A 57,671-nucleotide genomic window follows, 5' to 3' on the forward strand; every position below is an offset into this window, starting at 1 on the left:
TCATTTTGGCTGCACTGCAGTATGATGTCATCGGCATGTGCATGTTTGATTGCATTGGAGATGAGTTCCTGCACAATCCGGTAGATATTCAGCTGCACATTCATGGCAATATTTTTTTGAATACCGAACATTTCTGAAGTAATGCGCAATCCGTCGCGCATGTAGAACTCACAAAGATCTTTCAAAGCAGTTTCAAGACCAAATTTCAATAGCGTATCAGGAACCATATTACGTGCGATGCGACGCAATTCGGTAACTGAACTATCGAGCTGACCGATAATGCGATGCAGGTCTTTATCATCCGAGACGGCCGGTTGGGTATCTGTCCAGCCTGAAAGACCAATTTTAACACCAGACAGCATACCGCCGAGGCCATCATGAAGATCCCTTGCTACGCGTTCTCTTTCCAGCTCTTCGCCTTCGAGCATGGCTTTTGTAATCTTCAGCTGCTGTTTTCTCTCCATTTCACTTAGCTGTTGCTTATAATTAATCTCTTTTTGCGCTGCCAATTTACGTTTACTTCTGGCGGTGAGCAGAACGAAAACCAATAAAAGAATCAACAAAAGGCATCCCAAACCCAGTATAAACTTATACAAACGTTCGTTACGGGCATTTAGCTGTACCTGTTTATTTTCCGATTGAAGGGACTGTATTTTTTGCTGATTTTTTGCTGTCCTGTATTTCGTTTCCAGTTCGTTGATTTTTACTTTCGTCTGGTCGCTGGTAATGCTGTCATTGCTCTGCCTGTATTTACTGAGCCAGCGATAGGCTTCTTTATAATCCCCCAGCTTCTCACTTACTTTGGCCAATTCAGAATAAAGCATGGCCCGATCGTTAATCTTGGCAGTTAAAGTGCCTTCTTTAATGATGTCCAGTAAAATTTGTCTCGCTTTTCCATAGTTTTTTTGCTGCTGATAAATCTCATATCGGCGGAAGAAAAACTGTTGGTAAAGTTGTTTCTGGTTATATTGCTTAGCAAGCGTAATGCCTTTATCTATACTCGCAAGTGATTTGTCAAATGATGATTTTGTGAAATAGTAGAGCGATTCATTATAATAGTATAGCGGATAATTTAAAGAGGAAGGATATGGCTTTAGTAATTGTTGCGCTTTTTTCAAAAGTACGCGGGCCTTGTCGGCTTTGTTATCATAACAATAGATGCTTACGCCGGTAAGGTAGGAGAATAACAGATCGGTATCAACAGCGCCTTTTTTTTCCAGTAAAGTTATGGCTTTTTCGTTATAAGCGGCCGCTTTTGAAAATTGGTAGTTATTCATCAAAATGGTGGCGAGCTGGGTATAATAATAGGCAATCCGTTTTGGGTCACCGGTTTTCTCTATAATGGGAATAGATTTTTCCAAAGTTATTTTAGTAATAAAATCATAACCCTTTTGGTCTACGTTCATGATGGCGTAGTTATACCAGGATGCGGCCTGCTTGGCCCAGGCCATTTTTGTATTAAATGGCGAAAGTGCTTCAGCGGCTTTTTTAAAAGCATCAGATGCCTTTGGTTTATTCCAGTTGAAATAATATTGCCCTTTATAAAAAAGTGCCAGTGCGTTTAAATACTTATCGCTTTTTGCGGCGGCAGTCCCCGCATTTAGGTAGGCTTTACTTTTTAAAGTATCTTTAAATTTCCAGTATTCTACCAATAAGAAATTCGTATTCGCTCTTGAACTGTCTGGAATTTTTTTCTTTAAAATGTGCTGCAGGCTGTCGAGATAATGTTGCTCATTAAGAGGAACCTGCTGTTGGCCAACAGATTTTAATGAGATCAAAATCACCATCAGGAATAAAAAAAATCTGGTCATGCTTAAAAATTACATTTGTTCACCGGGCTAAATATCAGCTTATCGTCCGGGCAAGTCAAATTTACCGCTAAATATCAGACATAATTTCCAGCACAGCATCATTTCATCTGGCGGTAATAAAAAATACCTGAAAACCAGTAGAAGAAAAACGGCAAAAACCGGTATTTCTTTTGGTTCATACTTGCAATAGCTTTGCCATTATACCATAATTAGCATAAAACTATGAAAATATTATCCTCGAAAGCTTTTCTAACAAAAGCTAATTTAATCCGAAAGCCATTTGACAGTATTTTGGCAGTCCTTTGTTTTATCATGATCACCGTATGTCTTTCGGCATGTTCAAAAAATGATGACAGTGGTGGTGCACCTACCGGGGATTATTATTTCCGTGCAAAAGTTGGTGGAAGAGCTATCAATTTCTACAAGGTGAATTTTCAGGGTGGTGGCAATGATAACCGGTTCGAACATATCGTAATTGGTGGCTACGAGACTTCTTATCCTCCATCAGGACCTGTATCACCTTCGCTTGATTTTGAAATCTGGAAAATTGGCGGCAATATTACTCCGGGTACTTATGCTACACCTGCAGAAAATATGATTGCCCGTTATGCCATCCAAAAAAATGATGGCACGCTGTTATACAATACTTCTTATGGTGATGATGTATTTACGGTAAAAATTGAAACCATAAGTAAAACGGGGATCAAAGGAACTTTTTCAGGCACGGTAAGAAGCCTGGCGGGAGAGGCTATCAGCATTACCGAAGGTACATTTAATCTTCCTTACGAAACCATTATTAATCCTTAACATCAATAATCATGAAGCTTAAAAAATATGTCCTCACCCTTTTTTGTGTAGTATCAGCAACTGCTATAGTTTCCGCACAGTACAAAGAACCAGAGAAAAAAGATAAAGCAGAGATCTTCCGTCCGGAAATGCCTTTCGACTCTTTATTGGCAAAAAAAATGCTGGCTAAAGGTACCGCTATTATTAAAGGTGTTGCTTACACTAAACAGAAACATCCACTAGGCTATAGCGTTCCGTTCTCACCGCGCATACTTGCCAATAAAATTACTATCGTTTTATTACCGGTAACCCCGTATTTCGAAGAATGGTACAGGCTTAGAAAAGAGAAAGAAAACATCAAAAGAAAACGCTTCGTTTATCTTTCTGACCGAGCTTTCTATTATAGACTGGAAGCGATTACCAATAGCGACGGTGAATTTACCTTTCCGGATATGAAACCCGGCAAATACTTTTTACAGGGCATGTTGGATTATACGCTGAGAGGCACGTACAATGCCTATACGGGTTCGGGTTATAACAATTATGGCGGACGAACCGATTATTACCAACAAAAAGAGTATTACAAAAACATCCAGGATCGCATTGAAACTTTTGTGGAGATAAAGGAAAACGGAGAGGTTGTGAAGGTCAAATTGCACTAATTATCAGTATAAAGCCTACCCTATGAAAACAGCTAAAATAAATATAGTAATAACAATTGTGTTATTGTTAGTCTCCGGTATGGAAGCACATGCCCAGCTTGGCGGTCTGTTTGAAAAGGCCAAAGAGAAAGCAGAAAAAGCCCTTGAAAAAAAGATTGACAAAAATACCGCATCTACAAAGGCGAAAACAATAATTAACGCAGGAAACGGTCAGGTCATTGTAGGCGATTCGGCTGTTTTTTCAGAAGATTTTTCAGCATTTACAACTGGTGCCACGGCTTCCAGTTTTAAAACAAATGGTGTTGCCAACGTCGTAACTATAAAAGGCCAGAAAGGTAAATGGATGGATATAAAAGATAAGGCGATTTATAAATTTGCACGCCAGATCAATTATCCCAAACAGTTTACCCTATCTTTTGATATCATCGCCATAGCAGACCAGATCAAAGACATTTCGCCAATGTCGTTTGGTTTTGCAGGCGATAACAGCGTCCGCCAGCACGAAAGTAATATTGGTACTTATGTGCAGCTGCACTATTATGATGCCAACCAGGTGAATATTGGCAGCCAGAAGCCTGAAAAATTCGTAAGTACAACTTTCGACCTTGAGCCATGGCTCGACCGACCACTACATGTGGTGTTGGCTGTAAATAGTGATCGGATGGCGGTATATCTCAATGACGTTAAAGTTGCTGATACCATTTTGTTCAGTCCAACTGCGGCTAAAAACTTTTATATATCGGCACCGTGGCAGTATGATAATGATGCGAAGATACTGGTAAGTAACTTTGAGGTTGCCGGGTTTAAGAAATAAAAACTGATAATATGACATTGTATTTGTAATCTCAATGCTGTTGGCCATATTGAAGTTAGCCTGCATCAACTTAACGTGGTATAGGAAATATCTTTAAAAGTAGTTACAGGGCAAAATACAATTGACAATCCACTTTGCAATCGTCATTCCCGCACATGGGGGAATCTTAAAGCCTTTGATTTAAGATCCCAATGAGGTTGGGGATGACGATTTCTCGGGATATTATTTATTCACACTAATTTGTAAACCACTAGTTCTTTCTAAGAAAATACAATGTTATATTGATGATACAGCCTTGAACATAGAATCGTTAAGAATCATCCTCCATTTAATTCATTGTAAAGCCAAACAATGAGGAGAATCTCAAGCCAGTTTAATTTAAATAAATCAATCATAAAATCTTAACTTCAATCTCGACAAATCAACTTTATGAATGATTATAAACACATCCTTCTTTGTTGCACGATGATGTTATTGCTTACTACAAATGTTGTTGCACAACGTAATACAGGCTGTACTAACATTGATAGCGTAATGATAAAAAGAATGTCAGAAAGTGGAATTGTGGGACTGTGCGCAGCCATTATTGTTGATAATAAAGTAGTTTGGAAAAAGGGGTACGGATTTTCTGATCAGCAAACTCACGCAGCTTTTACCACCTCAACTTTAATGAACATCGCATCAGTTTCTAAAACGGTAACCGGTGCCTGCCTGATGAAAGCTGTAGAACAGGGTAAACTCTCTCTTGACGAGGATATAAATAATTACCTTCCTTTCAAAATTCAGAATCCTTATTTTCCGGAAGCTAAGATAAAGCTGCGAAATTTAGCTACACACACTTCAGGACTTACAGACCGGTATCCCTTTTATACTGATAGCCTTTATTTTAACGGAAAAGACTCGCCGCAGGTTTTGGGAGATTTTCTGCAGCAATATTTTGTCCCTGGTGGACCGTATTATTCGAAAGAGAACTTTCTGGATCACAAACCCGGAACCTTCCGTGAGTATTCTAATATTGGCGCAGCTTTAGCAGGTTATATTGTTGAAATCAGAACTGGTCAAAAATTGAACAAATACAGTAAAAGATACCTGTTCAATCCTTTAAATATGGATGACACCGGATGGTTTTTATCTGAAATAGACCTGAAAAAACACACCAAACTTTATGAAAAAAAGGATGATAAAATTCAGGAAATTCCGCTCTATGGCTGCACTACTTATCCGGATGGAGGGGTTCGTAGTTCGGTAGACGATCTTAGTCATTTCCTGATCTGTCTGTTAAATGATGGAAGATATCAAAACAAACAGGTGTTAAAAAAAGAAACCGTTAAAGAAATGCTCAGGTTCCAGTTTGATGAAACCAATACACCTGGTAATGTGAAACCTAAAACACTGAATTCGGGTATTTTCTGGGCAACCAAAATGGGTGCTACCAGGATTGGTTACAACGGATCTGACCCGGGAGTAAGGGTTTTTATGCTGTCTGACCTTAATAAAGAGGTTGCTGTCATTCTTTTTATCAATACTTCGCTGAGTGAAAACGAAGAAAATAAATTCTTCGAAATCTATAACGAGCTTTACCGTTATGGTGTTGAACTTAGAAAATGAATTATAAAATTAACCCCATGATTTATGAAAAAAATCCTGTTACTGATCTTCATTTCGCTTTTTTATAGCTCCTTGCCAGCACAGCAAGTGCATGAACCATCCTCCAAAAATCACCCGGAATGGTCAAAACCTTTTCCGCCATTTCGCATTGTGGGTAATCTTTATTACGTAGGTACGGCCGACCTCGCTTGTTATCTTATTGTTACACCTAAAGGAAATATCCTGATCAATACCGGATTGGCCTCATCAGAAAAACTGATTGTGGAAAGTATTAAAAAGCTGGGATTTAAACTTTCAGATACTAAAATCCTATTAACTACACAAGCGCATTTTGATCACCTGGGCGCCATGGCAGCAATCAAAAAAGCAACCGGGGCCAAGTTTATGGTCGATTATGCAGATGCGCAGGTAGCAGCTGATGGTGGCCGTTCTGATTATGATATGGCTGGTAAGGTTTCAGTTTTCAAACCTATAAAAATCGACCGCATTTTGCACGATAAAGATATCATCAGGTTAGGAGATACAGAATTAATCATGCTTCACCACCCTGGACATACCAAAGGTTCATGTAGTTTTCTCCTTACCGTTAATGACCAAAAAAAGAATTACAGGGTACTGATCGCCAACTTACCAACGATTGTAACAGACAAGAAGTTTTCAGACATTCCGTCTTATCCTCATATTGCAAAAGATTACGCTTATACTTTGCGTAGTATGAAAAAACTCAAGTTCGACCTTTGGGTAGCCTCACACGGTTCACAGTTCGACCTCTTAAAAAAACACAAGCCGGGAGATCCCTATAATCCAGCTGTTTTTATGGATGTAAAAAACTTTTACGATTATTTGGAGGAATTGCAGGGGGAGTATGATAAGAAAATGGAGAAGGGGTAAAAAAAAATACTTTCTAGAGTCCTCTCCATTTCCTTTTTCTTACGGTTTTCTTAAATAAATATTGCCGTATGAGGAACTTAAATCATAACTCGGACCAACTCCCGGAGCAGCGGCTAAATAAGTAAAGAAATTTTCCTGTTTCATTGCTGTGGGTTTAAGCTCCAGATCGGTGTATATTTTTCCATAACGATTGGTAAGCTTGATTTCACCTATGGCCTTTTGGCTAATACTTGCGTCAATTCCACCGTACTTTGCATCTACTTTAATAGGTCCCGTAAAATCTTTAATTTCCACCATGCCATAGATAGCATTTACTTCAGTATTAATGTTTGCCGGAAGTTTAATGTTAATGGTGATTTCAATATCCCTGGTTTGATAAGTAGATATTTTTGCACCGCCTTTTTCTTTAAGGTAGGCATCAAGATCAGCTTTTGAATTTAAACGTGTTTTAATTCCATTTTCCTGTATATAATAGGCATCAGGAATTTTATCCATATCAAGTTTATTCTGGATAGTAAGCTTTCCATCGGCGCTGCTTTCCTGAAGGGTAAACGCTGAATCGTTTTCACCTCCATTTATTTTTACTGTTGCCTCGATGCCTATTTCATCTTTATCCCAGTTGGAAACCTGTATAACTTTTGGATAATCGAAGCGGAATACCACTGCATCCCCCTTTTTTACTGCATAAGATTTATTGACATGGGTTTGCGAAAAGGCAATACCCGGCATCATGGCCATCAGAAGCCAAAATAATATTGTTTTCATAAAATAATGCTTTATTGCCGCTGCCTCAGGTATGGGGCTTTAAGCAGATGAGAAGAGAACCAGGAGAGGATAATTATTTCTCTCTGAGGTATACATTTTTGTAACGCGAAGTTAAAATCAGATCAGCACCACCACCGTTTATTTTTCCTTTAATGTTTTCAGCGTTACGGCTACTGATACTATATCCGAATACTGAGGCATCGCCATTAACAGTTGTTATAGTGCCTACAGACTGGCCTGTACGTACCGTAGTAGCCTGACCGATACCATTCCCGCGCCCAGTTATCGATGTAAAATCTCCGTGTTCTGTTTTTTCTGATTTATCAATAGCGATTTTCAAACCCTCTGCTGCGTAAAGTTTGCCATAACCGGTAGACAGCTCTACATTTGCCCTGGTGTTGGCAGGAAGGGAAACATCTACGTAACCATATACCGAAACAATGGATACAGGTCCTTTAATGGCTTCAGAAAAAACAGCATCAACGGAGCCGTAAAGCGTTTTAATATTCATCGGACCGCTGTTGTTTTCGAGTTTGATTTTGTTGTAACTGGTAGAAACTTCTATTTCGCTTTTAAGATTTTTAAGGATAACTTCATTCTGATACGCATTACTTTTATTGGTAAAAACTACTTTGATGTTCTGCGGTACTTTAACTGTTAAAATACCTTTAATTTCCCGATCCACTGCATTTACATTAATTTCAGTGCCTTTTTCGGTAACATCTAAACCCAGGCCGGTATTATCGGTAAAACCCGATCCATTAATGGCATGTAGTCCTTTAGCCCGCTCATCAACCTCTTCGGTTTCTCTTTTAGGCATTGAAAATACTATCTCACTACCACTGTAACCTTCTACTATTGCACCGGAAATATTCAGATTAAGCTGCCCTGAATTTTTGTTTAACTTGTATTCTTTCTGCGCAGATGCCGATACCGTAATGGCTAGCAAAGAAAAAAGAACGATCAATTGTTTTTTCATAATTTTATTGTGTTTTATTTATTTTATAATTTATCCTGATTCAATAATGCACTGTAAGCCTCATCGCGTACGGCAGCAAAAGTTTCCGGATTGTTGGCTATGGCATAAAGTTTTTCACCAATTTCCGCATTTTTCATTTTTCCTAAAAAGCTCACCAGGCCAAGCTGCACCATAGGGTCGTCTTGTTTACTTAATGAACTGACCAGCAGTTTAGATGCATATTTATCGGCACTGTATTTTTGCAACACATTAAGTGCAGCTAAGCGTACATTGGTATTGCCATCGTGGTTGAGCGTTTGCGATAACAGGTCAAGCGTTTTGGTATCGATATGGTTATTTTTTTCGATTTTTAATATCGCCAGCAACCTTACACTCGCCGAACTGCTATCTTTTAATGCTGCAAATTCTTCATTCCTAACAATATATTTTGGCTTTTCTTTTAAGTTTACTGATTTCTCCACCTTAACTTTTGAGGTTTTAACAGGTATATTTTTTTCAACCACAGTTTCATTTGTTTTTTCAACCGGTCTGCGCTGCAAAGTGGCTGTAGCATCTTTCGGAACTAAAAACGCCTCTTTTTGTGTCCGCGGATAAAAAAGCCATGTCATTGCCGCTACCAACACTACCGATGCTGCAACCAGCCATCTGCTGTGGTTAATAAAAATCAACTTTCTAACATTTGTTCGTTCAGGTTGAACCTGCATCCGCTTAAAACGGTCTATATCAAAATCCGGTGCTTCGAGATGATCGAACTCGTCCCGGTGCTGTTCCACAAAATCCTTTATCTGATCATTCATAATAACATTTGTCTTTAAGTGATAATAAAACACGTTTTTTTGCCCTGTGATACTGCGTTCTTACCGTACTTGCCGAAAGCCCAAGCATTACTGCAATTTCCTCATGTGTCATCTTTTCAAATACATACAGGTTTAAAATTGTTTTATAACCCGACGACAGTTCTTCAATACTTTTTTTAACATCATCGACCCTGCAATCAAAGATACCCGCATCTTCACTACTATAGTCTGCCTCATCCTGCACATCCGCATCGCCCAGATCAGAAAATATTATTTTTCTTTTCCTTAAATGGGAAATTGATCGGTTTATCGCCAGCCGCCTTACCCAGGCCTCGAAACTAATTATTCCTTTTAACTTGTTTACATCGCTAAATACCGTACAGAAAATATCCTGAAGAATGTCTTCTGCCTCACCGGTATGGTTTACAATCCGGCTAATCGAGTTATAGATTTTTCGGGCGTAACGGTTATAAAGTCCCGTATAGCCGGCATCTCTTCCCTCTATGCAGAGTAAAATTAATTCCTGATCGGTTATCTGTTCAGCAGTGCGCAATGTGGAGCCTTTAATTATCTGTTTTTAGTGCATTTATATTCTCTAGTCGCAGCATCTACAATTGTGTTGCATCTTTTTTTTAAAAAAAATAAAAAATAATTTACTTATAACGGATACGTAAAAAGAAATAAAGTTAAACAGTAACTATTTTCGGCACTCATTACTTGGTCTTTATTAAATATACAGATATTCTGTGGACATTTTTTGACTTAAAAAGTATAACCAGAATTCTGTAGTAGTTCCTGTTTTTGTATCTATATTAATTTTTGATTGCCCACCGCCTACATTTTTTCAGTTCGCTTTAGATGGAGTAAGTTTATTCGGACTTTTAAAACAATCAAATTTAAACAATATGAGAATTAGTGTATCACAGTGGATGGAAGCATATCTGGAAGGCAGGAGGGATCATTTATCGGCTGGATGCAGACAAGGATGAGATTATTATAATAAGCTCCGTAGGGTTCGACTCCCTATACTTCCACAAATTAGACCGCGGCGTAATGTTGCGGTCTTTCGATTTGTCTTATTATGAATCGACTTAATCCGACGGGTAAAGTATTTAAAATTTCAAATTTTTAGTAAATCAGGAATAATACGATAAATCTTTAGAGTTATTAGTCGTGAGGTGACAGCAAACCAGGAAAATATAATCGAAATTTCCAAAACCCTTCTTTTAGTAAGAGATGTAACCATAACAGTAACAATAATACATAACGAAATTTGACCTATGTATGTGGTAAATAACGATGATGCAATTTAATATCATATTTAAATTGCATATATTTAAAAACAATACCTTCTCTCATATATTTTAATTAACGCTTAAATTTGCATTTTACATGTCATCTGAACAAACCTCAAAGCGCTCAGTAATCACTCTATTGTTTATTCTTGGAATATCAGCTATTTGTTACCACTTTACCTATAATACTACTGACAAACAGGGAACATATTGCAATTAACGATGAAATATTTATTATTTATTTTTATTATGCTACTGGGTAGCGTAACATTTGGGCAAAAAACACCTAAGTTGTCCGTACTTATAAGCAATTGTATAGTTAAAGGTACCAAAGGAGAAGCTTATGAAAATACAAAAAAGAATTTTGCTCATTTTTTTGCGATAGCACTATCTTTTGATGCAAATGGAAAAGTTGATACATTGTATTACTCAAGCACATTGAATCCCGAAACAAAAAGAATATATGCACTGGATAACTCTTTATTGAAAAGAATTAAAACTTACAACTATAATTTCAAAGAGTTTGCATCTAAACTTGTGCTTTTTTCTTATTACTCTTATAATTCAACGGATGATTCCGTCGATTATGTTAATGGATTTTTAAACAGCATTAAAAATTTAGTACCCGATGCGGTTTCCGGAAAATCTTTAGTTGTGTTGGAGCCTATCTTTGACGCTAGTCTACCATCTGCCCACGGAAAAAAAATGAAATAATTTCCTTAAGTAGTCTTCTATTTATTAATATATAAAGGGTTTGATTTGCCATTTTTGCAGAATGCATAGACGATCATTTTTTATTATGATTTTTTAGTACTCTCGCTAATAAGCAGGCATTTTTATTTTGTTAAAGATGTTAAAACTACATCGTCGTAATTCTTTGGAGCGATCTGATACACCATTTTTTTTTAATGCAACATTAGGACTAATCAACTCAATTTTTAATATCTATGGTGATATCGTCCGAGATATATATCAAAGACAATGAGTTTTTGCTATAATTTTAATTGAGATTTGAATAAATTCAAACTTTCTTCAAATTGTAAAAGTTTCAGACGAATATCAGCGTTGAGCGTAGATTTTTTTTTGATCTCCACCAAGTGGTCAGTTCATTCTCAAGCTTTTTAAGCCTCGCTTCGATTCCTATGTCATCGTCCGGATCAATTGGTCTGGATAATTTTTTAGCTAGCTTTCTCATTTTAAATGTTAATATAGTTGAATTAATACCGATCATTATTGAATCGCTAGGTATTCTATGGCTATTTTTGGCCTCCAAATTCATAGCCACGATTTAGCCACATAAATTATGAAAATTTTAAAAAATCTGACATATGGCCTGAAAAAAAAAGCCCACAAAAAATTAAAAACTGTAGGCGATATCAGGTTTTTTATGCTAAAGATGAGGTTTTCGTTCGCGTTTTTCCCGCGCAGGGAGAAATTTTGTAGGCCCACGGGGATTTGAACATACCTTTCGATTCGACCAGATAGCCTGTTTTTGTACCAATCTATATTAAAACAGCCATGATTTAGCCATATTTTTTAGGCATAAAAAAAATGGGCCTTAATAAGACCCATCTCTCTATTTTGGCGGAGAGCGAGGGATTCGAACTAGCTCACTACAAAGTCGTTTTAGCACTGTTTTTCCTCAATTTTTTAAAAGCGCCACGAATGTGCCACATTTTTAAGAATTTAATTCAAAATTGCTTTAAAAATCAACATGCGGAGAGGGAGGGATTCGATTTACCCTAGCTTAAGCCTCAATTTCCTGCTATTTAAACTCATAATACCTTATCGCAATGATTTTGCCATGCTATTTACATCCGTAAACCGAGTCAATACCTGCTATAAGATAATCTTTATTTCTATCCCAAATATAGTACTTTTTTTCGTCTCGTTTTTAACCATAAACTGAATGGTCGAAAAATTTTAGGATTTACTCTTTCTGTAATAAAAAATTCTTTGTCTTGAAATTGTATGCACCTGATATTATAAAAATAACTATAATTTTCGTAAATATGTTCATATCGTTTGTCACAATATTGGGATTCCCAGGATAAAAATCCACTTCCAAAAGGAATTGAAATACGCTCATCTATTATTAACATCTAAATAACCCCACATCACCATGAAAACCTATTACAAAATTCTCGAGCAAAGAATCAAGCAAAATGAGCAAGCTATAACTTTCGACGTATATAAATGTATCGATGAGTCCAGAAAAATGTCTGCTTTGCTATTTAGCGTCTTAAGTGATCTAAAGGACTTCGTGCGGCAAAATGGTTTTAAAAACGAGTCTGAAGAAATTGAATTTTTTAGAAAAATGAAGCCTAGTGTACTTGGTAAACTTCTATTCTACAATAAAGTTTATCGTATTGAAATTGGTCGGCCAAATTGCTTTGGACCACTCGCTGAAAGTTACTTTACACAGGAATTAAAAAAAATTGAAAGGTTATATTCAGATATGAGCAGTTCTGAATTTTATAAATATTACCGATCGGGCACAGCACATAATGACTCTATGTATTTCTTAAGGGGCAATTTTAACCTAGATATGGGCCTGGATGGATACGCGTTTAATTCAGATCCAGATTTTACTACTTATTACGATTTCAAAATATCTAAAATTATAGAAACAGATTTACTGTATGATTATCTCATCATAAGAATTCAGGATAGCTTGGTAAAAAGTGGAATAAGCAATGAGGAATTAGAGGGATTACAATGGACAGCAACCAAAAGTGCATTAGTAGAATTGATCTATGCTGTTTATGCGTCAGAATCTGTGAATGGAGTAAATTGTGGCATAAGAAAATTGGTTTTAATTTTTCAGGATTTATTTCATATTGAATTAGGAGATGTGCATCATTTGTTTCATCGTATGAAATATCGTGCAGGTAATCGGACCCTCTTTCTAGACAAAATGAAGACTGCTTTAGAGGTATACATGGATCGTGACATTTCATAATTTGGTATAGATATTATATGTTACCTTAATTATATACAAATAAACCGATTCCTTATCTCAGCAATTTATATAGCAATTTTACAAAACAGCAAACTTCATTACATCTTTTGATTGGGGTTTGCTGCATTTTCAAGTAGTCCGCCTTCTTTTCTCCTACCATTTTACTGTCGCGTATTGATTAACCCAGCGGGTTTTATATCATGATTAATCGCAAAGTTTTTTCACTACCTATCAAAAATGTTTGCTATACACAGATGTAAGTGTCATATGATTTCAGTGATGTTATGACATAATCCACCACTGTTTCTACTAATTATAATACAGTGATGCTTATTTAGAGCAATCTTGGATCGAAGGTGTATAGACCGTATTTTTTAGAACTTGGCAGTTCAATACTTAATTAAATTCAAACTTTGGCTTTACCGAAATTTAGTCAAAATGGAAATTGATAAACATGAATTTTTGCATTACATGCGCCGTATTATGGAAAGATTGGATATCCTCTCTGAATTAATAAGTGATAAGAGTAAAGGAGCCAATGTGTTTGAAGGCGATGAGCTGCTCGACAATCAAGATCTTATGATTATGCTTAAAATTAGTTCACGCTCACTGCAACGTTATAGAACTTCTGGCAAGTTAAGGTATTACGTAATAAGTGGTAAAATCTATTACAAGTTATCAGACGTTCACGAATTTATTAGGGACTGTTTAAAAAATCGAGATGTATCTACGGGCGACAAATGAGGTCAACTAAAGCCATTTTTATATTGGCAACCTTTCGGCAAGCTTACTTTGATAAAAAATAAACCTATTCATATGAGCGCAACAGAAAATGCTTTTCAAGATCAAGAACAAGTATATGAAGGCGATACAATACTTGTTCTTAACGATAAGAGTAAAATCCAAGCAGTAAAATCAGTGAAAGATGGCGAAGTAGAAACGGTCAATCCAACCCATCAAAATTCTGGTCAGTTTATTCGTGTAGACCGCACCGGTGACATTGTTACAAACTTCTTCTCCAACTTTTTCAGACAATTAAAAGACCCATTCAAATTTATTTACCTCAAAGTTCCACATGATGAGGCGGTTGAAAAAGCCGGGAAAATTCAAAAACATCTAAAAAATTCAAGCGTTGAGGGCGACGAGTTAATAAAAAAGTTTGAAATCAGCAAAAAATTCATTAGCCAGCTTCTTGAGATGCAAGAAACTAATACGCGCTTACTTGAAGGTGCGATCAAAAATCAACAACAAATAAATAATCACATCATGGACACACAACAGAATAACTCATTTAGGTTTTCACCGGAAGAAATTGATTGGCAAAGGCTTGCAAGTTGGGGAGTAACAAAAGATCAATTGGAGAAAAAAAATCAACTTGAAATTCTGCTCAAAGGATTCCGTACGAGCGAATTAATCCCGATCAATTTAAAAGTTGGCTCAGATACTCTCCGCTGCGACGCACGTTTATCATTGCAACGAGATGAAAATGGAAATGTTAATATGTCTTATCACGGAATACGCAAAGAACGAAATTTAGATTTCCCATATTTAGGACATCAGTTTACTGAAGAGGATAAAAAAAATCTAAAACTGACAGGAAATATGGGGCGAACTGTAAACCTTCAATACTTAAATGGAGATATCGAACCTTCAGTAATCAGTATAGATAGAATGACCAATGAACTTGTTGCTTACAAAACAAAATACATAAAAATCCCTGATGAAATAAAGCAGGTGAAGTTAACCGATGAACAGAAGCAAATTTTAGCAGAGGGTAAGCCCCTTAGGTTGGAAGGTATGACATCTCTAAAAGGTGAGAAATTCGATGGTAATATACAATTTAATGCCGACAAGCGATTTGTAGAATTACTTTTTGATAATAAGTACGTGAGCCAACAAATTAAAGGCAGTCGTGATGAAATGAGCCAGTCAAATCCCGGTGAAGTCCCTAGAATTTTCCGGCAAAAAGAACTTTCTGAAGAACAATATGCAAATCTTAAAGCTGGTGAAACCGTATACATAGACGGGCTCATAGATAAGAGAGGAAATCAATACCAGGGATACATTACTTACAATGCTGAGTCAGGAAAAATCAACTTTCAGTTTCCGAATCAGGTCAAGGAACAAGCGAAACCTATTGAAAGAGATGCAACTCAAATTGCGGTTAATTCTGAAGGCAAAACAAGCGAAGCTACAAAAAATTTGAATGAGCCCTTGAAAACAGGCCAGCAAAATCCAGATAGCAAACAGCAGAAAGATTTGCAGGAAGATTCTTTAAGGCAATCACAATCCAAAGGTAGAAAAATGCGTTAGCTATGAAAACTATTATTGCTGAAAAGCCAAGCGTTGCAAAAGACATTGCATTTTATGTTGGAGCATTAGAAAAAAAGGATGGATATATGCAAGGGAATGGTTATTATGTCACCTGGGCATATGGTCATTTGATAGCCAACGCAATGCCAAATGACTATGGTCTTAACAGCTTCACTAAAGAAGTTTTACCAATCATTCCAAATAAATTCCTGCTTACTGTTCGTAAAGTAAAAGGTAAAAACGGATACACCGAAGACCAGACCGCCGTAGCTCAGTTGAAAAAAATTAATGAGCTATTTAAGAACAGCGAAAGTTTAATAGTCGCTACCGATGCCGGGCGCGAAGGCGAACTGATCTTCCGGTACATCTACGAATATTTAAAATCTGATAAGCCATTTCAACGGCTTTGGCTCAGCTCACTTACCGAGAAGGCAATAAAAATAGGATTTGATAACCTTAGAGATGGAAAAGATTATGATTTGCTCTATTATGCTGCGCTGAGCCGAAGTAGAGCTGATTGGCTAGTAGGTATCAATTCAACGCAAGCGCTAAGTATTGCAGCAGGTAATGGTCTGTATTCATTGGGAAGAGTACAGACGCCAACATTGGCAATTATTTGCAAACGCTACCTTGAAAATAAAAATTATACTATTAAAAAATTCTGGCAAATTGAGCTATCACATCAATATGGTGGGATGACTTTTAAAAGCCTTTCTAGCCTGAAATGGGATGATGAAGGTCTTGCGAACGATGCCCAAAGGGCTATTGGTAGAGCTAATTCAGCAACCGTTGCGTCGGTAACAACAAAAACTATAACAGAACTGCCACCTTTATTATTCGACCTGACTGGGTTACAAAAGGAAGCCAATCAAAAGCTTAATCTCTCAGCCGATGAAACCCTGAATGTAGCACAGGGCCTATATGAGAAAAAATTCATAACCTATCCAAGAACTGGTAGCAAACACATTCCTGAAGATATGTGGCCTGAGATACCCAAACTTTTAAGAGCATTAAAACAACGACAATCATGTAAACTTCTTACTCAGGAAATACATTTTGGAAGGTTAAATAAACGTATAGTCAACGATCTCAGGGTAACTGATCATCACGGACTATTACCGACAGAAAAAATACCATCAGCACTAAATGCTGTAGAAAATGCAATCTATGATATGATTGCATTTCGACTTCTTGAGGCAGTATCGGGAAATTGCACGAAGGAATTAAGCACAGTTTTGTTAGAAGTTTTTCATTATCACTTTTTCGCTAAAGGAACAATAATTATTGAAGCTGGTTGGAGAAGTGTTAAAGGTAATTTCTCGAATGAAAATGATGACGACATTCAGGATTTACCCAACCTACAGGAAGGAAATGTTGTAAAAATAGATAAGGTGACACTTTTAGCTAAAAATACTAAACCTCCGGTACTTTATACAGAAGCCAGTTTACTAGCTGCGATGGAGCATGCTGGTAGGGATGTTGATGACGCAGAAGGAAGGCACGCACTTGAAAACCTTGGCATCGGAACGCCAGCGACCAGATCTCTAATAATAGAAACTTTGTTTGATCGAAATTATATCAAAAGAGATAAAAAATCGCTTATACCTACGGCGAAAGGACTCCAGGTTTACAATGCGGTTAAAAACTACAGAATTTCTGATGTTTCCTTGACGGCAGAGTGGGAACTAATGATGAAGAAAATAGAGATAGGCCAAGCCGATGCTTTGCAATTTCAGAAAAACGTTAAAGATTTTACAAGAAATATCACTGCCGAATTATTGAGTACAAATATACCAGATCAAAATACTTTCATTCAAACTTGTCCTAGATGCAAATCTCAGGCATTAGTGCTACGGGAGAAGCTGATAAAATGCCCTGATGAAGATTGTAACTGGGTACAATTCAGAAATGTATGCGGAGTCGAAATTAGTATAGCCGATTTGGAAAACCTTGTAAAAAATGGCAGAACGTCACTCTTAAAAGGTCTAAAAAGCAGGTCAGGTAAATTATTTGACGCTTGCATTGTTTTGGATAGTAATTATAAAACCTTCTTTGAGTTTTCTAAAAATAAAAAGTAACGCAGCAGATACTCTATTAAAACAAATGACCCTTGCCGTATCTGGATCAGATTTCATTTCCTCCTACTTGTATTAAAATTCACCAGGTAAACCGATAGGCAATACACTGTTTAGTGCCTTTACTTACTTCCCTATTTTCAAAATTTAATAAAACCATCTAAACAAATACATTATGTCTACAAAACTTCAAGACCTTTCATATTATCGATTACTACTACAGGATCATCTAAACAACAGCTTTCCAGAGAAGGCAAATGACCGGAAATTTATCGACCAACGTGCGTCTTGGGCTGCGGAGGTCTATGAGGGGGCATTGCAATCAGGAAATACCATTGAGCAAAGCAATGAAATAGCTAACTACATACTGTTTCAAGGGTTACGATTCTCGAAGTTCGATACCGTTTTTCAAGTTGTGATCAATGAATTTGATATGCTGATGGCTGATGAGGAACTGCGCCCATTTGCGATTAAGGTATTTCCATATTGTGAAGCTGTTTTTAATAACTATGAACTTACCGATGATTTTGCCTATGGATATGAGTATGATGCATTATATACCGAGATAACAGGCACTATCGCATTATGGATCGAAGAAAATGGCCTTCAATAAACGGCTGCATCTTCGTCAAAATATTGAAGCGTTACAGATAGCTTTTGCCCTGGAAAAAAATAATAGAGCACCCACTGCGGAGGAAAGGCTGTCAATGATGAAGTACTGCGGGTTTGGAGGTTTAAAATTTATTCTTAACCCAATCTCAAATGAAATTGACATTAATCATTGGAGAAAGAGCGAACATGAACTTTTTCCAATAACACAGGAACTTCACAAGCTACTTAAAGCAAACTCAGATGACGAAAAGCAATATCAGCAGTATGTTGATAGCGTGAAAAGCTCGGTCTTGACAGCTTTTTATACCCCAAGACAGGTTATTGATGCTATTTCGGCAACTTTTTTTAAGCATGGTCTGACCATACATAAGCTTATAGAACCCTCAGCAGGTATCGGGTCATTTATTGAGTCATTCACACATAAGCAAAAGTTAGACACAACAGCATTTGAAAAGGATTTACTAACAGGCAAGATTTTAAAACACCTTTATCCGGATTGCGATTTAAGGATTAGTGGTTTTGAGGAAATACCCGAAAAGGAAAATAGTAGCTATGATGTAGTCGCTAGTAACATACCTTTCGGAGATACTTCTGTATTTGACCTATCATATAGGAGAAGCAACGATCGTGTAAAAGCACAGGCGGCACGGAGCATTCATAATTACTTTTTTTTGAAAGGCAGTAACATGCTGAGGGAAGGTGGTATATTAGTTTATATTACCTCACAGGGTATTCTTAATAGCCGAAAGAACGAATTTATACGGCAGGCATTGATGCAGGATCATAGCCTGATTTCGGCCATTCGATTGCCAAACAACCTTTTCACGGAGTATGCCGGTACAGAAGTGGGTAGCGATTTAGTTGTTCTGCAAAAGAACTCAACGAAAAACGGTTTGACCGACAGGGAAGATTTGTTTTGCCAAAGTCTGACTACAGAGTTCCTGACCCCCGGTAATGCGCTATTTCAGAATAGCAAAAGAATCGTACACACGCAAAGCAAATTGGGTACCGATCCGTACGGTCAACCTTCAGTAATTTATACCCACGGTGAGGGCGTGGCGGGTATTGCTAAAGATATTGCTGTAATGCTTTCAGAAGACTTTGAAAAATACATTGATCTGAAATTGTATAATCTAAACATGACCAACCAGGCTTTAGCGATTGGTCAATCTATTTCAAATGCTATCGAATTTAGGTCTAATAAACCTACTGCACCATTATCTTCGCCAACCCCGGCTAAAAATGCTGAAGTAAGGCAACTCACCATATTTGATCTTTTCGGTAATACGGCTGACGCTGACGGAATTTCGCGCACATCTGGCCGCCAAGCTGAAGCTAGAAAGCAACCCAAGAAAAAAATTAAACCAGCCAAACTTCAATATCCAGACCTATTTAGTGCCGTAACGGAGGAAAACCGCGAGCAATTGCAAATAAATAAAAAATCGGTTGAAAATAGTTCAGTAAATGATGATAAAAATGGAACTATAGGCGATCTGTTTTTAGATTTTCAGAAGGTTGAAATGCCTGCACAAGAATCCATTACGGATATCATTCCTAATCCTTCGCCCTACAGCGGCGAGCTGCAATTTTTCCACCGAAATGGGTGCCTGGTAGTAAATTATGGTTGGGTAGGCTACTTACAAAATGTAGATTTGGCCAATGGAAAGGCTACTTTTCACGCTTTGCAAATACCTCAATCGCAAAAAGAAAGAGCCGAAGCGTATATAAAACTGCGCGATGTTTACCAACAACTTTATTACACAGAAGCGCAGCACCAGATCGAAGATGAAGGGAAACGAGCCTCCTTAAATCTGCTCTATGATGAGTTTGTAAAAAAATATGGTAACCTCAATAGTAAAGAAAATATTAAACTTGTCAGAACTGATAGTGCTGGTAAAGAAATTCCATATTTGGAACGTGTTATTGGTGGTGTAATACATAAATCCGATATATTTAATCATCCCGTAAGTTTCTCCACTGTAACAGTTGGTACCGAAAAGCCTGATGAAGCATTAGCGGCATCCTTGAATAAATATGGTGGTGTAGATCTGAGCTATATGAGCGAAATCAGCGGAAAGACTACCGATGATTTAAAAGAAGCACTAAAAGGCCGTATTTTCTATAATCCTTTATTAAAACGATACGAAATCGCTGAATTATGGATCTCCGGTAATGTTGTTGAAAAAGCGGAGGAATTGCGTTCGTATGTATCTAAAACACCAGCTGACAAGGAGGCTTTGGAAAGTCTTCAGGTACTAGAGGATGCCCGTCCTCGTCGAATAGAGTTTGAGGAACTGGATTTTAATTTTGGTGAGCGCTGGATCAGCAACGACGTGTATAATCGATTTGCTTCAGATCTTTTAAAGGCAAATATTAGCATCCACTACACAGAAAGTTCAGATGATTTCTCGATCCAATGTGATCGTAGAAACATTCATATTGCCGAGAAATATGCTGTAAAATCAGAGAGCAGGACTTTCGATGGTCTGTCGCTTCTTAAGCATGCACTAGTCAACACTACACCTGAGATCACTAAAAAGATTGATGTAGAAGGCAAAGAAGTGAAGGTGCGCGATATGGAAGCCATTCAAATTGCCAATACAAAAATTGACGAAATCCGAAAAGAGTTTAGCGAGTGGTTATTTGCCCAGGATGACAGTTTTAAAAAGAAACTAACCGACCAGTACAATGATATCTTCAATTGCTTCGTGAGGCCTAAGTATGATGGTAGTCACCAGGAGTTTCCCGGCCTTGACCGGAGAGCGCTAGGTATTGTAGATCTGTACCCCAGCCAGAAAGATGCGGTCTGGATGATCAAACTGAACGGTGGCGCGATCTGCGATCATGAAGTTGGTGCAGGTAAAACACTTATTATGTGTGTCGCGTCCCAAGAAATGAAACGCCTCGGGCTCGCACACAAGCCTATGATTATCGCCTTAAAAGCTAATGTTCATGACATTGCGCAGACCTATCGTACCGCATACCCACACGCTAAGATTTTATATCCTGGAAAACAAGACTTTACACCAAAGAAGCGGTTACGCATTTTCGGTGAGATCAAGAATAATGATTGGGATTGCATTATCTTAACTCATGATCAATTTGGTATGATTCCTCAATCGCCAGAAATGCAAAAGCAAATTTTAGGGGAAGAACTCAAAACAGTAGAAGAGAACCTTACTGTTATCCAGCGCGATGGTAAGGATGTTACAAAGGCCATGCTTAAAGGTGTTATTGTAAGAAAGCAAAATTTAGAGGTTAAACTGAAAATACTGGAAGATGATATCATAAATCGGAAGGATGATACAGTGGACTATAAGATGATGTGCATTGACCATCTTCTGGTTGATGAGAGCCATAAATTTAAAAATCTAACATTCAACACCAGGCACGAACGTGTAGCAGGTTTGGGTAACGTTGCAGGTAGCCAAAAGGCGATGAATCTTCTATTTGCCATCAGAACCATTCAGGAAAGGACGGGGAAAGATTTAGGTGCAACATTTCTTTCTGGAACAACAATAAGCAATTCGTTAACCGAACTTTACCTTTTGTTTAAATACCTGCGCCCGATCGCAATGAAAAAGCAAGGTATAAACTGTTTTGATGCATGGGCCGCGATTTATGCAAGGAAAACGGTAGATTACGAGTTTTCGGTAGCCAACAATATCATTGCAAAGGAAAGATTTCGGTACTTTATAAAAGTTCCAGAGCTTGCGCAGTTTTACGCTGAGATTACAGATTACCGAACAGCAGAAGATATCGGTCTGGACCGCCCAGAAAAGAACGAGATCCTTTATAATATCCCTCCCACGCCCGACCAGGAAGCGTTTATCAAAAATTTAATGGAGTTCGCAAAAACCGGCAATGCTGAATTGCTGGGCCGAGCGCCCTTAAGCAGAACTGAGGAAAAGGCTAAAATGCTGATCGCCACAGACTACGCAAGAAAAATGTCTTTGGACATGCGCATGATTAGCAGGAAATATGAGGATCATCCTGATAACAAAGCTTCACATTGTGCAGCAAACGTTGCTCGATATTATCAAAAATTTAACGCCCAAAAAGGAACTCAATTCGTTTTCTCAGATCTTGGGACTTATAAACCTGGTGAATGGAATATTTATTCGGAAATAAAACGAAAACTTGTACAGGATCATGGTATACCCGCACATGAAATCAGGTTTATTCAGGAGGCGAAGAATGAAGAGCAACGGAAGAAGCTTTTTAAAGATGTAAATGAAGGCAGGATTAGAGTGCTTTTTGGTTCAACTGAAATGCTGGGTACGGGCGTTAATGCCCAAAAGCGGGCAGTAGCAATTCATCATCTGGACATTCCGTGGAGACCAAGCGATCTGGCACAGCGGAACGGCAGGGGAATCCGTACAGGTAATGAGATTGCTAAACATTTTGCAGGTAATAAAGTAGATGTTTTTATCTACGCAGTTGAAAAATCTCTTGATAGCTATAAATTTAATACCCTATATACCAAGCAGCTATTTAATGGACAGCTTAAAAGTAATGATCTGGGAAAACGGACCATTGATGAGGGTAGTATGGATGAAAAAACAGGAATGAATTTCTCCGAGTATGTAGCAATATTGTCCGGTAATACTGACCTTTTAGAAAAAGCGAAATTAGAGAAGCAAATTGCTGCACTTGAAAGTGAGCGGCAGGCGCATCGACGTTCCAAATTTTCTTCCCAGTACAAGCTCAAAGATACTCTTGCGAGACTTACCAGCTTGAAAAGCCGCTATAATCGCTTCGTTACGGACTATGAAAACCTTAACAAACGTATTCAAAAAAATAAGGAAGGAGAAGTACTAAATCTGATTCAGCTATATGATATGCCGGATAATGCAGATGTTAAACAAATAGGTGTAAAGTTGAATAATATAGCTCAAAATGCTCGGACCAATGGCGAGTATAAAGAAATTGGTTCACTATATGGTTTTACATTATTAGTTAAAACAGAAATTCAAGAAACAGAAAAAGATGCAACTGAGCGCGAAAACCGCTTCTTTGTGCAGGGTGAAGGTAATATAAAGTATACATTTAACAATGGTAAGATGGCCAGTGATCCAAAAACGGCATCCATGAATTTTATAAATGCACTTCAAAAATTACCTGGATTAATAGACCAAGAGGAAATGAATATAAAGGATCTGGAAAAAGACATACCTGTTCTTAAGGATGTTGTTGAGGGGGTTTGGAAGAAAGAAAATATCTTAAACAGCCTGAAAATTGAATTGGCATCCATAGAAAGAAAAATACAATTATCGATCGTACCAGATAGAGGTACTCTGGAAAATGAAAAAAAGATTCCAGAGAAGTCTATAGGACATATCACTAATCCTATCGTCCCTGTAAAGGGTATACATCTACCTGGCGGGATTCTCTGACGATCTTATGTAAATAAAGCTTAGAACTTAGGGTAAATTTTAACAACTATTAAAATTTAGATGATTTTTTAAATACATCTCCCTTGTTGTCAGAATGATGGATTTAATTTTTAAATTAGCCATTACTATTAAAGTAAATAAATAGTATTACGAATACCAGCGTTACTGGTATTGCACATAGTCTGGCGGACAGGACAAAACTAATAAGCAATTTTTATCATGAAAAACGCAACTCATTTAAGTAGAATGCAGCTAAGGGCTGTACAAGGAGGAGTATCGAAAGACCCTTGCGCCAACAAGACCGGTGCAGAACTCCAAAACTGCCAGTTTAATGTATGTATGGCCGGTTGGGATTCAAGCACTCATACGCCTGCGCAGAATAAGGATAAAGCTGATGGCTGTGATAAAGCAACTCAACCAGCAACTTAAGATTTTGACCGAGCGGTAATTCATACCGCTCTTATTTTTTTATATGAATATTTTCTTCAGAGTATTTTTAATACAATTGTTTTTAATCAACTCTATTTCAGCTAAAGTATTTCAGATTACTGGAAGAATAACAGGGAAAGAAAATCTGAAATTTGCTTATGCGTTTAACAGCATAGATGACAGCCTTATTCAAATAGTTCCAATCGTTAATAATGCATTTATTCTGAAAGGGGAGATTTCTGATTATAATCGTTTTGGGGCTTTGCCAACCATCAATGTTCTACTTATACCTGATTCATTAAGCGTAAACGAAATAGAACGAAGGCGAATGATCTCGAAAAGGAAACATTACAATTGCACTGTTATCGCCGAGGAAAAAATCTTTTTAACCTATGATACTGACGCAAAAGTGTTCACCATTAAAGCTAAAGGTCAGAACTTCGTACAGAATCTTTATTTAAATCGATTGTCTCTTTACCGAAATACACGTGATAGTCTATTTAAATCGATCCGCATGACTAATGAAAGCAATGATACAAAAAACGATAAAATTGATCGCCTGGGAGCCGAACTATTTACATCGGCCATGCGAGACTTTATCAAGTTGGTTAAAGCATACCCTGACGAAGTTTCCCTTTTAAACTTTAGTTCAATTGTGTATGATAAGGGTATTTCAGGGAAAGAGGTTTTGGAAGCTTTTAGTTTATTTCCAAAAGAAGTTCGCAACTCACAATATGGAAGAAACCTTTATCAAGACATTAGTGATAAGCTAAAAATGGAAGAGCTCATGGCAGAGCCCGCTTATGTGGTCGGGCAAACATTTCCTAAATTCATATTGCCTGATGCGAATGGTGTAAAACAATCTGGAGATGAATTGTTAGGCAAATATACTCTGGTTGACTTCTGGGCGACCTGGTGTGGTCCTTGTAGGGCAGAAATTCCTAATGTTGTAAATGCATACAAACACTTTCATAATAAAGGTTTCAATGTGATCACCATTTCCTTAGATGCGGAAAAAGACAAGGAAAAGTGGTTGAAGGCTATTTCGGATGATAAAATGCAGATGTTGTCAAATCTGTTTAATGGTGATGACTTTAGCGGCCTAGCCCGTACATTGAAGGTAGTTGCAATACCAATGAATTTTCTTCTTGATGCACAAGGTAAAATTGTTGCCACTAACTTACGGGGAGAACAGCTTAGAAAAAAACTTGAAGAGTTTCCAGGTGAATAATATATTTTATTTTTCAGCATTAAGATGAGATCCATTGATCTCATCTTAATTTCATTCCTTACCACTTCAATTTTAAAGCGAATTCAAATTCCCCATTACTGTATTCCTTAAAGGTAGAAGTACCGCTGGTATAAAAAGCGGATATACCTAACCGGTCCATATACTGGGTACCAATGGAAAATGTTATACTTTTTGTAGAATGATATATAACACCAGCATTAAACTTTCCATTATCTGTGTTTCCTTGTAATCCGATATGATAAATATCCCGGAAATTCCGTACCTGGCTATACATTATAAGGGGTGTAAATACTACATTGTAATTTTCAAAGTTTCCCTGAACTGACATTAACAGTCCCGGTCGATCGGCATATGGCTCCGTTTGGTTCCGGATGTAACCACGGACATCTGAAATACTGACTGCAAACTTGTAGAGAGCATTCCTAACGACCAAACCTGCATCACCATCGGCAGACCAACGCCTATTATTATAATTTAGCAAAGTCTGGTCTCCTTCTTCTGCAATCACTTTTTTGTAATTAATGCTGTTATTTTTGACGCTCCCGGAAATACCAAAATCAAGAAATGTTTCTTCGTCATCCAATGGCAGCTGGTACGCATAAGAAAGCTTTATATTGGTGCGGTCAAATACGCCATATGTCTCCCTAAAAAGATTTAAACCCAAACCAATTTTCCTGGAAGTACCATAAGTACAAGAAAGGTATTGTTGAGAAGGCGCTTGGGGAATTGCTGTCCATTGGGCTTTGTAAGATAAATTTGCCTGCCAACCTAATTGATTACCAGCATAGGCAGGATTTGCCAAATAAGGGTTTAAATAATATATGGTGGCGCTAGGATTAAGCTGGGAAAAAGCCAATGTTTGGATGCTACATAGCATAAGTATGATTTTCAGAGTTTTCATCGCTGCATTTTTAGAGGGTTACTGTTTGTTGTATTATCCAGCACAATAGAGACTGTTCCTCTTATTATAGCTGTTCCATTGCCAAGGTCAAGTACATAGATATATGCATCCTCGTTTAGGATAAGGCCATTAAGCCGACCGTCCCAGTCATTATGGTAAGATTTCTTAGAGTAGATTAATCTTCCGGCACGATCGAAAATTTTAACATTATTATTAGGGTAATCCATAATGTTTGCAATCACCCAGTAATCATTTTTACCATCTCCGTTTGGTGTAACTACATTATTCGGAACAGCTGGAAGTGGCTGTCGTACATCGATAGTTATCTCCTCCGCCTGAGAACATCCCTCTTTGTTGGTGGCAATAACACGATAAGTTGTTGTGCTGGAAGGCCGAACTGTTATTGATGATTGATCGGTGGGTGAAAGGATTTCATTCCCAATCCATTGATAATTTAAGCCACCGCTTGCGGAAAGTTCTAAACTAGCGCCTTCTATCAGCATCGTCTTATCAGCATTAATTTTTACAGCTGGTAAAGGATTGACCTTAATGTAGGTAGATACACTTAGGTCACGAGTTCCATCCATGTAATTATACCTAACCTCATACTGGCCAGGTAAACTTTTGGTAAGATTAACGAATCCAGATTTTGAGTCTATTTCAAGTCCGGATGGGCTAGCTATGTAGACACCTCCTTGAATTCCATCTGTATTGATCCCCAAAGAACCGTTTGCACAATAGTCGAGGAGTGGATATTGGATTGTAGTTGCTGTAAATTTTATGCGGAGGGTAGTGCTATCTTTGGTAGTACAGTCGCCATCACCCACACTGTAGCTTATGGTATAAACCTTACCAGGCTCACTGGCTGAAAGATCAATAGTCCCTGTTAAAGAATCAACAGATAAACCATTAGGTATGGCTGAATATTTGCCGCCCTTTGTCCCCGAGAAATTGACGTGCAATTTTCCTGTCGCCATAACTACGGTTTCAGGATAGCGTATTGAAGCTCGTGGCATCAACTGCTGCGGATTGATAACTATATGCACTGTGTCACTTATACAATCATTTTTGCTTTTAGCAAGAACAAAATGCTTTCCTGCCGGGAGCCGGTAAAGAGTAGTATCTGAGAATTGCGATCCATTAATACTATATAAAAATCCTGCTGGAAGCTCAACCGAGCCATAAGCATCAATACATCCAGGTTGCTTTATCTTAATGTTTTGGGCAAACAAACCTACTGAATCAAGAAACAAGTTAATAGTATCTCTAACCTCACAATATTCACCGTATGTCACGGTGATAGAATAAATACCGGGATCATGTAATGCTACATCAATACTATTCCCTATAATAGAATTCTTTTTTACATCTTTCCATTCGATCCTGGTATATTGATCTGGTAAAAAAGATTTGGCGTTTAGTTGTAATGGGAATTGCAAGTGACAAACTGTTTTATCAAGACCCAGTAGACCAATACCTGCTTCGGTTTTGGGAGAAAAAATTATATTGCTATTGTTTCCCAGATCAGTACTCTGACTTAGTATCAGTAATTTTTTGCCGATCGCATTTATATGGCCAAGTGCAATGAAGTTATAAGTGGTATCGGCGCCCAGTAGTTTAAGGTTGCTTCTTTCGTTTGAATTTGATGACGTTATGTACACTGTACCGCATGGGTTTCCACTCGCCAATAGTTTTTTATTGATGGTAATAGTCTTCAGAGATTCCAACTGGTAACTGCTGTTGTTTCTTGCAAATGTCAGTGTGTCGACAATAAAACTTCCAAATATATTATTGGGTGTATTAGGGTTAGTGTCAAAGCTTACATAGTGATATTTTGCGCCATCTTTTGTTTTGAATATATTGGCATTGCCGATTAGATAGATGTGGCTGGTTCCAGCGTTCAATGCGCCAGTGTATTGCCAACCGCTGTTGTAATATGAGAGATAAATTTTGGAATCACCAAGAATAAGCGAAATCTTTCCCATATCTTCCGGTGTACTTTCTATGCCATTGAGCGATAGTGCTCTTACTATCTTGTCATTAGTGTTAAGTTCTCCTCTTATTAAATTGATATGTGAGTTAGCAGAAAAATCATCGAGTAGAAGGTATTTGCCACCGCCACTAAAATTGATGTCGAAATTACTAGCCACAATCGCGCCCCGGGTTTGAATAATTTCTGAACCTGAAGATAAAAAGGTGATCCCTCCGTTATGGATTAAGGATGGTTGCATGCTTAGGGAGCCATAACAGTGTATAAGTCCTTGGAAAACCGGATTTCCGGGCGCATTTATCCACGTCATATCATGGCATTCAGCTAACCCCTCAACGGTGATATGTAAATTTTCTCCCGAGTACTCGTTGAAGATAACATTATCATACCTTCCAGGCGAACAAAGGTTTCCCGATGCTGTTCCATCACTATTCGTTGTCCAGTGGTCTGCAGCAGAATAATCTCCGGCTCCACCGATCCAGTATAGATTTCTTCCGTTAATCGGCAAAAACGTCCAACCGCTGTTATTGCCCATATCCGAGCCAAATGCAGTGTGACCTGCTCTCCCAGATATTTCGATGCCACTTATTCTAACATTGTTTAAAGTGATTTGTGCATTGCAGATCACTTTCGCTTTAGCGGTTTGCTTGCAGCCATCACCTGTTGACATGCAATTGTTATCGAGATCCCATTGCTGGCAATTGCTGGTTGTGATCCATTTATCAATCAGTTGAGTTGAACCTGAAATTAAGTGAACGTTGTGCCCGGTGGTTAACGAATTGAATTGATTGCTGCAATTAAGATAAGTTTCTCCGGAAAAGGATATTTGCCTGAAAATATAGCCTTTTCGAGGGTCGTCGCAAAGCAGCCTTGCTTCGATTGCCGGATTGGTAAATTTCACGTTGAAATAAGCATGACCCGGTACAGATCGTAACTGGTTAGTATATAAACCATTTCCTGATCCGTTGTTTTTTGGTAAGATTCCGGTAAGATATAGTGTGCTGCTTCCGGCCGCAAGTGAGTCAATACTGCTTGCATCCCAATAACCATCAATCGTTACTAAAGAATTGCCAAGGATTAGTTTTGTTTTTTTGATACCATCTGTTCCTTCGCTCACCCAGTTTTCGGCGAAGATATTATGACCATTTGTTATCAATGTGCCGTTCATGATGCCAATATTTTTGACCTTTAGTGAGTCATTCAATATCCATACACCATCCTTTTCGTTAAAGAACAATCCACGATCTGATCGATTAGTTTGCGTATAGCCTAATACAACATTGTTTGTCTTTAAGAATTTTTCACCTTTACCAACAAATTCTAATCGTTGAACATCAAAGCTCATTCCCTCCTGTAAGGTTAAAGAACCGCTAATTGCGAGGGAATTTCCTGAAATTCCGGGTTGGCTATTATTTACCTCAGTCCAGATCATATCTGCACAAACGGCAGGAACATCCAATTTTACAAGATAATTCTTTCCAGAGTATTTATTAAAATTGACATGGTCAAGGACTGTTGGCAGGCAGCTCACGGTAGCTGCTTTACCTGTCGAGTCATAAGTCCAATGCTGTAGATCACTCCAATAACCATCGCCGCCAATCCAGAATAAGATCTTTCCGGTAGCTCCTTCAATCCTTACATTGGTATTATTTCCACCATTTACTCCGTCAATTACCACTAATTGTTTATCTGTAGAGTGGATGTCAGTTACCTTAAACTTTGAAAGGCTTTGATCATTTGAAAGGGCAAGTTTTGCTTGTGTTCCAGGCATACTAGAATGTACCGCTCCCATTCCGTTGCAAACATTATCATTCATGCCTAAATTCTGTACATTAATAGACATTTCGGTCCCGATAGTATATTCATTTCCGGATGAAAAAAAGAGGTTGTTTATATGCAGTGGAGTAGTGCTGCCTGCCGCGTTGATTGCAGCACTACTTTTGAAACGAATGGTGTCAAACAGGCACGGCTGATGAGAACCGTACAGTTCTGCTAAGAGCGAAGCAGTTCCACTCTTATTTTCAAAATTCACTGCTGCATAAGTATGTCCAGCATTAAACCGGAAATAGGCATCTTTAGCAAGCATGAGAATAATGCTTTTATTCGCATCAAGTTCAAGTAAAGAGTCTATAGGATTAATAAATTCCCAATCGCCATTCACTTTGATCGAAGAATTAGATATATTTAAAGATCGCCTGCCAATTGCTTTTCCGGTACCGCCAAAATTTCTAATAGACATATCATGGCCGCCTGTATTGAATGTTCCGCTTAAGAAAACCAGATCTCCATCCGAGAGAAAGGAATCTCCCAATATCCATTTTCCGCCAGATGAAAGTTCAGTATTACCATGTATATATACGCCGTTCGACCTGATAATAGAAAGGTTCTCCGTTCCCTTGTACTTGGTGTTTGAAATTTGATAAATCATATCTTTTTGCCAGGTACTAGAACCAAAAATCTCTAATCCATATTGTGGTCCTGAAATAAAGGCGGGGATACCATTTACACCATTCCATGTAATGGAAGAACATTCCGCATTTTCTTTGGCAATGTTAACAGGTTTAGCAGCACTAATATCCCCGGAATAAGAACTAAAAAAAACATTATCGTATCGAGAAGGTAGGCAGCCTCCCGATGGAGTACCGTCTTGATTAGTTGTCCAATGTAGCGGGTCATGCCAGTTTCCGCCGCCATTGATCCAATAAAGATTTCTGGACGTGCCGGAAAACGAAGCGCCATTATTGTTGCCTCCATCAATGCCATTCAATATCATCATGAGATTGCCTACTATGTTGATGTAGCTTAATCTTGCATTTTTAAGGGTTATGGGCTTTGTAATTAAAATTTTGGCCTGAAGACCTCCAATTCCTGTCATACTCCAAACAGGATCGCAGACCTCCGTCGCATTAAGAATAACACCTAATCTCTGTGTGCCGTAAAAATAATATTGTCTGGATTTCGCCAGATCTAAGGTATCAACGGTTATACCGGAAGCAATATATCCGTCACTGGCGAATGAAAGCTTTTGAAAGCCGCATTTCCCCTCAACCTGATACCATTGGTATGGTGTCGAATTAATTGGGCCTGCTTCTGGACTGGTAAAACTTAAATGATTATATTGATGATTTTCCCTCGCTAAAAATCGTACGGCATAACTGTCTTTAATACTTGTACTAATTATGATCTCCGATGTTCCACTTTGCAAATCCTTGCCAGTATAAGCCCAAGTAGGAGATTCTGAGTTTGATTGAGAATTACGCCCGTTTAAAATAATTTTTGCAGAACCAAGGTTAAGGCTTCTATCAGCTGTAGCGCTAAAAGGAACCAAACCACAGCACCCACCTTCGTCAAAAAAGTTTGTAATTATCTCACTGGAACCGAAATCAAGGCGGCCCTGAAGAAAATAGATAGCACCTGTACTATTAAGCTTTCCTGAAATTTTATAGAATCCTGTACCTATAAAAAAAAACTTCCCATTGCCGGAAACCCCATTATTAAAAGAAATCTGTTCTATTCCTTCTCCTTTAAAATAGAGGTTATTATTGATTACCGTTCCGGTCTGGAAGTTAGCCGACCCATAAACATTGATGGGATTACCACTAAATAAAAGTATAGGACCAGAGGTGATCTTAATGTTTTTGCAATTTGCCTCAAGATTGACAATGATTTCTCCTTTCCCTGGTAAAAACCCTGAATTTGCATCAAAGTTTATCTGATCACCTGCCTGCGGAATACTTGGTGAAAGTATACCTCCACTATTACCTGAAGTTAACGACCAATGATTAAGATCACTCCAATTGCCGTTTCCGCCTACCCAGTATAGCTCATTGGCAAAAACTGGGTGGATTGACAAAAGGGAGCAAATAAATAGGAATAAGATAGGCAGCCGTCTACGGCTGCCTATCGGCGGTAGAAGACCACCGCTGAAAAATGTTAATTTCATAAGAAAAAAATTAAGATTAAATATTAAATGATTTAAAATGGGTTATTTTTACGGGTGAGGTGTTGCAGGTCAGGGTCAGCATGTATCCTCTCCATTTCCTTATTGATGATCAGAAGAATATCGGCCTTAACCTGCCGATAGTTTCTATTAATCACGTCCTTCATATTGTCGTGTCCATTTTCATCAATAAAGGACAAGATCTCAGGAATTTTTTTGTAGGCTTTCGTTTCTTCAGCAACCTTTTCATTATCTACTACGATTTCAGCGTGGAAGATCTTTTGCTCTATTCGCTCGTCGAAATTATCGGTAACCGCACCCACAAACATGCCTTGTGTAAGCGTAGATATTTTAGATGCAGGTATCAAAGTATCCAATTGCGTGGATATGGAGGTAGATTTGTCATTACGGTTAATGGTCATACTCTGACGTTTCTGCAATACCTTTCCAAAACGTTCTGAAAGGCTCTTAGCCGTTTCACCCACCACCTGACCACTAAAAATATTACCGACCAGATTTTGTATTACCTTACTTTCTTTATCGCCGTAATCCCGCGTTAACTGCGAATAGTCTTGGATGCCGAAAAGTGACGAAATCCTATTGCTCCGTGCTGTACTGATGTAATCCAAATTTCTAAAATAGATTGTGGGCAACTCGTCGATGACAATGGAACTTTGGAGCTGGCCCTTTTTATTGATGAGTTTAACGATCCGGGAATTATAAAGTCCGAGCGCAGCGGAATATATGTTTTGACGATCTGGATTGTTGCCCACACATAGGATCTTGGGTTCTTTAGGATTGTTAATGTCGAGGGAGAAATCATCGCCCGTCATTACCCAATACAGCTGTGGCGAGATCATCCTGGACAGCGGAATTTTTGCCGATGCAATCTGTCCCTGCAACTGGTCCTGGGCGCCGCCTTCCCATGCATCCATGAACGGAGATAGGTAATTTTCCAGTTCAGGATAGGAAGTCAGAATCGTGAAAACGTCGGCGTATTTTTTGTTGAGCAGTTCGATGGCATGGGGAAACGTACAATATTTTCCGCTGTCGTATATTTTAAGGAACCAGATAATGGAGGCCAATAGAATAATTGGGGACTCCACAAAAAAATCCCCTTGTTTCTGTATCCAGGTCCTGTTAAGGTTGAGCATGATGGTATACGAGGCTTCGTAGGCATCAGATATATCCGTCATGAATTCCGGGTTCAATGGGTTACAGCGATGACTTTTCCTGGGATCATCAAAATTAATCACATAAAACTTGGGTTTTACCCTATACTTATCAGCGTGTTTTAATAAGTGGTTGTAAGCAATGGTTGAGAGATCATCAAACTTAAAATCGTAGATGTACATCGCAAAACCCTTTTCGATATGCTGCTTGATGTAGTTGTTGACAATGGCATATGATTTTCCTGAACCGGGAGTTCCCAGCACGATGGTGGCGCGAAATGGGTTCACAACGTTGATCCAGCCATCATTCCATTTTCCTTTGTAATAAAATTTGGTTGGCAGGTTGACGGAATATTCATTCTGCATCAGTTTGGTTTCTTGCTGGAAACTTTCGTTTTCGTTGTTAAATACATCTTCCATCAAATTATTCTTCAAAAGTCGACTTAACCAAATTCCTCCCACCATCAGCGATATGTATCCAAAGCTGGTAGTAAGAATGTATAGAAAGAAACCCGTCTCTGGAGTTAATCGTAACAAGGGGGTATTCAAAAAATAGAAAATGAACCCTACAGTTAGAACAAGATTTATTTTTGTCCGGGTAATTTTTTCATTCTTCACACCTTTGGTTCCAAAACAACTTAAAGCCAATAGAATAAATGCAAAAGCCTTTGAATAAATCGTATGGGAAAATAAACCAGCTGTTCTTTGAAAATTGGTCAAAATTTTATTGATTACTTCTATTGTCCATCCCTTGTCTGCAAAAGCACTGTAGCAGTACCAATAGAAATGCATCAGCACCAAAATGATGCTAACTGCCCGCATAAAGGCCATAATTTTAGCCAAACCACGTATGTCGTCTTCTCCCATAATTCTAAAAATTTAGATGCGGGTGAAGATATTTTGATAGTATAAAAGTCTTTGAGTAGTAACCTATTTTGGCGCTATTTGGCTGTACATTTCAATTTGATTTTTTATAAGGTTTGATAGCTTTTTTCGTAATCGAGCTGCTTTAGGTAAAGCTGCTAATACATTTATAGTTAATACAGCTCACTCAAAGATTTCTGTAACATTTATCTTGACGAAATGTCTTATTCTTGAATATGAAACAATTATACATTTTAGCGATTACCATTATTTTTCCTCTTTACCTGCAAGCTCAGCATCAGAAAAATGCCTTTATTTATACATCTGATATAGATCGGTTTTGGACGGCTGTTGATAGTGTACAATCGACAAATGATATAACGAAGCAAGTGCAGTTTGTTCAAAAGCTCTACGTTGATAAAGGTACCGAGGGCCTAAAAGCTTTTATGCAAGCAAGAGACTATGACGCTAAGCTATGGGTCGAACTTATTAATAAATATCCCAAATTTTGGCAAAGTATTAGGGCCAACACCTTATCGGTGAAAGGGCAGGTAAATTTGATTACCACTGGTGTCAAAACATTAAAAAAAATCTATCCTGAAATGCGACCGGCTAAAATGTACTTCACGATTGGCGGGCTGAGTTCGGGCGGTACCACTACAGGTGATATGGTTTTAGTTGGCGCAGAAATAGCGACCGCTGATTATAAAACTGACGCTTCGGAACTTGGTGATTGGTTGAAAACTGTTTTTAAAAACCAGCAAAGTTCAAACCTAGTTGGTCTAAATATTCATGAATATGTACATACCCAACAAAAATCAGGAGGAAATACGGTACTCGTACAGTGTATAAGAGAAGGTGCCGCAGACTTTATAGCAGAACTGGTCACAAAAAATCCAAATATTAACACCTATGTAATATATGGAAGGCAACATGAAAAGGAATTGAAGCGAAAATTCGCTATTGATATGTTTAGTACGGCCACTGCACTTTGGTTATACAATGGTACTAACAACTCCCATCCTGATTTGGGATACTATATTGGATATGCCATTTGTAAGGCCTATTATGATCAAAAATCAAACAAAAAACAAGCTGTCAAAAACATAATAGAGTTAGACTACAGCAATGAACAGCAAGTAGTAGCTTTTCTTGATCAGTCAAAATATTTCAACAAATCAGTTAACAAGCAGCAATCATTGGATGAATTTGAAAAACTTCAACCCTCTATATTAAGCATATATCCTGCAATTAATTCACAACAAAATGTGCCTGCAACGCTAAGCGAGCTTACTTTTAACTTTTCTGAGCCAATGGGTAAAGGTGTATCAATTTCTTTTGGCGAAGGGGGTAGAGAACATTTCCCTTTAACCGATGTTATTGGCTTTACAGATGATATGAAGTCGTTTAAAGTCAAGCTTTCATTACAGTCAGGAAAAAGCTATAATTTCAAAATTACAGGAAATGGCTTTAAGTCTCAGAAGGGCTATCCACTTAAAGAATATCAGGTCCAGTTTACTGTGCGTTAAATTTTGATCACCACTGGTTTTTAATATAATTTAAATTTTAAATGTTTAGCTTGAAAAGTTAAGGTATAATTTATTTTAAATTGTGATTTGATATGCTGATCGCACTTATCATTTTTTCTTGCGCTTCTTTCTTCTTTTTTTTATAAAATGCTCAAATGCCAATTCTTCATAATCATTAGATTGGTCTAATGGCAAAATAGAGCCCAGCCCGTAGCTAGAAGATTCCCCATCTCCGCTTACATTATTTATAAAACTAAAAAGTGGATGAGGCATTGTGTCTAAAACTTTATCATCTTTTAAATCATGCGCATTGCTTGGAACGTGGCGAATAGAGTGATCTTTACCGACCTGACTCCATAAATCATTAAAGCTATTTGCAGAGAAATCCTTACCTAACCGTGACCCCTTACACACCGTTTTCGACTTATGATCAATGAACGTAATGCCATAAATTCTGCCTTCGTCATTTCTACGTACCACCAAATTAATTCCAATTTCACTTAACTTTTTTTTAAAGCTTCTTTCATCTTTGCATTTTAATAGTACATCTTGCACGGATTTTTTGAGCTGATTGCGAATATCACCACCTTTAAAATCTTGCTGGCTCTTGTCAAAGTGAATTTGAAGCGCGGGGAGACCGGCTTGCTTTCCAAAAATAGATGCCTTTATTGGCAAACCAGTCTTCTTACCTAATTCATCCAATGCCGAATAAATGAGGCCCTGTCTGGCAATCCCACCATTTATTGCCACCACTTTTTCAGCTGCAATATTAAATAAAGACAGAAGCGCATTGTATTCACCTAAACTTTGGAACTGGTAGTATTTAGGTAAATGTCGAATGACTGAAGACATCTGACTTTTAATATCACCTTTCTTATAATCTACAGGATGAAAAATCCTCTCATTTTTTACGGATTCTTTATCGGTCGCGACTTGCAAACCATAATCTTTTTCAAGGGTCCGGCATAGTTTGGTTGACCGTACTTTCTCGTAGGAGTCGGATATCTTTCTGCCCAGTTCGTCAACTCCAATCGTCACGATATGTAGGTGCGTTCTATCAATATCCGTATGTTTGTAGACTACGTAAGGCTGATCCCCGTAGCCCATTTCCTCCATATAATCCTTTGCTATTTTAGCGTAAGTTTCGTTATTGAGAACATCTTTTGGATCGGGGTTTAATGAAATATGCAAGGTGGGTTTTTCTGTATTTTGATTAGCAATCAGGTATGGTTCAAATGATCTCATCAAATCACTCATACTAAAATTTCCGGAACCATTTTCAATGATCCTGCTTGTGTAAAGGACTTCTGCCTTTTTCGCTGCAACTTTATCCATATTATACTTTAAAGCGCCATAAAGATTAGAACTTCTATTTATCTTGGCGATCATTGCGCATCATTATTAGTTATATATTTTGTTTCAAACTCTTCAACGATTTCCAATACTTTCTTACATAAGTGAGCCAATTCCGCAGTTTCCTTTTCAAGCTTAAATAAATAAGCTGCTGCTTTTTTATCTGAAAAATTGCGGTAAAGTAGTTTAACAATTTGATTATAATTTACCCCAACAGAACGAAATTGACTATGAAACGAGGTTAATCTCATATAAAAATCTATAGTTCCTTTATCGATCCTTATGGTCTTTAATGGCTGTGAAAAAATACATGCTATGATAAATCGAGCTTTAACCTTCATTCCGGAGTTTTCGAAAAGTGAGAGGAAGCGTGCATGCTCTTGAGCATTAAAGGAGATTGAATACCGATAAATCGCGGGATCTATTTTTCTTTTTCTACCACCCTTGTTTATTTGTTCTTTTTTATCATGTTTCATTTTTACATCTTTTTTTGGTTCAGCTCATGAAACCCCGACTTCGGAGGGCGTTTCCTGGCTCCCAGCAGGGCAAGTTGTTTTGAGCAGTGAATTTCAATTCGCGCAGCTCAAAACACAACTTGCCGTGTTCTGGCGAACACAAGAACCCGCCTGCGGCCGGGTTTAAATAAATGGGGAAATTTGATCAACCCCCACTTTTATTGCCCCTCGCATAGATTCAGAGTTTGACCTCTTTCTTTCCCTCGAATTGCTGTACAAAGTAAAAGCTTAATTACCAACAGGTAAATACATTTTAATTTGCCAAAAACAGTCAGCAGGTGCCAAACTAGGCCATGCTTCTTTTTGCTCTTACGTAAGTACTTTCCTTTGTAGGGAGGCACAGATGTACTGATGTAAATATGTACGTACCGCTTCACTTACATAACTTTTTACATAGCTAAAAATATATATAAGCGCGCAGGCATGTATGGCAGTAATTTATTACCCACATATATAGACAGGTGTGTAAATACATGGATAGAGCAGTAAAAAGATATGTACGCACTTAAGTACTCCTATTAATATGTACGTATTTATCACGGCGGATCGCCCCGAATGAATATTTTCAATTGTAAGGAGTGATTTAATCGAGTGATAAGCAAAATATTAAAACAAACCATATGAGCAACAAGAAAAAAACAGCTTTCATTGCTTTTGCATCCCAAAAAGGAGGAGTTGGAAAAAGTACATTCACAACACTCCTTGCTAGCTTAATGCATTACCGGCTCGGCTATAACGTAGCGATTATAGATGCTGATTTTCCCCAGCATAGTATTTTAAAAATGAAGGATAGGGATCTCGCCTCAGTAATGAGCAATGAGCACCTTAAAAAACTTGCATACAAGCAGTTTACCAGTATTAATAAAAAGGCTTATCCAATTTTGAATTGTAAGGCAGAAGAAGCGTTAGACGAAGCGGATAAATTTGCAAAAGAAGTTTCTGTTACACCAGATGCCATCTTTTTTGATTTGCCCGGCACAGTTAATACTGTAGGAATCCTTAATGCATTGGCCGGCATGCATTACATTTTTACACCAATTTCCGCTGATAGAGTGGTGATGGAAAGCACACTGATCTTTTGCCAACTTCTAAACGATGTGATCATGAAAAGCGGCAAAACGAGTATTCAAAGCATTAATCTATTCTGGAACCAGGTGGACGCACGAGAGAGTACGCCACTTTACGCAGTATATAGCCAGCTAATCGAAGAATTGGGATTAAGCCTGATGCAAAGCCAAATTAAAAACAGTACGCGTTTTCGTAAAGAAAGTGAACTGGATAGTAAACAAGTATTCCGATCTACATTATTGCCAGCGGAAGAACGGCTGATGAAAAACTGTCAATTAGACCTTTTTGTGAAAGAGTTTTTAAAGATTACCAAACTATGAGTTATGAGTGCAAAGAAAAACGAAAATATCAACGAAGAAATGATGATGAAGTTAATGGTGGATGGTGTCAAAAAGGAAGGATTATCTGTAGCCCGCGATCTTACTGATGTCGGAGAAGAACAAGATGCAGAATTTACAGAGAAAACTAATGAAGCATCTAACATTAGCAAAGAAAAAATTAAGATTAGAAAGCAGGCAGCAGATTATGAAAAGATATTTTTAAAAAAATCCGATACTAATGCCAGAGATGGCAAAACAGCTTACATAAGGCCTGAATTTCATGAAAAGCTGTCCAGGATTGTAAATGTGATCGGTGAAGATAAGCTGAGCATTTATTCTTATATCGACAATGTATTGGAACATCATTTCCAAGAATTTGGCGAACAGATCATTAAATCATTTAACGATAAATACAAACCCATTCTTTAACCATGGAAACAATAATATTGATCTGCCTTTTACTGATAATCATTCTGCTACTGCATGATCGGTTTGATAGAAAAAATTATGAAATTCCAAATAAAGGAACTGAAAACCGCATAAAGGACATAGATGATATCATGGGGCCTCCCAAGACGCTGAACAACCATTATAAAGAGGAACCAACAGTGCCAGAGAACCATAAAGAAGTGCCTGAGGATAGTATGATTTCGGAAGCAGAAAGCGAGATGGAAGCAGGTACAGTAGTAGATTTTGAGGCAGAAGAAGAAGAGTGGCGTAATCAATCGTATTTTTTTGAGGATGCTGGTTTGGCAGAGGGCGTTACTTTCGAGGAGTTACAATCATTTACTGACTATGTTCAGAGTGACCACCATGAAAATGTACAAAATAACCAGTTGCTTGCTACGGCAAAAAAAATTCAGGGAACAGAACTATTCAGTTTGCTGGAAAGCTCCGTTGAGGGTGCTTCTAAAAGGATCGCCGAATTGCTGGATAGCACTTTGCACTCAACGCAACTCCAGGTGAAAGAAAGTCCAGATCAGTTCAATATTCAAAATTATCTATAGACTTAATAATAATTAATTATGGAAACTTTAGACATTGATCAGTTGTACGAACTAAGAGTAAAAAAGGGCATGTTACCTACCATTGATATTGCTGGACATACATTCTATGTTGATCTAAGGATGGACAAACTGAGGCCAAAAGATGATTTCCTCTCTAACGGAATTTTCTTCTCAGATATTGAAAACTATTTTGATGATGGTATTGAAAAATACGTTATTCCTTACAATCCAATTACGCGTGAATTTGTAGAACTTGATGATCAGATCACAGAGTATCCGAAGGACTTAATTGCGATAAGTTTTCCTCACCAATACACAATGGACCCGTTCGGCTTTAATCGCCAAATCGGTGCTGACTTAAAAGATGGCTTACCTTCATCAGGTCTGAGATTGAATTTTACGGCCAAAATTGTGCCCTGGAAAGAGACTTTTGTTGCCTATTTAATTGAATCCAACAAAAACGACGCAACGAAGAAGCCCTCCAATAATTCAAATACAGAAGAGAAGGCCTCCAAGAAAAAAAGGAAAGGGAAAAAAATATAGTAGTTATATCTTTTTGCTCAATTCGCTTTGTGATAAAGAAAAAGGCGAAAATGCTTTGCCTAAAAATATTTAATTAACTATTACGCTTTGATATAATACAATCCAGCGAGCAAACGCTGTTGCAACAAAAGCAGACGTAATATTTCGTCCTGATTTTTGATTAAAGCTTCAACAGTTGACTGATTTTTAGTAAAACCACTATTGGCACAATCTAAAAATTTATTGCTGTAATCTACATCTTTTAAAGAACTACCGTTTGTAACATCTTTCAATAGTTCTTCAAACGTTAGATCATAGAAAAGGCAAAGCCGCACTAAATTGTCCATTTTTGGTTTGCACAAATCACTTTCCCACCGACCGTATGCAACTTTTGTAACGTCTATTTGTATAGCCACTTGTTCCCGTGTCATTTTTGTTGATTCACGTAAACGTAAAATTTTAGTACCCAATGTCATAGCATTAATTTTATTTACAAGTTAAGAAATAAACTAATATAAACTTAGCGGTAAACTTTTGTATATCAATTTATCGATTCATCTTCATAATATTGAAATACAAAATTCAAATCCTACGAAAACATTTCACTTAAAAAATGCGGTGACCGCATTAAGGAGAAGTCAGATGAAAGATATTTACGCCGGTATAAAACCGCTTCCTATAAATGATGGCGGTAGTGAAGGCGGATACAGCGGGAAATACATGTGTTGCTGGACAGGAAGTGCCATTTGTAGTGCCTGTGAGACACATACTGCTCATGCAACTTGCATTTCTGGAGCTACTTTAACAGCCTGTTAATAACTATCATTGGTTATTCATAAATGAGTTGATATATTTATGTATCAGCTCATTTAATTTTAATCGTTACATGCAGTATTTAAAAACTTTAAATCAAAGAGTTATTTGCATACGGTCTTCTTTCTTGTTAGCTTACTTGTTGTTGTCGGTATGCTGTCAAAGTGCAAATATTAAACCCATTGTCGAACCTAATTACATCCTAAAAAACATTAGAAATTATCTTTATTATAACGAAATGTACTTAAAATTAAGTGAAAGTTTTGTTGCTATGGATATAAATGATAAAGCCATAACAAAAGAAAAGTTCCTTAAGGAAATGATGACAGCTAAATATGTACCGGTGCGAATGCGATCAGATAATCCTACATATAAGCTATATCCTATTAAATCAGTAGGCGATCCAATGATCCCACGTTTGATCGGAAGTTTAGGTAAGTTAAACTATACCTATTTTAAGATGGAGGGTCAGAAAATCCCATCACTAAGGCTTACTGATATTAATGGTCATTCGTACAATCCTTCCGATACCAAAGGAAGAATTATTGTTATGAAATTCTGGTATATCAGCTGTGTGATGTGTGTGAAAGAGATGCCAGTGTTAAATGATCTGGTAGACAGTTACAAACACAGTAAGAATGTGGAGTTTATAAGCCTTGCTTTTAATGATGCACCAAAATTAAGGGAATTTCTAAAAGAGCATCGGTTTCTTTACCCTGTTATTCCCAATATGGAAAGCTATGCCGAAAAACTAAAAATACCTTCTTTCCCTACACATCTGATTGTCCGTGATGGTAAGATTTTGAAGGCTGTAGGTAGCGCGCAGGAACTGATTACCGAGATGAAGAAACAGATTAAAAGTTGATAGATGCTATAAATGCAGGTCATTTCAATGATGTACTCTATGTTAACTCTATATGATGATAATCGAAATCTAAGCGTAAATTCTCCTTGATAAAATTTATATATTGTAAGTCATTCTTAGTTGCGGGATACTGGCCTACAACAATATGTTTTTTGGGTTTTACTTCATTACCTGATTGCGAATATAAAAGCAGTTGCCCCAAGGCATCCCTAACACATGCTGAAGCATAAGGAGCCGACTTGACTTCATAAAGGACTACATATCCAGGTTGGATAAGTTTTATATCAACATAATTTTCTTCCAAAATCACATTTTCCTTACCAAATTCTTCTGCCAGCGATTTTTCAAGTGCTTGCTGTATCTTATTATGTCTTTGTTCTGCTATATATGATCTAGTACCAATTCTCAATTGGTCAGCAGTATTACGAACTATAGCTGCCTTTCTTTCTTTTCGTTTATTGCCTTCCTTTATGAGGCGTTCTTCACTAGAAGGCTTTTTCAGATCTCTTCCGAATTGATCATACAGATGTCGCATATATGTATAGATATTCAAGTGGGCTGGTTTATTTAGAATCATCACTTCATGTATTTCATGTATTCGCTTTTCACTTGGGATCGACATGCCAAAGTGATGTGCTATTTTAAGTAAAACTTCACGTCTGAAGATTGGTATAAGGCGTTCATTAGAATACAGAAAAGCAATTTTCCATTTAAACAGATCAGGTAATTTTATGTCATTTATCTCATGAAATCTTCCCCTCTCTGCTAATAAAGCGATACGAATAATATCATTTTTTACATTATCGAAAACTTCAATGCTATTATCACCATAACCTTTCTGCCAAGAATATGTATCATCACATCTATAGTTTTTAGGTTTTTTAGAATTTGGATCTCGTTGATAAATACCAAATTTTATCGATGTCATTCCCTTATTACTCCCGAGCATCCGTGTTTTCGTTTCAATCCATTGGCAAAAAGTATCTTTATTGCCAAGACCAACATATTCTTCTACCGTAAGCCCATATAATTTATCCATTGGCCATCTGGCGAGAAATTGGTCGTGTAAATCTTCAAGTTCAGTAACTGTCATTTTGGATGAGATATTAATTTAAATTTTAATGGATTTTTTTTAAAACCCTTATTTAGTTAATGTAGTAGTTGGTTATATTCTTTTGATCTGATCAATTGTAAATCTTAGCCTCTCAATCAAATTATCATAAGTTAAAATTTCTACAACATTTTTATATTTTCTTTTAATCACTTCGAAATCATTCTTCTGATCAGCATTCAGACTGTTTTCTCTACCCATGACAATTAGTCCGCTTGGATTTGCTATTTTAATTTTAAAACCCGTAGGTAATTGTTCCTTAAATTTATCAGTTAAATTTTTTTCGCCATCTGTACTCCAGCGATTTAAGAAATAGATGTATTTCTCAATCTGCATTACTGTTCCAGACAATTCTCGAAGTGGAATATAATTATCACGATACAACCCCTTAGTCATTATTGCGTTATCAAATGGTTTCTTGATTTCAATAATATCTACATAGCCGTTTGAATCAATTAATAGAAGATCGAGCTGTTTATTTTTTATTCCATTAGATAGTTTTGCTTGAATAGTTACGGACTTGAATACTAAAATATATTTAGGATAAAGTAATTGTATAATTTGCAAAATTTCATCCTGCCACTGATTCTCATTGTATTCAGCTTGCTCTTTGAGCATTAAATCTAATTTTTGCAAAATGGTCTGATATTTTATTAGATCAACGTCCCGGAAAGTCTTTTTTAGGTTTGTACCTTTATTTGTTAATTTCTTATCTACATATTTTTGGTAGCTTTTTTCTGCATCTTTAGCCTCATCTAAATAATTTCTTATCACAGATGATATTCTTGCCTCAACATATTTTCTTCGTTCATAATCTGTAGGAAACAAAGTAAGAATCTTCTTATATTCATCTAGCGGTATAGCAGTTGGATATTCTCCATCGATGTAAAAATCGTTTGTCGAAATCTTCGAAATTACTTTAAATACAGATACATCTGCGTTTGCAACAAAATATTTGTTTTGGAAAGAAATTGCTTTGTGAATATAAATATCAAAATGATCAACTAGAATACCTCTTGTAATCCTCCAATAGTCTCCTTCAAGCTGGGCGAAACTAAAATATACCACAGGCTTTAAAAAAGGATCATGATAGTTTTCGTCATCTTCTTCCTCTTCGTCAATTAATTCTTCATTTTTTATAAGATGCTGTTGCTGAAAGTTATAGGTTCTTTTAAATTTAATGAAGCCTTTGCGTTTAATAGCTTCGCTGATCCAATCTACTGAACCGGTATAGTCTGCAGTGTATCTGAATAGAATATGGCTGTTTACTTCTATGAAATCAATCATTGTTCAGCTTAAATAGTTTAGTTATGTTCTCTCGGCGATCTAATTCAAACTTTATTGGATATAAGAAAAGCGACAGTTGTTAAACTTAAGAGTTATAGGTTGAGGAAGTCCGTTTATTAATCAATTCGCTAATTTATAAAATAAAAATTTATCAGCCATTAAAGGTCAAACAAGACCCAGGACTGCCAATATCTTAAAGCTCTTCTATTCTCGATGCAACTTTGTTTCCAGCCCGCGGTAAGCGGGGATTTTTTAACACAAAATCTTCAAGAAAATGGAAAAACAAAGGAAAAAAATTGCACTGGCCGGGGTTTTTATTCTCTCTGCTATTCGTGTGTTTGCGCAGGGTAACGGTTCCGCCGGAATACAGGAGGCTACACAGATGGTTACTTCGTACTTTGATCCGGCAACGAAACTGATCTATGCAATTGGTGCTGTGGTGGGATTGATCGGCGGAGTTAAAGTTTATAACAAATTCAGCTCTGGCGATCCCGATACTTCCAAGACGGCAGCGAGCTGGTTTGGAGCATGCATTTTTCTGATCGTCGCCGCTACCATTCTAAGATCATTCTTCCTGTAAAAAATTGCCTTATGAGTACATTTAATATCAATAAGGGTATCGGAAGAACCGTCGAGTTTCGGGGACTGAAGGCGCAATATCTTTTCATTTTTGCAGGTGGTTTGCTGGGAATCCTAATCCTGGTAATGGTAATGTACATGGCGGGTGTACATTCTTATATCTGTCTGGTCTTTGGGATCGGGAGTGCTTCACTACTGGTCTGGCAGACGTTCAGGATGAATAGGAAATACGGAGCTTATGGATTAATGAAGCTTGCAGCTAAAAAAAAGCATCCGCGCTACATCATTCGTCGGAAGGCACTTAGGGCAAGTATTAGACTAAATTCTAAGAGAGCTATGCCATGAGAAATACAGCCAAAGCCACCACCTTCGAGAGCAGATTCCCACTGCTTGCCATCGAAAACCATTGCATCATTTCTAAAGAAGGCGATATCACAGCCTGTTTCGAGGTGAAACTTCCGGAACTCTTCACGGTTGCAGCTACAGAGTATGAAGCGATGCACGCCGCCTGGCATAAAGCGGTGAAGACCTTACCTGATTATACCATTCTTCACAAGCAGGATTGGTATTTAAAGGAAAAATATGCTCCGGATTTAGAAAAGGAAGATCTGAGCTTTTTGGCCCGGTCCTACCAAATGCACTTTAATGAGCGTCCATTTCTTAACCACTATTGCTACCTGTTCATTACGAAGACCACCAAGGACAGGATGCGGATGCAAAGCAACTTCTCATCTTTATGCAAAGGAGTTCTGGTTCCGAAGGAAATCCGGGACAAAGAAGTGATCCAAAAATTTATGGAAGCGGTATCACAATTTGAAAGAATCATTAACGATTCAGGACTGATTACTTTAGAAAGACTGAGCGAAGAGAATATTTCTGGGTCTAAGGACAAACAAGGCTTACTGGATCAATATTTTACGCTTTCGCGAAACGCAGGATCTCCACTTCAGGATATCGCCATTGGCTCAGAGGAAATGAGGATCGGAAACCACCGGTTATGTCTGCATACACTATCAGATACAGATGACTTGCCCGGAAGTGTATCGACTGATTTAAGATTTGAAAAACTATCAACAGATCGGAGCGACTGCCGCTTATCCTTTGCAGCACCTGTTGGCCTGCTACTGAGCTGCAACCACATCTACAACCAATACTTATTCCTTGACAACAGTGAGGATAATTTACGGAAGTTTGAAAAGTCTGCCAGAAATATGCATTCGCTGGCCAGATACAGTCGAGCAAATCAAATTAATAAAGAATGGATTGATCGGTATCTAAATGAAGCGCATTCATTTGGGCTTTCATCAATCCGTGCGCACTTCAATGTGATGGCCTGGTCTGATGACCCGATAGAACTGAAGCAGCTGAAGAATGACACCGGCAGCGCCCTGGCATTGATGGAGTGCAAACCACGTCATAATACCATTGATGTAGCCACACTGTACTGGGCAGCGATTCCAGGAAATGCAGGCGATTTTCCTAACGAAGAAAGCTTTTATACCTTCATTGAACCCGCTCTATGCTTTTTTACTGAGGAAACGAACTATCAGAATTCACCGTCGCCATTTGGGATCAAGATGGCGGATCGACTTACAGGAAAACCGATTCATTTGGATATCTCTGACATGCCAATGAAGAGGGGAATTATTACTAACCGGAATAAATTTATTTTGGGTCCGTCGGGTAGCGGAAAATCCTTTTTTACCAACCATATGGTGAGGCAGTATTATGAACAGGGTGCACATGTACTTCTGGTTGATACTGGAAACTCTTACCAGGGACTATGTGAGTTGATTAAAGGTAAGACAAAAGGTGAGGATGGCGTTTATTTTACTTATACAGAGGAAAATCCGATTGCCTTTAATCCCTTTTATACCGATGATGGCGTATTTGATATCGAGAAAAGAGAGAGTATCAAGACATTGATTCTTACGCTTTGGAAACGAGATGACGAACCGCCAAAACGATCGGAGGAAGTGGCCTTATCAAATGCTGTAAGTGGCTATATCGAACGGATCAAACATGAAAATGAAAACCCCTCATTCAACGGATTTTACGCCTACGTTAAAGGTGCTTACCGGAAAGTACTGGAAGAAAAGCAGGTACGGGAAAAAGACTTTGACCTGGCTAATTTTCTCAATGTCCTGGAGCCGTATTACCGCGGCGGAGAATACGACTATCTGCTTAACTCCAATAAGCAAACGGATTTGCTTTCCAAACGCTTCATTGTATTTGAAATAGATGCGATTAAAGACCATAAGATCCTCTTTCCAATCGTCACGATCATCATCATGGAAGTTTTCATCAACAAGATGCGAAGGCTAAAAGGGATTAGAAAACTGATCCTAATTGAAGAGGCTTGGAAAGCCATTGCGAAAGAGGGAATGGCTGAATACATCAAGTATCTTTTCAAGACGGTAAGGAAATTCTTTGGTGAAGCGATCGTCGTGACGCAGGAAGTTGACGATATCATACAATCGCCAATCGTAAAGGAAAGCATTATCAATAACTCCGATTGTAAAATACTTCTGGATCAGCGCAAGTACATGAACAAGTTCGACGATATCCAGGCCATGCTTGGTCTCACGGACAAAGAGAAGGGGCAAGTCCTTTCCATTAACATGAATAATGACCCAAAACGACTTTATAAAGAAGTATGGATTGGACTGGGAGGAACTCATTCTGCTGTCTATGCGACCGAAGTTTCGACCGAGGAGTATTTTGCCTATACAACAGAAGAAACAGAAAAACTCCAGGTCCTGCAAATGGCTCAGGAACTTGGTGGAAACGTAGAATTGGCGATTAAAAGGATAGCTGAAGAACGCAAACAGGATTAGATACTTCAAAATATAAATTAAAATGTCAAAGGAAAAACTTGTACTGCAGATCGGCGAAAAAATGGCTCTTACGTACTGGCCGGATCAGGCCAGCCAATCTGATCTGGAATTTGCGGAAAATTGTAAACAGGCCGCAGCTTCAAACCCTGTCAGTTTACAGGACTTCTTTATAAGGCTGAATGCGCTGCAAAAAGCGAAAAAGCCTGAATCTCCAGGAAGGAGAAGAAAAATATAATTATCAATTAACCATTAACCATCAAAATTTTATACAATGAAAAAAATCATTTCAATGATGTTATTGGCAGTGCTTTTTGCCACCACATCACCTTTAAAAGCACAATGGGTCGTTACCGATCCGACCAATTTGGCCCAGAGTATTGTGAACAGTGCCCAAGAGATTGTGCAGACATCTTCTACCGCCTCCAACATGATCAACAATTTCAAGGAAGTGCAGAAAGTGTATAATCAAGGCAAGGAATATTATGACAAACTGAAGGCGGTCAATAACCTGGTAAAGGACGCGCGGAAAGTTCAGCAGACGGTACTCATGGTTGGAGATATCTCAGAAATCTATGTGACCAACTTTGGTAAAATGCTTAATGATAAAAATTTTTCCTCCAAGGAGCTGACCTCAATTGCTTTTGGATACTCCAAACTTTTAAACGAAAGCAGTAACCTGCTGAAGGATCTGAAACAGATCATTAATGCTTCCTCCATGTCTATGAATGATAAAGAACGGATGGACATTATTGATCAGGTGTATAAGGAGGTGAGCGAGTACCATAAACTTGTCCGCTATTATACCAACAAGAATATCTCAGTCAGCTACCTGAGGGCTAAAAAGAAAGGCGATGCACAGAACGTATTACAGCTCTACGGTACCTCTAATCAGAAATATTGGTAAAAAAAATTAGCATTATGGAATTTAATAATCTACATGAAGTGCTTCGCTTATTATATGACGAAATGCTTCCGCTATCTGCTACAATGGCTACTATTGCTAAAGGCGTGGCCGGACTCGGAGCCTTGTTTTACGTGGCGCTTAAAGTCTGGCAGGCATTGAGCAGGGCAGAACCGATCGATGTCTTTCCGCTACTGAGACCATTTGCTCTGGGACTTTGTATAATGTTCTTTCCTACTATTGTACTGGGGACCATCAATGCTGTTCTTAGCCCTGTAGTAAAAGGGACACATACCATGCTCGAAAACCAGGTGCTTGACCTGAATAAACTGCAGCAGCAAAAAGATAAGCTGGAGCGCGAAGCGATGCTCAGAAATCCGGAACAGGCGTATCTGGTAAGCGACGAAGAATTTGATAAAAAACTTGATGAGCTGGGTTGGTCGCCTGGTGATCTGGCTGCGATGGCGGGTATGTATATGGAACGACAAAGTTTTCAATTAGAACAAAAACTCAAAAATTTTGTACGTGACCTTCTGGAAATTATGTTTCAGGCAGCAGCGCTGGTAATCGATACTATCCGCACTTTCTTTCTGATTGTGCTTTCCATCCTCGGACCCATTGCCTTTGCGATATCCGTCTGGGATGGTTTCCAATCAACCTTAACCCAATGGCTTTCGCGGTATATAAGTGTTTATTTATGGCTTCCTGTGGCTGATATCTTCAGCTCCATGTTGGCCAAACTGCAATCTATGTTGCTGGAAAAAGACATTGAACAATTAGCTGATCCCAATTTCATTCCCGATGGATCACAGACGGTATACATCATATTCATGATCATTGGCATCATTGGTTACTTTACCGTCCCCACTGTAACAGGTTGGATCATTCAGGCGGGTGGAGCAGGAAACTTTACACGCAATATCAGCCAAATGGCACAACGGTCGGGGAATGTCGCCGGAGCGGGTGCGGGGGCAGTAGCAGGAAATATTGGAGGTCAACTTTTGAAATAATAATAATAAAGATTATGGAATTTAAAGTGTTAAGAAATATTGAATCGAGCTTTACGCAAATTAGATTATATGCAATCATATTTGCTTCAGTCTGCATTCTGATTACATGTTTTTCCATTTGGAAATCGTACAGTTTTGCGGAAACGCAAAGGCAGAAAATTTACGTGCTTGATAATGGAAAATCATTGATGATGGCCTTATCACAGGATGCCAGCATTAATCGGCCGGTGGAAGCGCGTGAACATATCAGAAGGTTCCACGAACTATTCTTCACGCTTGCACCCGATAAGAATGCTATTGAAAGCAATATGAAAAGAGCATTCGCGATGGCCGATCAGTCGGCATACCATTACTATAAAGACCTTTCGGAAAAAGGATATTATAACCGAATCATCGCCGGGAATGTGCAGCAAAGAATTGAGGTTGATAGTATCGAATGTAATTTCGATCAATATCCCTACGCTGTAAAGACTTATTCCAGACAGTTCATCATCCGTTCAAGTAATCTAACAGAACGAAGTCTGGTTACCAGCTGCATTCTAATAAATTCAGTGAGGTCCGACAGTAATCCGCAGGGATTTAACATCGAAAAATTCAGCGTACTGGAAAATAAAGATATACGCTCGGTTGAACGCTAAAATAGGTAAGGTGAAAGATGAACACGACTTGAGCGAATTTGCAGCCATCCTGGCCGCAAAAGGTTATGACAATAGTTTTTTGACTAACCAAGGATATCCGGATTCTTTAGAAAAAAGTCTAAGGAGGTATCTGGAAGCCTGCACCAGAGGTGAAGATCGGCTCACTGAAAACCTTACTTTAATGTGCTACCTGAAGTGGTCAGGAGAAGATAAACCTTATGTACAGTGCTATATGGAAGTAAAGTATCAGAACGAAAAATTTTGCCTCACCAAAATGAGAATTTCCAAAGGCTACTGCGGTGGAGGGTTAGGAAGGCAGGTAGCGGTCATCGTAGCCTCTACGGACATGATACCGGAGAAGTCAAATGCTGTTAGGATGGTGGATGAGCCGCGCTTTAAAAACAGGTTTGGTACACGAATGAGGTAAATTAATCGATAGCAATATGAAAAAGTTTCATGAAAATATTGAACAGTGGGGTAGTGCCATAGAAAACCGATGGAAATTAATTACTCCAACAAAGCAGAGAAAATACATTGTACTTCTTTTTACCATCTACTTGCTAATCACCATTGGGGCAATGCTTTTAGCGTGGCAAGAAGGGCGAGGCCGGCAAAAAGGTCCGGACAAATTAGAACATATCACCAATCCTTTACGAATACGAAAAAATTCAAAATCAAGGTTAAAGGTGATTCATTACATTAAAAATTATCAGTTATATGAAAGAACAAAGTAATATCAGGATTAGAGAACTGGGTAAGGAACCCAGTCCTGAAGAAAACGGACCTGAGAAAGGTAAGATTCAAAACATGAAAAAATATCTGATATTTTTCCTCATGGGAATTGTATGCCTTGGTTGCATGTATATGATATTCTCTCCTGCCGAAAAGCCTAAAGGTGGGGGTGATCAAGGTCTGAACGAAGTTGTTCCGATGGCATCTGTGGATGTTATGCAGGAAGATAAAGGTAAAGCCTACGAAAAAGAACTTATTGAGAAAAAACAGCAGGAAGAACGGAATTCACTAACAGCATTATCGGATTATTGGAATAATCAGAATCCCAGTTCTGCTCAGATAGAAAGTTCAGTGCCGGAAGCTAACGGACAGCAACAGGCAATAAGTAGCTATAAAAATGTACAGCATACACTGGGTAATTTTTACGAAAAAGAACCTTACGAAAGCAGCCAGTTGCGGGAGGAGCTGAATACTTTACGTTCCCAGTTGGCCCAAAAGGAAACGAAAACTGCTGACCCAGTGGCCAGCCAGATTGCACTGATGGAAAAATCTTATCAGTTAGCAGCAAAATACCTCCCTCCTAATGGCAAGGCCGGAAATTCTGAAAGCAAACCATTACAGGACACAAATGACCTATCAACGAAAAAAAACCGTCAACCGCTGTACCGTGCAAAACAGCAGGTTGTATCTGCCTTGTATCGGGAGCAGTCAGATAGCGCCTTTATTCAATCTCTAAATAATGGATTTATAACGGTGGGTCAGCAGGTTAGTAATGATAAGTTGGCGAACAGTATTAAAGCATGCATTGCATCGAGCCAAAAGATAAGCAATGATAGTCCTGTGCGCATACGGATTTTGCAAGCTGCCAGGTTAAAACATATCCTCATCCCGAAGGGGAGTATACTGGTTGGAGCTGCAAAATTTCAAAATACAAGGCTGCAACTTTTGGTTACTTCGGTCGAGGTCAGGGGAAATATTATTCCTGTAGAATTAACCGCGTACGATATGGAAGGTCAACCAGGTATTCAGTTACCCTATTCTGCCGAACGTAATGCACTTACAGAGGTTGTCGCTAATATGGGTAACACCGGGGGAACTTCAATTGCCCTCAGTTCAAACACAAATCAACAGCTGACTTCTGATTTAAGCCGGAGCCTAATCCAGGGAGTATCCGGATATTTTTCTAAAAAAGTCAGAATGCCGCAGGTCACACTAAAAGCCGGACTTGAGCTTTATCTCGTTTCAAAAAAATAACACATAAACAATATACTTATGAAGCAAATTAAATTAATCATGGTCATGATGATCCTATCGCTGAATCAGCTATTTGCGCAGACAGAAAGAGAGGTCGTTTCCGATTCGGCATCAGGTTCCAGATTAAATCTTGGTAAAATAGACCCATACTGGTTAACGGTTACCTACGATAAAACGACCCATATTATCTTCCCATCGAAAATAAAATATGTAGATCTCGGAAGCGAGCATCTGATCGCTGGAAAGGCAGATGAGGCAGAGAATGTTCTTAGAATTAAAGCAGCATCAAAAAACTTCCAGCCAGAGACTAACTTTTCAGTAGTTACTGAAGACGGAAAGTTTTACACATTTGATGTGTTCTACAGTGATTATCCCGAATCCTTGAGCTATGACGTTTTAAAGATGCAAAGAGCTGGTATCAAGAGTAATTCAGACAATGTAATGCTCGAAGATTTATCCGGCGATCAGGCACCATTGGTTGAAGCAGGGCTGAAGACCATCTATCAACACAACAAACGAGTAATTAGGCATATAGCGTCAGAAAATTACGGCATTACTTTTCAGTTAAAAAGCATTTACATCGGTGAAGGCAAATTCTACTTTCACCTCGAACTGCGAAATACCTCCAACGTATCCTATCCGATAGATTACATAAGCTTTAAGATCGTCGATCGCAAAACCGCAAAACGGACTGCTGTTCAGGAAAAAGATTTGGTGCCTCTCAGGATGTTTCTGCCACTTGATCCTGTTCCGGCTAATGGTGTCGAAAGAAACGTGTTCTTGCTCAATCAGTTTACCCTTGCGGATGATAAGATGCTCGTGATTGATGTGTTCGAGGCAAACGGCGGGCGACATCAGCATATCGAAATACAGAATGAGGATTTGATCCGGGCGAAACCGCTAAGTGGTTTAAAACTTATTTTCTAACTCTATAACCGATTCCTATGAAAATATATGTGATTATCATCATGATACTTTTAAGTGGTCAAAACCTGGTTAGGGCGCAACGCCTGATAAAAGGCCAGAGAGGCATTGAAACCGGAGCGGGACTTTTGGCCGACCGCCAACCGGATAAAAATAATTTCTTTACTTATCTCCTGCTGAGCATCAATAAGAGGAATGGCGCTTACCTATTCTACCAGGTAGAGTACAATCGTAAGAGCTACGAAGGGGAAAACTTTAATATTCCGGTAGAAACTTACCTGGGAAAAGTAGGCTATAGTTTTCCGCTTCTAACAGATCCAGCCAGAAATATTGGATTAAACCTCGGCATTGCCGGAACAGCGGGCTATTCAGACATCAACCGATCCAACTATACCCTTAATTCTGGCGCCGGGATTATCAATCGCAGTGGTTTCGTTTATGGGGCTTCGCTCACACTATCTCTGGAGGTATTTATAACTGATTACTGCCAACTACTGTTTCGGGGCAATACGGATATTCTGTTTGGCAGTTCTGTCAACCGCTTAAATCCGACAGCAGGTTTGGGAATCCGTTTCATTTTATAATCTAAATTTTAAGTTATGTACAAAGAAGAAAATCATTCTTATAAAACGAGGTTATTTGTTATCGCGCTATCCTCTGTAATGTTATTGCTAATGTTTTTTACCCACGCATGTAATAACGAAATTGAGATTCAGACCAGTTATCCTTTTGACGTAGAAGTGATGCCGGTACCCAAAGCAATTGCTAACGGCGAAAAGCTTCAGATACGTTGTCGGATTAAGGCTGAACAAATAGTGAAGAACACCAAATATTTTATTAGATATTTTCAGTCCGATGGAGAAGGTAAATTAATCATGGAGAACGGAGTAGTACTTAATGCAAACGACTCGTACCTCCTCCAAACTAATAACGGTTCTTTTTATTTGTATTATGTATCTACCTCCACTGTGGCACAGTCGTTAGATGTATGGATATACGACAGTAATGGTAATGAAAAGAAACTCAGTTTCCAATTCACAGTAAAATCTTAGTGTTGTAGTTTAGACATCCTTGTTCATTAGGGGCGCCAGTTGGTCGCCCCTTTTTCATTTTTACACTTATAGGGCTACAACCATAAATTGCGTTCTCTATCCAAGTTGTATCTTGGAAAGCTATTCCGATGCAAGAGAGGAAATAAGTGATAGATAATCACATCCGTAAAATCCCGGAGGCAAAAACCGTAAATTCACGGATTGCTTTACATTTTTAGAAGGAATACATTTGCAATGCAAAAACATAAACAGTTCCCATGAAAATCAAAATCTTTCCCTCATTCTCACAATTCGAGTTCTAAGTCAAAAAAATTGTATCTAGAATTGCTTAATTAGATCTTACGGCAACCTTGTCGCGCATTACGGAGCCTATTCTCCGGTATTTAAAAATTGCTGAAGCCCCCATATCAGCTTAAAACAATAAACTAATTCTTATGAAAAAAATCTACATCGCTGCTGTAAGCCTATGCGCTATTGGTTTGCCAGGGCAAAAGCTGCTCTGGCAGAAGGACATTAAATCTTCTACTCAGGATTTCCTATCACAGGTAACTACCACCATTGATCAGCAGTACTTAATTACCGGCAGTTCAATCCAATCAGAAAAACGTATTGCTGGAACCAATCAAAACAATGGTTTCGATTATCACTTGGTTCAGTTAAATCAAGCTGGAGAACAGGTCTGGGAAAAATATTTTTCAGGGCAGAACCACGATTTTCTTTCTGCTACAGTAAATACACAAGAGGGAGGATATCTTCTTGCAGGAACGAGTTTTTCGGGCAAAGGCCTGGATAAAAAGGATGATTCTAAAGGTGGCAGTGATTTTTGGCTCATAAGGCTTGGAAGCGATGGACAAGAGATATGGCAGAAAACCATCGGTACTGCCTCGGACGAGGAAGCTAAAGCAGTGGTACAAAGCACCGATTTAAACTTTTTTGTTGCAGGGAATGTCCAGAACTCAGAGAAAGGTTACGGCTCCAAAGATGCATTAATAGTCCGTTTAGACAAAGATGGGAAGGAACTTTCTCAATTGATCTTAGGAGGCAAGGGATTGGACGAAGTGGAAAAAATGATTCCTACTATAGACGGTGGTGTTTTGGTAGGGATGTATTCAAGAAGCTCACTTAATGGATCAAAGAAAACTGAAAACTACGGCGAAGGCGACTACTGGGTAGTCAAGCTGTCAAAAGATAACAAGGTCGAATGGGAAAAGAATTTTGGAGGTAAAGCAGACGATCATATAAGGACCTTAGCCCTGACTTCTACCGGCTATCTCATCGGTGGTGAATCCAGATCTGAAAGATCGGGAAATAAGGTGGTTGGTACACAGGAAGGGACTGATATCTGGCTGATCGCGTTAAACTCGATAGGAGATCAGGAGTGGCAAAAATCCTACAACTTTAAGAACCGCGATGTACTGATGGGCATGAGCGTGCTTCATTCTTCCGATGATAAAACCACAAAAGGTATTTTACTGGGCGGTTACACTCAGGCAGAAGGAAGGATAGAATCCAATGATGAAAAATTCTGGATGCTGTATGTGGACCAGCATGGCAATGAACAGTGGCGCAAGCATGTGAAGGGAGAATCCAGCAAGAAAGAGGAAAGGTTATCAGATATTAAGCTGAACCGTGACGGCTCCATTATCCTGGCAGGAACCAGTGCAGAGGAATTAGGAAAGGAAAACTGGAAGATCGTGAAGCTTGGCGACAGCCAGATTGATGAGCTGATTGAGAAGGCGGATATTAAGATCTACCCGAACCCGGTCTCAGATTACGCGTACGTAGAAATAGGGCTTGAGGACCAGAGAGCTGGCGTGTTTGATGCTGAGATCAGCGTATATGATATGGGCGGAAGGCAGCTTCAGAGCATCAGGACTAAAAACAAGGTGACGAAGATCAACACCCAGGCCTTGGTGCAGGGCGCTTATCTGGTGAGTGTTAAAACTAATGACAATAAAACGGCAAGTGCTAAACTAATAAAGAAATAAAACTCAGATGAAAAAAACTATTTCAACAGCATTATTGACGTTGATTACGATATCAGCCCACAGTCAAATCAATCCGGGTGGATATGTACAGAATAATGTCAATAGCATTGCTCCTAAATCAGCTGATGTTGCAGCCTTATTCAAATATAATGAAACTCCCATATCCTTATATACAGGTATTCCAAATATAAATATTCCTTTATATACCATCAAGGAAGGAGATATCGAAATTCCTATTTCTATATCATATCATGCAGGAGGAATAAAAGTAAGTGATGAAGCTTCATCTATTGGTCTTGGATGGTCCTTAAACGCAGATGGTAGAATATCCCAGGTTATGGGAGGATCAAATGATTTTAGTACAGACGGGTATTATAATGTTTATTCCAAAAGCCTAGGTAGCCTGGTTGGAAGCGTATCGAATTGTCCTACGTTACCTTGGAATACTAGTACACAGACTAATGCCTTTTATTCAGATAATTTTATAGCGATTCGAGACAATAGTGCTTTATATAGAGGTTGGGATTTCCAGCCAGATTTATTTATGATTAATCTGCCAAATAAATCTTATAAAGCATATCTAGATATGCCGAAGTCCTCCCAGTCTAATTCGGTGAAATTTGCCATATCTGAGCAGGCTAATATTGATTTTAAGTTAATTGGTTCTCCAAGTTCCGATGGATCGTATAATTTTCAGGTTACTGATGAAAATGGCATAAAATATTACTTTGAAAAAACAGAGATTACAATACCAATGCCGGGCTGGAATTCAATTTCTGGACTTTCAAAGCGATTAACTATGATGGAAGACCCGAAAGGAAATTCAATAAGTTTTGTATATTCTAGTAATGTCAATAATTATAGGTTAGCAGGATCAAAAAATACCAGAACAGATTTTACATATCCTGTCAATACCAATAAGCATTTTGAAGTTCAAAACGGACTGACGGATTATAGTAAACAATCTGTAGAAGAAAGCTATCTTGACAGAATAAATTTCAGTAACGGTTCAGTAGTCTTCACCTGGTCTGACAGAGAAGATATATACAACT

48 protein-coding genes (2 of these 48 running past the window's edge) are annotated in these 57,671 nt (G+C 38.2%); 35 read left to right on the forward strand and 13 right to left on the reverse strand.

Going from position 1 to position 57,671, the window contains the following annotated elements; translation table 11 throughout:
* Positions 1-1,811, reverse strand: partial view of an ATP-binding protein gene (locus tag ACK1I8_RS07360; protein ID WP_412468683.1) — the 5' portion only. 193 nt of this gene lie to the left of the window's left edge; only the first 1,811 of its 2,004 coding nucleotides appear in the window; its start codon is at positions 1,809-1,811; its stop codon lies off the left edge, out of view.
* A 222-nt stretch (positions 1,812-2,033) separates the two neighbouring features.
* Here ACK1I8_RS07360 and ACK1I8_RS07365 point away from each other — a divergent pair, with 222 nt between their 5' ends.
* From ACK1I8_RS07365 to bla, 5 genes are all read left to right on the forward strand, one after another.
* Positions 2,034-2,618 (forward strand): hypothetical protein, encoded by a 585-nt coding sequence (locus tag ACK1I8_RS07365; RefSeq protein ID WP_412468684.1) that lies wholly within the window; start codon positions 2,034-2,036, stop codon positions 2,616-2,618.
* Positions 2,619-2,629: 11 nt separating this feature from the next.
* Positions 2,630-3,259, forward strand: a complete 630-nt coding sequence (locus ACK1I8_RS07370; RefSeq protein WP_412468685.1) for a hypothetical protein — start codon at positions 2,630-2,632, stop codon at positions 3,257-3,259.
* Positions 3,260-3,281: 22 nt separating this feature from the next.
* Positions 3,282-4,073: a hypothetical protein gene (locus tag ACK1I8_RS07375; protein WP_412468686.1), complete on the forward strand. Its 792-nt coding sequence runs from the start codon at positions 3,282-3,284 to the stop codon at positions 4,071-4,073.
* Between the two features lie 429 nt (positions 4,074-4,502).
* Positions 4,503-5,681: a serine hydrolase domain-containing protein gene (locus tag ACK1I8_RS07380; RefSeq protein WP_412468687.1), complete on the forward strand. Its 1,179-nt coding sequence runs from the start codon at positions 4,503-4,505 to the stop codon at positions 5,679-5,681.
* Between the two features lie 24 nt (positions 5,682-5,705).
* On the forward strand, positions 5,706-6,572 hold the full coding sequence (bla, locus tag ACK1I8_RS07385) for a subclass B3 metallo-beta-lactamase (RefSeq protein WP_412468688.1): 867 nt from the start codon (positions 5,706-5,708) through the stop codon (positions 6,570-6,572).
* 39 nt (positions 6,573-6,611) lie between these two features.
* Here bla and ACK1I8_RS07390 read toward each other — a convergent pair whose 3' ends face one another.
* The 4 genes from ACK1I8_RS07390 to ACK1I8_RS07405 all read right to left on the reverse strand — a co-directional run bounded on the left by ACK1I8_RS07390 (position 6,612) and on the right by ACK1I8_RS07405 (position 9,666).
* Entirely contained in the window at positions 6,612-7,337 is a 726-nt protein-coding gene (locus ACK1I8_RS07390) for a hypothetical protein (protein ID WP_412468689.1), read from the reverse strand.
* 73 nt (positions 7,338-7,410) lie between these two features.
* The gene (locus tag ACK1I8_RS07395; protein WP_412468690.1) at positions 7,411-8,316 is read right to left on the reverse strand and encodes a DUF4097 family beta strand repeat-containing protein; all 906 of its coding nucleotides are present in this window, start codon (positions 8,314-8,316) and stop codon (positions 7,411-7,413) included.
* Between the two features lie 23 nt (positions 8,317-8,339).
* Positions 8,340-9,113, reverse strand: coding sequence for a HEAT repeat domain-containing protein (locus ACK1I8_RS07400; RefSeq protein ID WP_412468691.1), 774 nt, complete (start codon positions 9,111-9,113; stop codon positions 8,340-8,342).
* Positions 9,106-9,666, reverse strand: coding sequence for an RNA polymerase sigma factor (locus ACK1I8_RS07405; protein WP_412468692.1), 561 nt, complete (start codon positions 9,664-9,666; stop codon positions 9,106-9,108). The genes ACK1I8_RS07400 and ACK1I8_RS07405 overlap by 8 nt, the downstream gene beginning before the upstream one ends.
* A gap of 964 nt (positions 9,667-10,630) precedes the next feature.
* On the opposite strand from ACK1I8_RS07405, the gene ACK1I8_RS07410 reads away from it, so the two are divergent.
* The 9 genes from ACK1I8_RS07410 to ACK1I8_RS07450 all read left to right on the forward strand — a co-directional run bounded on the left by ACK1I8_RS07410 (position 10,631) and on the right by ACK1I8_RS07450 (position 25,426).
* A complete protein-coding gene (locus ACK1I8_RS07410) occupies positions 10,631-11,122 on the forward strand; it encodes a hypothetical protein (protein WP_412468693.1) in 492 nt (163 codons plus the stop codon).
* A gap of 1,408 nt (positions 11,123-12,530) precedes the next feature.
* Positions 12,531-13,370 (forward strand): RteC domain-containing protein, encoded by an 840-nt coding sequence (locus tag ACK1I8_RS07415; RefSeq protein WP_412468694.1) that lies wholly within the window; start codon positions 12,531-12,533, stop codon positions 13,368-13,370.
* Between the two features lie 438 nt (positions 13,371-13,808).
* Complete coding sequence (locus tag ACK1I8_RS07420) at positions 13,809-14,114, forward strand: helix-turn-helix domain-containing protein (protein WP_412468695.1); 306 nt, start codon at positions 13,809-13,811, stop codon at positions 14,112-14,114.
* Between the two features lie 72 nt (positions 14,115-14,186).
* Positions 14,187-15,683 (forward strand): DUF3945 domain-containing protein, encoded by a 1,497-nt coding sequence (locus tag ACK1I8_RS07425; protein WP_412468696.1) that lies wholly within the window; start codon positions 14,187-14,189, stop codon positions 15,681-15,683.
* A gap of 2 nt (positions 15,684-15,685) precedes the next feature.
* Positions 15,686-17,761 (forward strand): DNA topoisomerase, encoded by a 2,076-nt coding sequence (locus ACK1I8_RS07430; protein ID WP_412468697.1) that lies wholly within the window; start codon positions 15,686-15,688, stop codon positions 17,759-17,761.
* A gap of 172 nt (positions 17,762-17,933) precedes the next feature.
* Entirely contained in the window at positions 17,934-18,371 is a 438-nt protein-coding gene (locus ACK1I8_RS07435; RefSeq protein WP_412468698.1) for a DUF1896 domain-containing protein, read from the forward strand.
* Positions 18,358-23,766, forward strand: coding sequence for a helicase-related protein (locus ACK1I8_RS07440; protein ID WP_412468699.1), 5,409 nt, complete (start codon positions 18,358-18,360; stop codon positions 23,764-23,766). The genes ACK1I8_RS07435 and ACK1I8_RS07440 overlap by 14 nt, the downstream gene beginning before the upstream one ends.
* Before the next feature lie 219 nt (positions 23,767-23,985).
* On the forward strand, positions 23,986-24,195 hold the full coding sequence (locus ACK1I8_RS07445) for a hypothetical protein (RefSeq protein ID WP_412468700.1): 210 nt from the start codon (positions 23,986-23,988) through the stop codon (positions 24,193-24,195).
* A gap of 43 nt (positions 24,196-24,238) precedes the next feature.
* A complete protein-coding gene (locus tag ACK1I8_RS07450) occupies positions 24,239-25,426 on the forward strand; it encodes a TlpA family protein disulfide reductase (protein WP_412468701.1) in 1,188 nt (395 codons plus the stop codon).
* A 58-nt stretch (positions 25,427-25,484) separates the two neighbouring features.
* Here ACK1I8_RS07450 and ACK1I8_RS07455 read toward each other — a convergent pair whose 3' ends face one another.
* The 3 genes from ACK1I8_RS07455 to mobC are packed head-to-tail and all read right to left on the reverse strand — an operon-like array spanning position 25,485 to position 34,317.
* Entirely contained in the window at positions 25,485-26,348 is an 864-nt protein-coding gene (locus ACK1I8_RS07455; protein WP_412468702.1) for a PorP/SprF family type IX secretion system membrane protein, read from the reverse strand.
* On the reverse strand, positions 26,345-32,281 hold the full coding sequence (locus ACK1I8_RS07460; RefSeq protein WP_412468703.1) for a gliding motility-associated C-terminal domain-containing protein: 5,937 nt from the start codon (positions 32,279-32,281) through the stop codon (positions 26,345-26,347). Before ACK1I8_RS07460 ends, ACK1I8_RS07455 begins: the two co-directional genes overlap by 4 nt.
* Before the next feature lie 32 nt (positions 32,282-32,313).
* Complete coding sequence (mobC, locus tag ACK1I8_RS07465) at positions 32,314-34,317, reverse strand: conjugal transfer protein MobC (protein WP_412468704.1); 2,004 nt, start codon at positions 34,315-34,317, stop codon at positions 32,314-32,316.
* 233 nt (positions 34,318-34,550) lie between these two features.
* Here mobC and ACK1I8_RS07470 point away from each other — a divergent pair, with 233 nt between their 5' ends.
* Positions 34,551-35,843, forward strand: coding sequence for a hypothetical protein (locus ACK1I8_RS07470; RefSeq protein ID WP_412468705.1), 1,293 nt, complete (start codon positions 34,551-34,553; stop codon positions 35,841-35,843).
* 108 nt (positions 35,844-35,951) lie between these two features.
* Here ACK1I8_RS07470 and mobB read toward each other — a convergent pair whose 3' ends face one another.
* Both mobB and mobA read right to left on the reverse strand, forming a co-directional pair.
* Entirely contained in the window at positions 35,952-37,232 is a 1,281-nt protein-coding gene (gene mobB, locus ACK1I8_RS07475) for a conjugal transfer protein MobB (RefSeq protein WP_412468706.1), read from the reverse strand.
* Positions 37,229-37,672 (reverse strand): conjugal transfer protein MobA, encoded by a 444-nt coding sequence (mobA, locus tag ACK1I8_RS07480; RefSeq protein ID WP_412468707.1) that lies wholly within the window; start codon positions 37,670-37,672, stop codon positions 37,229-37,231. Before mobA ends, mobB begins: the two co-directional genes overlap by 4 nt.
* A 659-nt stretch (positions 37,673-38,331) precedes the next feature.
* Between mobA and ACK1I8_RS07485 the strand changes: the two genes are divergently transcribed.
* Genes ACK1I8_RS07485 through ACK1I8_RS07500 form a run of 4 tightly spaced genes read left to right on the forward strand, consistent with a single transcriptional unit; the run spans position 38,332 to position 40,649 of the window.
* Positions 38,332-39,099 (forward strand): ParA family protein, encoded by a 768-nt coding sequence (locus ACK1I8_RS07485; RefSeq protein WP_412468708.1) that lies wholly within the window; start codon positions 38,332-38,334, stop codon positions 39,097-39,099.
* Between the two features lie 3 nt (positions 39,100-39,102).
* Positions 39,103-39,528 (forward strand): DUF3408 domain-containing protein, encoded by a 426-nt coding sequence (locus ACK1I8_RS07490; protein ID WP_412468709.1) that lies wholly within the window; start codon positions 39,103-39,105, stop codon positions 39,526-39,528.
* Between the two features lie 2 nt (positions 39,529-39,530).
* Positions 39,531-40,106, forward strand: a complete 576-nt coding sequence (locus ACK1I8_RS07495; protein WP_412468710.1) for a conjugal transfer protein TraD — start codon at positions 39,531-39,533, stop codon at positions 40,104-40,106.
* Between the two features lie 18 nt (positions 40,107-40,124).
* Positions 40,125-40,649 carry a hypothetical protein gene (locus tag ACK1I8_RS07500; RefSeq protein ID WP_412468711.1) on the forward strand — a complete coding sequence of 175 codons (525 nt, stop codon included), beginning with the start codon at positions 40,125-40,127 and terminating at the stop codon, positions 40,647-40,649.
* Positions 40,650-40,729: 80 nt separating this feature from the next.
* Here ACK1I8_RS07500 and ACK1I8_RS07505 read toward each other — a convergent pair whose 3' ends face one another.
* The gene (locus ACK1I8_RS07505) at positions 40,730-41,104 is read right to left on the reverse strand and encodes a helix-turn-helix domain-containing protein (RefSeq protein ID WP_412468712.1); all 375 of its coding nucleotides are present in this window, start codon (positions 41,102-41,104) and stop codon (positions 40,730-40,732) included.
* Positions 41,105-41,679: 575 nt separating this feature from the next.
* Here ACK1I8_RS07505 and ACK1I8_RS07510 point away from each other — a divergent pair.
* On the forward strand, positions 41,680-42,306 hold the full coding sequence (locus tag ACK1I8_RS07510; RefSeq protein ID WP_412468713.1) for a TlpA family protein disulfide reductase: 627 nt from the start codon (positions 41,680-41,682) through the stop codon (positions 42,304-42,306).
* A gap of 37 nt (positions 42,307-42,343) precedes the next feature.
* Here the strand turns inward: ACK1I8_RS07510 and ACK1I8_RS07515 are convergent, their stop codons facing one another.
* Both ACK1I8_RS07515 and ACK1I8_RS07520 read right to left on the reverse strand, forming a co-directional pair.
* Complete coding sequence (locus ACK1I8_RS07515) at positions 42,344-43,399, reverse strand: hypothetical protein (RefSeq protein WP_412468714.1); 1,056 nt, start codon at positions 43,397-43,399, stop codon at positions 42,344-42,346.
* 72 nt (positions 43,400-43,471) lie between these two features.
* The gene (locus ACK1I8_RS07520) at positions 43,472-44,704 is read right to left on the reverse strand and encodes a Shedu immune nuclease family protein (protein WP_412468715.1); all 1,233 of its coding nucleotides are present in this window, start codon (positions 44,702-44,704) and stop codon (positions 43,472-43,474) included.
* A gap of 274 nt (positions 44,705-44,978) precedes the next feature.
* Between ACK1I8_RS07520 and ACK1I8_RS07525 the strand changes: the two genes are divergently transcribed.
* From ACK1I8_RS07525 to ACK1I8_RS07595, 15 genes are all read left to right on the forward strand, one after another.
* The gene (locus ACK1I8_RS07525; RefSeq protein WP_412468716.1) at positions 44,979-45,284 is read left to right on the forward strand and encodes a DUF4134 domain-containing protein; all 306 of its coding nucleotides are present in this window, start codon (positions 44,979-44,981) and stop codon (positions 45,282-45,284) included.
* Between the two features lie 11 nt (positions 45,285-45,295).
* The gene (locus ACK1I8_RS07530; protein ID WP_412468717.1) at positions 45,296-45,628 is read left to right on the forward strand and encodes a DUF4133 domain-containing protein; all 333 of its coding nucleotides are present in this window, start codon (positions 45,296-45,298) and stop codon (positions 45,626-45,628) included.
* Positions 45,625-48,120: a TraG family conjugative transposon ATPase gene (locus ACK1I8_RS07535; protein ID WP_412468718.1), complete on the forward strand. Its 2,496-nt coding sequence runs from the start codon at positions 45,625-45,627 to the stop codon at positions 48,118-48,120. Before ACK1I8_RS07530 ends, ACK1I8_RS07535 begins: the two co-directional genes overlap by 4 nt.
* A 22-nt stretch (positions 48,121-48,142) precedes the next feature.
* Complete coding sequence (locus ACK1I8_RS07540; RefSeq protein WP_412468719.1) at positions 48,143-48,355, forward strand: hypothetical protein; 213 nt, start codon at positions 48,143-48,145, stop codon at positions 48,353-48,355.
* Between the two features lie 36 nt (positions 48,356-48,391).
* On the forward strand, positions 48,392-49,024 hold the full coding sequence (locus ACK1I8_RS07545; RefSeq protein ID WP_412468720.1) for a DUF4141 domain-containing protein: 633 nt from the start codon (positions 48,392-48,394) through the stop codon (positions 49,022-49,024).
* A gap of 14 nt (positions 49,025-49,038) precedes the next feature.
* Complete coding sequence (gene traJ / locus ACK1I8_RS07550) at positions 49,039-50,031, forward strand: conjugative transposon protein TraJ (protein WP_412468721.1); 993 nt, start codon at positions 49,039-49,041, stop codon at positions 50,029-50,031.
* Positions 50,032-50,045: 14 nt separating this feature from the next.
* A complete protein-coding gene (traK, locus tag ACK1I8_RS07555; RefSeq protein ID WP_412468722.1) occupies positions 50,046-50,669 on the forward strand; it encodes a conjugative transposon protein TraK in 624 nt (207 codons plus the stop codon).
* Positions 50,670-50,679: 10 nt separating this feature from the next.
* On the forward strand, positions 50,680-51,096 hold the full coding sequence (locus ACK1I8_RS07560; protein ID WP_412468723.1) for a hypothetical protein: 417 nt from the start codon (positions 50,680-50,682) through the stop codon (positions 51,094-51,096).
* Between the two features lie 16 nt (positions 51,097-51,112).
* Positions 51,113-51,403, forward strand: a complete 291-nt coding sequence (locus ACK1I8_RS07565; RefSeq protein WP_412468724.1) for a hypothetical protein — start codon at positions 51,113-51,115, stop codon at positions 51,401-51,403.
* Positions 51,387-52,655 (forward strand): conjugative transposon protein TraM, encoded by a 1,269-nt coding sequence (gene traM, locus ACK1I8_RS07570; RefSeq protein ID WP_412468725.1) that lies wholly within the window; start codon positions 51,387-51,389, stop codon positions 52,653-52,655. The genes ACK1I8_RS07565 and traM overlap by 17 nt, the downstream gene beginning before the upstream one ends.
* Before the next feature lie 18 nt (positions 52,656-52,673).
* Complete coding sequence (traN, locus tag ACK1I8_RS07575) at positions 52,674-53,582, forward strand: conjugative transposon protein TraN (protein ID WP_412468726.1); 909 nt, start codon at positions 52,674-52,676, stop codon at positions 53,580-53,582.
* A gap of 17 nt (positions 53,583-53,599) precedes the next feature.
* Positions 53,600-54,163 (forward strand): conjugal transfer protein TraO, encoded by a 564-nt coding sequence (locus ACK1I8_RS07580; protein ID WP_412468727.1) that lies wholly within the window; start codon positions 53,600-53,602, stop codon positions 54,161-54,163.
* Positions 54,164-54,241: 78 nt separating this feature from the next.
* Positions 54,242-54,631, forward strand: a complete 390-nt coding sequence (locus ACK1I8_RS07585; protein ID WP_412469358.1) for a TraQ conjugal transfer family protein — start codon at positions 54,242-54,244, stop codon at positions 54,629-54,631.
* Positions 54,632-55,065: 434 nt separating this feature from the next.
* Positions 55,066-56,619 carry a T9SS type A sorting domain-containing protein gene (locus ACK1I8_RS07590; protein ID WP_412468728.1) on the forward strand — a complete coding sequence of 518 codons (1,554 nt, stop codon included), beginning with the start codon at positions 55,066-55,068 and terminating at the stop codon, positions 56,617-56,619.
* A 7-nt stretch (positions 56,620-56,626) separates the two neighbouring features.
* Positions 56,627-57,671 carry the 5' end (the start) of a hypothetical protein gene (locus tag ACK1I8_RS07595; RefSeq protein ID WP_412468729.1) on the forward strand. Its footprint extends 2,561 nt past the window's final position, so only the first 1,045 of its 3,606 coding nucleotides appear in the window; its start codon is at positions 56,627-56,629; its stop codon lies off the right edge, out of view.

This window comes from Pedobacter sp. KLB.chiD (assembly GCF_047040275.1).
Classification (GTDB): domain Bacteria; phylum Bacteroidota; class Bacteroidia; order Sphingobacteriales; family Sphingobacteriaceae; genus Pedobacter.

Bases quoted from the DNA above. Each gene is read 5' to 3' on its own strand.
- ACK1I8_RS07380 (WP_412468687.1), top strand. From the start codon at position 4,503: ATGAATGATTATAAACACATCCTTCTTTGTTGCACGATGATGTTATTG.
- mobB (WP_412468706.1), bottom strand. From the start codon at position 37,232: ATGATCGCCAAGATAAATAGAAGTTCTAATCTTTATGGCGCTTTAAAG.
- ACK1I8_RS07510 (WP_412468713.1), top strand. From the start codon at position 41,680: ATGTACTTAAAATTAAGTGAAAGTTTTGTTGCTATGGATATAAATGAT.
- ACK1I8_RS07485 (WP_412468708.1), top strand. From the start codon at position 38,332: ATGAGCAACAAGAAAAAAACAGCTTTCATTGCTTTTGCATCCCAAAAA.
- ACK1I8_RS07390 (WP_412468689.1), bottom strand. From the start codon at position 7,337: ATGAAAACAATATTATTTTGGCTTCTGATGGCCATGATGCCGGGTATT.
- ACK1I8_RS07500 (WP_412468711.1), top strand. From the start codon at position 40,125: ATGGAAACTTTAGACATTGATCAGTTGTACGAACTAAGAGTAAAAAAG.
- ACK1I8_RS07495 (WP_412468710.1), top strand. From the start codon at position 39,531: ATGGAAACAATAATATTGATCTGCCTTTTACTGATAATCATTCTGCTA.
- ACK1I8_RS07455 (WP_412468702.1), bottom strand. From the start codon at position 26,348: ATGAAAACTCTGAAAATCATACTTATGCTATGTAGCATCCAAACATTG.
- mobC (WP_412468704.1), bottom strand. From the start codon at position 34,317: ATGGGAGAAGACGACATACGTGGTTTGGCTAAAATTATGGCCTTTATG.
- mobA (WP_412468707.1), bottom strand. From the start codon at position 37,672: ATGAAACATGATAAAAAAGAACAAATAAACAAGGGTGGTAGAAAAAGA.
- ACK1I8_RS07525 (WP_412468716.1), top strand. From the start codon at position 44,979: ATGGAAAAACAAAGGAAAAAAATTGCACTGGCCGGGGTTTTTATTCTC.
- ACK1I8_RS07410 (WP_412468693.1), top strand. From the start codon at position 10,631: ATGAAATATTTATTATTTATTTTTATTATGCTACTGGGTAGCGTAACA.
- ACK1I8_RS07585 (WP_412469358.1), top strand. From the start codon at position 54,242: ATGTTATTGCTAATGTTTTTTACCCACGCATGTAATAACGAAATTGAG.
- ACK1I8_RS07580 (WP_412468727.1), top strand. From the start codon at position 53,600: ATGAAAATATATGTGATTATCATCATGATACTTTTAAGTGGTCAAAAC.
- ACK1I8_RS07370 (WP_412468685.1), top strand. From the start codon at position 2,630: ATGAAGCTTAAAAAATATGTCCTCACCCTTTTTTGTGTAGTATCAGCA.
- ACK1I8_RS07375 (WP_412468686.1), top strand. From the start codon at position 3,282: ATGAAAACAGCTAAAATAAATATAGTAATAACAATTGTGTTATTGTTA.
- ACK1I8_RS07430 (WP_412468697.1), top strand. From the start codon at position 15,686: ATGAAAACTATTATTGCTGAAAAGCCAAGCGTTGCAAAAGACATTGCA.
- ACK1I8_RS07425 (WP_412468696.1), top strand. From the start codon at position 14,187: ATGAGCGCAACAGAAAATGCTTTTCAAGATCAAGAACAAGTATATGAA.
- ACK1I8_RS07505 (WP_412468712.1), bottom strand. From the start codon at position 41,104: ATGACATTGGGTACTAAAATTTTACGTTTACGTGAATCAACAAAAATG.
- traK (WP_412468722.1), top strand. From the start codon at position 50,046: ATGGAATTTAAAGTGTTAAGAAATATTGAATCGAGCTTTACGCAAATT.
- ACK1I8_RS07515 (WP_412468714.1), bottom strand. From the start codon at position 43,399: ATGACAGTTACTGAACTTGAAGATTTACACGACCAATTTCTCGCCAGA.
- ACK1I8_RS07400 (WP_412468691.1), bottom strand. From the start codon at position 9,113: ATGAATGATCAGATAAAGGATTTTGTGGAACAGCACCGGGACGAGTTC.
- traJ (WP_412468721.1), top strand. From the start codon at position 49,039: ATGGAATTTAATAATCTACATGAAGTGCTTCGCTTATTATATGACGAA.
- ACK1I8_RS07440 (WP_412468699.1), top strand. From the start codon at position 18,358: ATGGCCTTCAATAAACGGCTGCATCTTCGTCAAAATATTGAAGCGTTA.
- ACK1I8_RS07490 (WP_412468709.1), top strand. From the start codon at position 39,103: ATGAGTGCAAAGAAAAACGAAAATATCAACGAAGAAATGATGATGAAG.
- traM (WP_412468725.1), top strand. From the start codon at position 51,387: ATGAAAGAACAAAGTAATATCAGGATTAGAGAACTGGGTAAGGAACCC.
- ACK1I8_RS07520 (WP_412468715.1), bottom strand. From the start codon at position 44,704: ATGATTGATTTCATAGAAGTAAACAGCCATATTCTATTCAGATACACT.
- ACK1I8_RS07535 (WP_412468718.1), top strand. From the start codon at position 45,625: ATGAGAAATACAGCCAAAGCCACCACCTTCGAGAGCAGATTCCCACTG.
- ACK1I8_RS07545 (WP_412468720.1), top strand. From the start codon at position 48,392: ATGAAAAAAATCATTTCAATGATGTTATTGGCAGTGCTTTTTGCCACC.
- ACK1I8_RS07530 (WP_412468717.1), top strand. From the start codon at position 45,296: ATGAGTACATTTAATATCAATAAGGGTATCGGAAGAACCGTCGAGTTT.
- ACK1I8_RS07435 (WP_412468698.1), top strand. From the start codon at position 17,934: ATGTCTACAAAACTTCAAGACCTTTCATATTATCGATTACTACTACAG.
- ACK1I8_RS07460 (WP_412468703.1), bottom strand. From the start codon at position 32,281: ATGAAATTAACATTTTTCAGCGGTGGTCTTCTACCGCCGATAGGCAGC.
- traN (WP_412468726.1), top strand. From the start codon at position 52,674: ATGAAGCAAATTAAATTAATCATGGTCATGATGATCCTATCGCTGAAT.
- ACK1I8_RS07470 (WP_412468705.1), top strand. From the start codon at position 34,551: ATGAAACAATTATACATTTTAGCGATTACCATTATTTTTCCTCTTTAC.
- ACK1I8_RS07395 (WP_412468690.1), bottom strand. From the start codon at position 8,316: ATGAAAAAACAATTGATCGTTCTTTTTTCTTTGCTAGCCATTACGGTA.
- ACK1I8_RS07540 (WP_412468719.1), top strand. From the start codon at position 48,143: ATGTCAAAGGAAAAACTTGTACTGCAGATCGGCGAAAAAATGGCTCTT.
- ACK1I8_RS07450 (WP_412468701.1), top strand. From the start codon at position 24,239: ATGAATATTTTCTTCAGAGTATTTTTAATACAATTGTTTTTAATCAAC.
- bla (WP_412468688.1), top strand. From the start codon at position 5,706: ATGAAAAAAATCCTGTTACTGATCTTCATTTCGCTTTTTTATAGCTCC.
- ACK1I8_RS07420 (WP_412468695.1), top strand. From the start codon at position 13,809: ATGGAAATTGATAAACATGAATTTTTGCATTACATGCGCCGTATTATG.
- ACK1I8_RS07365 (WP_412468684.1), top strand. From the start codon at position 2,034: ATGAAAATATTATCCTCGAAAGCTTTTCTAACAAAAGCTAATTTAATC.
- ACK1I8_RS07565 (WP_412468724.1), top strand. From the start codon at position 51,113: ATGAAAAAGTTTCATGAAAATATTGAACAGTGGGGTAGTGCCATAGAA.
- ACK1I8_RS07415 (WP_412468694.1), top strand. From the start codon at position 12,531: ATGAAAACCTATTACAAAATTCTCGAGCAAAGAATCAAGCAAAATGAG.
- ACK1I8_RS07590 (WP_412468728.1), top strand. From the start codon at position 55,066: ATGAAAAAAATCTACATCGCTGCTGTAAGCCTATGCGCTATTGGTTTG.
- ACK1I8_RS07445 (WP_412468700.1), top strand. From the start codon at position 23,986: ATGAAAAACGCAACTCATTTAAGTAGAATGCAGCTAAGGGCTGTACAA.